This window comes from Streptomyces sp. NPDC050546 (genome assembly GCF_044457425.1).
GTDB lineage: Bacteria > Actinomycetota > Actinomycetes > Streptomycetales > Streptomycetaceae > Streptomyces.
Genome location: NZ_JBITGX010000017.1, coordinates 111,263 through 168,933 on the forward strand (window position 1 = coordinate 111,263; position 57,671 = coordinate 168,933).

At 71.3% G+C, this 57,671-nt stretch carries 34 protein-coding genes (2 of these 34 running past the window's edge); 30 read left to right on the forward strand and 4 right to left on the reverse strand.

Annotated elements, in window-relative coordinates:
- The 20 genes from ACIBK5_RS34410 to ACIBK5_RS34505 all read left to right on the forward strand — a co-directional run.
- A protein-coding gene (locus tag ACIBK5_RS34410) for a carbohydrate ABC transporter permease (protein WP_399025827.1) crosses the window boundary here: on the forward strand, nt 1-427 show its 3' portion. It extends 527 nt beyond the left edge of the window; 427 of the gene's 954 nt are visible here — the last part of the coding sequence; its start codon lies off the left edge, out of view; the stop codon is at nt 425-427.
- Between the two features lie 31 nt (nt 428-458).
- Nucleotides 459-1,280 carry a carbohydrate ABC transporter permease gene (locus ACIBK5_RS34415; RefSeq protein ID WP_184599061.1) on the forward strand — a complete coding sequence of 274 codons (822 nt, stop codon included), beginning with the start codon at nt 459-461 and terminating at the stop codon, nt 1,278-1,280.
- Between the two features lie 66 nt (nt 1,281-1,346).
- Nucleotides 1,347-3,281 carry a glycoside hydrolase family 127 protein gene (locus ACIBK5_RS34420; RefSeq protein ID WP_399025829.1) on the forward strand — a complete coding sequence of 645 codons (1,935 nt, stop codon included), beginning with the start codon at nt 1,347-1,349 and terminating at the stop codon, nt 3,279-3,281.
- Nucleotides 3,236-7,453 (forward strand): Ig-like domain-containing protein, encoded by a 4,218-nt coding sequence (locus tag ACIBK5_RS34425; protein WP_399025831.1) that lies wholly within the window; start codon nt 3,236-3,238, stop codon nt 7,451-7,453. The genes ACIBK5_RS34420 and ACIBK5_RS34425 overlap by 46 nt, the downstream gene beginning before the upstream one ends.
- Before the next feature lie 22 nt (nt 7,454-7,475).
- Nucleotides 7,476-9,647: a glycoside hydrolase family 127 protein gene (locus ACIBK5_RS34430; protein ID WP_399025833.1), complete on the forward strand. Its 2,172-nt coding sequence runs from the start codon at nt 7,476-7,478 to the stop codon at nt 9,645-9,647.
- A 289-nt stretch (nt 9,648-9,936) separates the two neighbouring features.
- The gene (locus ACIBK5_RS34435; RefSeq protein ID WP_399025835.1) at nt 9,937-11,199 is read left to right on the forward strand and encodes an MFS transporter; all 1,263 of its coding nucleotides are present in this window, start codon (nt 9,937-9,939) and stop codon (nt 11,197-11,199) included.
- Nucleotides 11,199-14,477, forward strand: coding sequence for a type I polyketide synthase (locus ACIBK5_RS34440; protein ID WP_399025837.1), 3,279 nt, complete (start codon nt 11,199-11,201; stop codon nt 14,475-14,477). Before ACIBK5_RS34435 ends, ACIBK5_RS34440 begins: the two co-directional genes overlap by 1 nt.
- Nucleotides 14,474-21,829, forward strand: coding sequence for a MupA/Atu3671 family FMN-dependent luciferase-like monooxygenase (locus tag ACIBK5_RS34445; RefSeq protein WP_399025839.1), 7,356 nt, complete (start codon nt 14,474-14,476; stop codon nt 21,827-21,829). Before ACIBK5_RS34440 ends, ACIBK5_RS34445 begins: the two co-directional genes overlap by 4 nt.
- A 167-nt stretch (nt 21,830-21,996) precedes the next feature.
- On the forward strand, nt 21,997-23,202 hold the full coding sequence (locus tag ACIBK5_RS34450; protein ID WP_399025841.1) for a glycoside hydrolase family 64 protein: 1,206 nt from the start codon (nt 21,997-21,999) through the stop codon (nt 23,200-23,202).
- 332 nt (nt 23,203-23,534) lie between these two features.
- Nucleotides 23,535-24,047: a hypothetical protein gene (locus ACIBK5_RS34455; protein WP_399025843.1), complete on the forward strand. Its 513-nt coding sequence runs from the start codon at nt 23,535-23,537 to the stop codon at nt 24,045-24,047.
- Nucleotides 24,047-24,331: a hypothetical protein gene (locus tag ACIBK5_RS34460; protein WP_399025845.1), complete on the forward strand. Its 285-nt coding sequence runs from the start codon at nt 24,047-24,049 to the stop codon at nt 24,329-24,331. Before ACIBK5_RS34455 ends, ACIBK5_RS34460 begins: the two co-directional genes overlap by 1 nt.
- A gap of 124 nt (nt 24,332-24,455) precedes the next feature.
- Nucleotides 24,456-25,448 carry a hypothetical protein gene (locus ACIBK5_RS34465; protein WP_399025847.1) on the forward strand — a complete coding sequence of 331 codons (993 nt, stop codon included), beginning with the start codon at nt 24,456-24,458 and terminating at the stop codon, nt 25,446-25,448.
- Nucleotides 25,449-25,535: 87 nt separating this feature from the next.
- Entirely contained in the window at nt 25,536-27,398 is a 1,863-nt protein-coding gene (locus tag ACIBK5_RS34470) for an HSP90 family protein (RefSeq protein ID WP_399025849.1), read from the forward strand.
- A 2-nt stretch (nt 27,399-27,400) separates the two neighbouring features.
- A complete protein-coding gene (locus ACIBK5_RS34475; protein WP_399025850.1) occupies nt 27,401-30,340 on the forward strand; it encodes a hypothetical protein in 2,940 nt (979 codons plus the stop codon).
- Between the two features lie 88 nt (nt 30,341-30,428).
- Nucleotides 30,429-30,929: a hypothetical protein gene (locus ACIBK5_RS34480; RefSeq protein ID WP_399025852.1), complete on the forward strand. Its 501-nt coding sequence runs from the start codon at nt 30,429-30,431 to the stop codon at nt 30,927-30,929.
- A gap of 76 nt (nt 30,930-31,005) precedes the next feature.
- Nucleotides 31,006-31,176: a hypothetical protein gene (locus ACIBK5_RS34485; RefSeq protein WP_399025854.1), complete on the forward strand. Its 171-nt coding sequence runs from the start codon at nt 31,006-31,008 to the stop codon at nt 31,174-31,176.
- Nucleotides 31,173-32,027, forward strand: a complete 855-nt coding sequence (locus tag ACIBK5_RS34490) for a UbiA family prenyltransferase (RefSeq protein ID WP_399025856.1) — start codon at nt 31,173-31,175, stop codon at nt 32,025-32,027. The genes ACIBK5_RS34485 and ACIBK5_RS34490 overlap by 4 nt, the downstream gene beginning before the upstream one ends.
- A gap of 94 nt (nt 32,028-32,121) precedes the next feature.
- On the forward strand, nt 32,122-33,210 hold the full coding sequence (locus tag ACIBK5_RS34495) for a type III polyketide synthase (RefSeq protein WP_399025858.1): 1,089 nt from the start codon (nt 32,122-32,124) through the stop codon (nt 33,208-33,210).
- Nucleotides 33,207-33,725 (forward strand): isoprenylcysteine carboxyl methyltransferase family protein, encoded by a 519-nt coding sequence (locus ACIBK5_RS34500; protein WP_399025860.1) that lies wholly within the window; start codon nt 33,207-33,209, stop codon nt 33,723-33,725. The genes ACIBK5_RS34495 and ACIBK5_RS34500 overlap by 4 nt, the downstream gene beginning before the upstream one ends.
- Nucleotides 33,726-33,735: 10 nt before the next feature.
- Nucleotides 33,736-34,791: an NAD(P)/FAD-dependent oxidoreductase gene (locus ACIBK5_RS34505; protein WP_399025862.1), complete on the forward strand. Its 1,056-nt coding sequence runs from the start codon at nt 33,736-33,738 to the stop codon at nt 34,789-34,791.
- Between the two features lie 69 nt (nt 34,792-34,860).
- On the opposite strand, the gene ACIBK5_RS34510 is transcribed toward ACIBK5_RS34505, so the two are convergent.
- Nucleotides 34,861-35,283, reverse strand: coding sequence for a DUF350 domain-containing protein (locus tag ACIBK5_RS34510; RefSeq protein ID WP_184598941.1), 423 nt, complete (start codon nt 35,281-35,283; stop codon nt 34,861-34,863).
- 123 nt (nt 35,284-35,406) lie between these two features.
- A complete protein-coding gene (locus tag ACIBK5_RS34515; protein ID WP_399025864.1) occupies nt 35,407-37,935 on the reverse strand; it encodes a SpoIIE family protein phosphatase in 2,529 nt (842 codons plus the stop codon).
- Nucleotides 37,936-38,275: 340 nt separating this feature from the next.
- Between ACIBK5_RS34515 and ACIBK5_RS34520 the strand changes: the two genes are divergently transcribed.
- The 4 genes from ACIBK5_RS34520 (at nt 38,276) to ACIBK5_RS34535 (ending at nt 42,064) form a co-directional block, all read left to right on the forward strand.
- Nucleotides 38,276-39,154 carry an oxygenase MpaB family protein gene (locus ACIBK5_RS34520; protein ID WP_399025866.1) on the forward strand — a complete coding sequence of 293 codons (879 nt, stop codon included), beginning with the start codon at nt 38,276-38,278 and terminating at the stop codon, nt 39,152-39,154.
- A gap of 107 nt (nt 39,155-39,261) precedes the next feature.
- Nucleotides 39,262-41,223, forward strand: coding sequence for a spermidine synthase (locus ACIBK5_RS34525; RefSeq protein WP_399025868.1), 1,962 nt, complete (start codon nt 39,262-39,264; stop codon nt 41,221-41,223).
- Between the two features lie 102 nt (nt 41,224-41,325).
- On the forward strand, nt 41,326-41,697 hold the full coding sequence (locus ACIBK5_RS34530) for an erythromycin esterase family protein (protein WP_399025870.1): 372 nt from the start codon (nt 41,326-41,328) through the stop codon (nt 41,695-41,697).
- A 226-nt stretch (nt 41,698-41,923) separates the two neighbouring features.
- Nucleotides 41,924-42,064 carry a hypothetical protein gene (locus tag ACIBK5_RS34535; protein WP_399025872.1) on the forward strand — a complete coding sequence of 47 codons (141 nt, stop codon included), beginning with the start codon at nt 41,924-41,926 and terminating at the stop codon, nt 42,062-42,064.
- Nucleotides 42,065-42,234: 170 nt separating this feature from the next.
- On the opposite strand, the gene ACIBK5_RS34540 is transcribed toward ACIBK5_RS34535, so the two are convergent.
- Nucleotides 42,235-43,203: an LLM class flavin-dependent oxidoreductase gene (locus ACIBK5_RS34540; RefSeq protein ID WP_399025874.1), complete on the reverse strand. Its 969-nt coding sequence runs from the start codon at nt 43,201-43,203 to the stop codon at nt 42,235-42,237.
- Between the two features lie 371 nt (nt 43,204-43,574).
- Between ACIBK5_RS34540 and ACIBK5_RS34545 the strand changes: the two genes are divergently transcribed.
- From ACIBK5_RS34545 to ACIBK5_RS34555, 3 genes are read left to right on the forward strand one after another with little or no spacing between them, the layout of a single operon-like run.
- A complete protein-coding gene (locus tag ACIBK5_RS34545; protein ID WP_399025877.1) occupies nt 43,575-44,492 on the forward strand; it encodes a hypothetical protein in 918 nt (305 codons plus the stop codon).
- A gap of 50 nt (nt 44,493-44,542) precedes the next feature.
- The gene (locus tag ACIBK5_RS34550; RefSeq protein WP_399025879.1) at nt 44,543-45,448 is read left to right on the forward strand and encodes a hypothetical protein; all 906 of its coding nucleotides are present in this window, start codon (nt 44,543-44,545) and stop codon (nt 45,446-45,448) included.
- 15 nt (nt 45,449-45,463) lie between these two features.
- Nucleotides 45,464-46,261: a tetratricopeptide repeat protein gene (locus tag ACIBK5_RS34555; protein WP_399025881.1), complete on the forward strand. Its 798-nt coding sequence runs from the start codon at nt 45,464-45,466 to the stop codon at nt 46,259-46,261.
- Between the two features lie 84 nt (nt 46,262-46,345).
- Here ACIBK5_RS34555 and ACIBK5_RS34560 read toward each other — a convergent pair whose 3' ends face one another.
- Nucleotides 46,346-48,310 carry a DUF4157 domain-containing protein gene (locus ACIBK5_RS34560; RefSeq protein ID WP_399025883.1) on the reverse strand — a complete coding sequence of 655 codons (1,965 nt, stop codon included), beginning with the start codon at nt 48,308-48,310 and terminating at the stop codon, nt 46,346-46,348.
- 364 nt (nt 48,311-48,674) lie between these two features.
- Here ACIBK5_RS34560 and ACIBK5_RS34565 point away from each other — a divergent pair, with 364 nt between their 5' ends.
- The 3 genes in view from ACIBK5_RS34565 to ACIBK5_RS34575 are tightly spaced (at most 5 nt apart) and all read left to right on the forward strand, a layout consistent with a single transcriptional unit that may run on beyond the window.
- The gene (locus ACIBK5_RS34565) at nt 48,675-56,297 is read left to right on the forward strand and encodes an amino acid adenylation domain-containing protein (RefSeq protein WP_399025886.1); all 7,623 of its coding nucleotides are present in this window, start codon (nt 48,675-48,677) and stop codon (nt 56,295-56,297) included.
- Between the two features lie 5 nt (nt 56,298-56,302).
- Nucleotides 56,303-57,550 (forward strand): MFS transporter, encoded by a 1,248-nt coding sequence (locus ACIBK5_RS34570; RefSeq protein WP_399025888.1) that lies wholly within the window; start codon nt 56,303-56,305, stop codon nt 57,548-57,550.
- Nucleotides 57,547-57,671: the 5' portion of an amino acid adenylation domain-containing protein gene (locus ACIBK5_RS34575; RefSeq protein ID WP_399025889.1), read on the forward strand. The gene runs 3,379 nt beyond the window's last position; only the first 125 of its 3,504 coding nucleotides appear in the window; it begins with the start codon at nt 57,547-57,549; its stop codon lies off the right edge, out of view. Before ACIBK5_RS34570 ends, ACIBK5_RS34575 begins: the two co-directional genes overlap by 4 nt.

Sequence of the window (57,671 nt, forward strand, 5' to 3'; positions counted from 1 at the left end):
CTCACCGACCTCGGCCCTGTGGTCGACGGTGTTCCTGATCGTCTGGAAGTTCGCCGGCTTCTACATGCTGATCCTGCTCGTGGGCCTGCAGCGCATCCCGCACGAGGTGTACGAGGCGGCACGGATGGACGGCGCGAGCCGCGCCCAGATCTTCCGCTCCATCACACTGCCGCTGCTGCGACCCTCCCTCGCCCTGTGCCTCCTGCTGTGCGTGACCGGCTCCCTGCTCGCCTTCGACCAGTTCTTCATCCTCACCAAGGGCGGACCGGACAACAGCACGGTCACCGTCGTCCAGCTGATCTACCGGGAGGCGTTCCAGCGGCTGAACCTCGGTACCGCGGCGGCCCTCTCGATCCTCGTGCTGGCCGCGCTGCTCCTGCTGAACGCCCTGCAGTTCCGGGGCCTGCGCCGCGCCGACGAGTCATGACACCCGCCGCCTGATGAGAAGGGACACCACGGTGCTCACCCGCGCCCTGGGCCGGACGCCCCACTACGTCGTCGCCGGCTCGCTGGCCGTCATCTTCCTCTTCCCGCTGCTGTGGAACGCCTGGGCGTCGGTGAGCGGCCAGCCGGGCACCGCCCAGCAGTCCGGCTACGGCCTCGGCAACTACCGGACGCTGCTCGACTACGACGCGGGCCTGTGGCGGTACCTGCTCAACAGCACGGTCGTCTCGGCACTGACCGTGGCCCTGACGCTGGGGGTGTCCCTGCTGGGCGGCTACGCCTTCGCCCGCTTCGACTTCCCCGGCAAGAACCTGCTGTTCCTGCTGACCCTGGCCATCCTCATGGTCCCCTACGCCACGCTCCTCATCCCGCTCTACGTCCTGCTGGGCCGGCTCCAGCTGCAGAACTCGCTGATCGGGCTGAGCCTCGTCCTGGCCATGTTCCAGCTGCCGTTCGCCACCTTCATGATGCGGATCTCCTTCGAGGCGGTGCCCCGCGAACTGGAGGAGTCGGCCCTCGTCGACGGCTGCGGCACGGCGGGCGCGCTGCGCCGTGTGCTCCTGCCGGCGGTGCGGCCGGGACTGATCACCGTGGGACTGTTCGCGTTCCTCGCCGCCTGGAACGACTTCATCGCACCCCTGATCCTCATCTCCGACAGCGAGAAGGCACCGCTGCCGCTGGCCGTCGCCAACCTGCGGCAGCAGAGCATGGGCGCCGTCGACTACGGCGCCACCGAGGCGGGCGTGGTGGTCCTGGCCGTGCCCTGCCTGCTGCTCTTCCTGCTGCTGCAACGGCACTACATCAGGGGCTTCATGTCCGGCGCCCTCAAGGGCTGAGCCGGCGCAGAGCCGTTCGACGGACAAGACGGACAACCGGAAGGACGTGGACGAAGGCATGGACCGGTGAAGGAGAACACGGCACGCTCGCTCGTGCTGCCGGTGGCGCCGACCCGGGGCCGGCTGCGCCCGCTCGGCCTGGACGAGGTCCGGATCACCGGCGGCTTCTGGGCCCGGCGCCGCCACACCAACTCGACCGCGACGCTCGGCCACTGCCGCGACTGGATGGAACGCGAGGGCTGGACCGGCAACTTCCGGGCCGCCGCCGAGGGCCGGGTCCACACCGACCGGCGCGGCCGGGAGTTCGCCGACTCCGAGGTCTACAAGCTCCTCGAGGCCATGTCCTGGGAGGGTGCGTCGTACGACGGGGACGTCGCCGCGCTCACCGACGTCATCGCCCCCGCCCAAGCCCCGGACGGTTACCTGAACACCGCGTTCGGCCACCCCGGACAGCAGCCCCGCTACAGCGACCTCGAATGGGGCCACGAACTCTACTGTCACGGGCACCTCATCCAGGCGGGTGTGGCGCAGGCCCGCGCCCGGGGCGAGGGCGAGCTGACGAAGATCGCCCGGCGGGCCGCCGACCACCTCTGTGCCGCCTTCGGGCCGGGCGGCGACCAGGGCATCTGCGGGCACCCGGAGATCGAGACGGCCCTGGTGGAACTCGCCAGGCTGACGGGGGAACAGCGCTACCTCGACCAGGCCGCGCTGTTCCTCGGCCGGCGGGGGCACGGCCGCCTGGCCGACATCGAGTTCGGCCGGGCCTACTTCCAGGACGATCTGCCCGTACGACAAGCCACGGCGCTGCGCGGACACGCCGTGCGCGCCCTCTACCTCGCGGCCGGCGCCGTCGACGTGGCGGTGGAGACCGGGGACGACGAACTGCTCGCCGCCGTCGTGCGGCAGTGGGAGGCGACGGTCGCCCGGCGGACCTATCTGACGGGTGGGATGGGCTCGCACCACCGCGACGAGGCCTTCGGCGACGACTTCGTGCTGCCCCCGGACCGCGCCTACTCGGAGACCTGCGCCGGGGTCGCCTCCGTGATGCTCGCCTGGCGGCTGCTGCTTGCCACCGGCGAGCCGCGCTTCGCGGACCTGGCCGAGCGGACCCTGTTCAACGTGATCGCGGCGTCCCCGTCCGAGGACGGCCGGTCGTTCTTCTACGCCAACACCCTGCACCGCCGTCACCGGGGCACCGTGCCCCCGGCGGACCGCGTCAGCCCGCGTGCCGACTCGGGACTGCGCGCGCCCTGGTTCGCGGTGTCGTGCTGCCCGACCAATGTGGCGCGCACACTCGCCCAGCTGCCGGCGTATCTGGCCACGGCGACCGACGACGGCCTGCAACTGCACCAGTACGCCGACGCGGAACTCGCCACGTCCCTGGGCGAGGGGCAGGGTGTGGCGCTGCGGGTCCGTACCGGCTACCCGTCCGGCGGGACCGTGGCCGTGCGGATCAGCCGCTCCCCGGCCCGCCCCTGGACCCTGACCCTGCGCGTCCCCGCGTGGACGGCGGGGGAGACGGCCTGGCTGGTCGGCCCGGACGGGAGTCGCCGTAGGGTCGCCCCCGGCACGGCGCAGATCACCCGGGTCTTCCTGCCCGGCGACGAGATACGCCTCGAACTGCCCGTCGTCCCGCGCTGGATCCGGTCCGACCCCCGCATCGACGCGACACGCGGCACGGTGGCCGTCCAGCGCGGGCCCCTCGTGTACTGCGCCGAATCCACCGACCTGCCGGACGGACACGACGTCGACGAGCTCCGCGTGGACCCGTCCGCCGCGCCGGAGGACGGGCCGGACGACACGGTCCTCGCGCCCGGTGAGCTCGCCGAACCGCCCAACACCGCCTGGCCGTACCGGCCGGTCGACGAAGCCACCGCGCCCGCGACCGGCCCCGAGGCCATCACTCTCGTCCCCTACCACTCCTGGGCGAATCGCGGCCCCTCGACCATGCGCGTATGGCTGCCGACGACCCCGCCCCCGACCACGCCCACCGAGAGGTAGCCGTGCTCGCACAGCGAAGACGACACCGCCGCGGCATCCTGGCCGGGGCGCTGGCCCTGGGCCTGCTGGCCCCGCTCGCCGCCACCACCGAGGCCGTGGCGGACAACTCGGCGATCGGCTACCCGGTCTACTCCGGATCCGACCACCCCGTCCCCACGCTCCCGGCCGGCTTCACCGTCCATCGCACCCTGCGCGCCCAGTACGAGGCCGACCGCAAGGCCGGGCACGGCACCGACTTCTGGATGGACCGCATGCTGGCCCGCAAGGGCGAGGACCCAGCCGGGGACTGGCTGTTCACCCGGGGACGCGCCGTGTTCATGAAGGAACACACCCCGTCCCAGCTGGGCTTCGGCGGCAAGGTCGCCTACTGGGAGAGCATCGACAACCGGTCCGCGTACACGATCACCCTGAACGTCGACGGCGAGAACCTCACCCTGCGGGAGAACACCGACGCCCGCACCCAGACCCCCAGCCACTGGCGCAGCGAGTTCACTCATGAGGTCACCGGCCTGAAGGTGACACAGACCAAGTTCATCACCGAAGCGAACGCCGCCGTGACGAACCTGGCCCTCACCAACTCCGGCCCTGAGAGCCGTGAGGTCCGGCTGGGCGCCACGTCCCCGTACGCCACGACCGCCGAGGGCCGCGAGCTCACCGGCGCCGTGCCCGCGAAGAACAACCTCACGACCGTCTTCCCCCGCCTCAGCGGTGACGGCTTCACCGTCGAGGGCGAGTCGCTGACCCGCTCGCTGACCCTGCCGGCGGGCCGCACCCTCACCACCAAGGTGCAACTCGGCTTCGTCACCGAGGAGATCACCGACTCCCGCACCGAGTACGACTCCGTGCGCACCGCGTCCCCGGCCACCGCCTTCCGTCGGCATGTGCAGACGTACAACCGCTGGTGGGCCGAGAACCTGCCCTACCTCGACGTCCCCGACGACAACATCGAGAAGACGCTCTACTACCGCTGGTGGCTGCTGCGCTACAACTACCTCGACGCCGACATCCCGGGCAGCGACTACCAGTTCCCCACCTCCATGGAGGGCGTGCTCGGCTACAACAACGCCATCGCCCTCACGGTCGGCATGTTCGTCGACGACCTCAAGTACCTGCGCGATCCGAGCTACTCCTACGGCCCGTGGGTGTCGGCGGGAGAGGTCTCGAAGAACGGCAAGTACACCGACAACCCGGGCGACCCGGAGAACTGGTCCAACAGCTACACCCAGTACATCTCCGAGGCGGCCTGGCGCTCCTACCAGGTGCACGGCGGCCCCGACGGCATCGTGCGCAACCTCGCCCGGTACGCGGAGAAGGACGTCCGCGGCCAGCTCGAGAACTACGACGCGGACGGCAACGGGCTGATCGAGTACGACTGGGGCGCGATGACCGGCAACGACGCCGACGCGGTCTCCTTCGACTGGAAGCCCGGAAACCTGGACCGCGCCGAATCCGCCTACGTCTTCAGCAACGCGACAGCGGCCGCCCGCGCCTACGACCTGCTCGGCGAGAAGGCGAGGGCCGACGAGATGCGCGGGACGGCGAACCGGGTGAAGAAGGCGGTCCTGGACCACCTCTGGGACCCGAAGGACAAGCTGCTCAAGCACCGGCACGTCGCCAGCGACACCCTGGTGCCCTGGAAGGAGATCAACAACTACTACCCGTACAGCGTGGGCCTGATGCCCACACCCGAGGAGGACCCGCAGTACCTCGAGGCGCTGCGGCTGTGGTCGGACGCGAAGCAGTACCCCGTCTTCCCGTTCTTCACGGCCAACCAGGCCGACAAGGCGGAGGCGGCGGAGCAGGGCCACCCCGGGAGCAACAACTTCTCGGTCATCAACTCCACCGTCACCTTCCGCTTCCTCTCCTCGGTGCTGCGGAAGTACCCCAGCAAGTACATCGACCGCACCTGGTACAAGAAGCTGCTGTCCTGGAACGCCTGGGCCCACTACATCGACGGTGACAACCGGTACCCCGACCAGAACGAGTTCTGGTCCGACGGCAGCGCCGACCCGCAGAAGATCGGCTACCGCTCCTGGATCCACCACACGATCCTCGGCACCACCAACTGGACCGTCATCGAGGACGCGATGGGGTTCAGGCCGCGCGACGACCGGCAGATCGAGCTGTGGCCGATCGACGTCGACTGGCCGCACTTCGCGGTCACCGACATCAACTACCGGGGCACGGACGCGGCCGTCCTGTGGGACGAACCGGGCGACGGGAAACGCCCGTACGGCAAGCGGGTCCCCGAGGGGTACTCCCTCTACCTCGACGGGAAGCTCGCCTTCACCGCCGACCGCCTCACCCACCTCGTCTACGACCCCACGACCCGCAAGGTCACCTTCCCCGACGGCGGCGGAGCCAAGGCGAGGACCACCGGCCTGCGCACGGATGTCGCCAGGCCGCAGGACGTCACCTACGGCCCGAAGGAGCGCGTCACCGACCTGTTCGCCAAGGCCGGCCGGGACCTCACGGGCAGGGCCCGGAACAATCTCGCCGACGGTGCCACCGCCCGCGCCTCCCACGAGGCCGAGGGCCGGGGCGTCGCCGGTGCCGTCGACGGCTTCACCGTCAACGAGCCCTCCTGGGGCGCCCGCGGCTCGGGCAACCCCGAGGACTGGTACGAGATCGACTTCGGCCGCACCCGCACGGTCGACGACGTCCGGCTGCACTTCTCCAGCGACAAACGGCCCGGCGGCTACACCGAACCGGCCCTCTACACCGTGCAGTACCAGGACCGGGCCGGCCGGTGGCAGGACGTGGCCCGGCCCGCCAAGTCACCGGCGTATCCGAGGGCCAACCTCAACCGCGTGCGCTTCCAGGAGGTGACCACGGGCAAGCTGCGCGTGCTCATGCGCCATCGCGACGGCCACACCAGCGGCCTGAAGGAGATCCAGGCCTTCGACACCGACGCCCGCCCGCCGACGGCCCGCAACCGGCCTCCCTACGTCGAGGCCTGGCGGGACCCGGCGTACACCCGGCCGGGCCAGGTCAGGCTCACCGGCATCACCGAGGACGACGGACTGCCGAAGAGGGAACTCTCCGCCTCCTGGAAGACGGCCGAGGGCCCGGACGGCGGCACCGTCATCTTCGACGACCCCCGAGCCCCCACCACGGTCGCCCGCTTCACCAAGGCAGGCACCTACACACTCGAACTCACCGCCACCGACGGCGCGTTGACGTCGTCGAAACAAGTCGTCGTGAAGGTCGAGGAGCTCGGCGACGGCCGGGTGAACCTGGCACCGTCCGCGACGCCGACCGCGTCCTACACCTCCGGCTGGGAGTCGGTGGCCGCGATCAACGACGGCCGCGAACCGGCCTCGTCGTCCGACGCCCCGCGCTGGGGCAGCTGGCCGCAGAAGGACACCCAGTGGATCCAGTGCAGCTGGGACGACCCGGTCCGTGTGGACGGCTCCGACCTGTACTTCTTCCGCGACGCCCAGCCGGGCGCGGCCGACGGGGTGGGAGTGCCGGCCTCCTGGGTCATCGAGTACCGCGACGGCGACACCTGGCGCGAGGTCCCCGCCCCCAGCGGCTACGGCACCGCCGAGAACCGCTACAACCGGACGACGTTCACCCCGGTCACCACCACCGCGCTGCGGGCGAAGCTCACCGGCCACCCGAATCTGGCCCTCGGCGTACAGGAATGGAAGGTCTACGCCGAGGCACCGGAGTCGGTGCGCGAGACCCATATCCCCACCCTCCGCGGCACCGTCCCCGACCTGCCCGAGCAGGTCACGCTCGTCTACCCCGACGGCTCCACGGCCCGCTCACCCGTGGCCTGGCCGGCCCTGACCGAGGACCAGGTCGCCGAAGGCGGCACCAGCGTCACGATCACCGGCCTCGCCGACCGCACCGCCCAGCCGGTCACCGCCACCGTGTGGGTACGGCACACCGAGGCGGTCGAGATCACCAGCATCGCCGAGGAACACTTCACCACCCGCCCCGGCAGGGCCCCCACGCTCCCCGCCACGGTGGTCGCCACCTACAACGACGGCTCCAGGGACAGCCGGACACAGGTCACCTGGGACCCGGTGGATCCGGACCAGTACGCCGGGCCCGGAACCTTCGAGGTCAGGGGAACCGTGCCGGGCACCTCCCACCGCGCCACGGCCACGATCACCGTGACACCTCCGCGCGACCCGGGTGGGACCTCTCCTGCCCGCCGATGACCGACGACGATCGGAGTGCGCCATGTTCCAGCCACCCTCCCGACGCCGCGTGCTGAGCCTGACCGCCGGCGCCGCGGCCACAGCGACCCCGCTCATCGCCTCCGGCGCGCCGGCCCAAGCCGCCCCCGCCGGCTCCACCGCCCAGGCCGCCGGGGTCGCCGAGGCCGCCGCGCGAGCGCTGCCTGCCCAGCCGACCTGGGCGGTTCGGCCTTTCGGCCTGGACCAGGTCACCCTCGGCGCCGGTGTCTTCCGGGCCAAGCGCGACCTGATGCTCGACTACGCCCGCGCCTACCCGGCCGACCGCATCCTGGCCGTCTTCCGCGCGAACGCCGGCCTCGACACGCGCGGCGCACGGCCGCCGGGCGGCTGGGAAACCGCCGACGGCAACCTGCGCGGCCACTACGGCGGCCACTTCCTCACCCTCATCGCGCAGGCGTATGCCGACACCCGCGAGGCCGCCCTCAAGTCCAAGCTCGACTACCTGATCACGGCCCTCGGCGAGTGCCAGCAGGCCCTCGCCGAGCGCGGCGACCCGAAACCCAGCCACCCCGGCTACCTGGCGGCCTACCCGGAGACACAGTTCATCCTCCTGGAGAGCTACACCACGTACCCCACCATCTGGGCGCCGTACTACACCTGCCACAAGATCATGCGCGGCCTCCTGGACGCCCACACCCTGGCCGGAAACGGACAGGCGCTGACCATCGCCGCGAAGATGGGCGACTGGGTGCACAGCCGCCTGGGCCGGCTGCCGAAGGCACAGCTGGAACGCATGTGGTCGATCTACATCGCGGGCGAGTACGGCGGCATGAACGAGGTCATGACCGACCTCTACGCCCTCACCGGCCGGCCGGAACACCTCGCCGCCGCCCGCTGCTTCGACAACACCACGCTGCTCGACGCCTGCGCGGAGAACCGTGACGTCCTGGAAGGCAAGCACGCCAACCAGCACATCCCGCAGTTCACCGGTTACCTCCGCCTGTTCGACCACACGGGCGAGGAGACCTACGCCGCCGCGGCCCGCAACTTCTGGGGGATGGTCCAGAGTTCCCGCACCTACGCCCTGGGCGGCACCGGCCAGGGCGAGATGTTCCGCGCCCGCGGCGCCATCGCGGCGACCCTCGACGACAAGAACGCCGAGACCTGCGCCACGTACAACATGCTCAAGCTGAGCAGGCAGCTCTTCTTCCACGAGCCGGACCCCGCCTACATGGACTACTACGAGCGGGGCCTGACCAACCACATCCTCGCCTCCCGCAGGGACGCCCCCAGCGCCGACAGCCCCGAGGTCACCTACTTCGTCGGCATGGGCCCGGGCGTACGACGCGGCTACGGCAACACCGGCACCTGCTGCGGCGGCACCGGCATGGAGAACCACACCAAGTACCAGGACTCCGTCTACTTCCGCTCCGCCGACGGCAACACCCTGTACGTCAACCTGTACCTCGCCTCCACCCTGCGCTGGCCGGAGCGCGGCCTCGTCATCGAGCAGACGAGCGACTACCCGGTCGAGGGCGTACGCACCCTGACCTTCCGCGAGGGCGGCGGCCGACTTGCCGTCAAGCTCCGCATCCCGTCCTGGGCCACGACAGGTGTCACGGTCACGGTCAACGGAGCCCCCCACCGGGCGAAAGCCACACCCGGCACCTACCTCACCCTGGACAGAGACTGGCGCCGAGGCGACCGCGTCCGCATCTCGACGCCCTACCGGCTGCACCTCGAACGAGCCCTGGACGACCGGACCGTCCAAGCGCTCTTCTACGGCCCGCTCCTCCTGACAGCCCAGAGCCCGGAGCAGCAGTTCCGCACTTTCTCCTTCTACCGGGACTTCACGCTCCGCGGCGACCTGGCCGACGCGATCAGACCCGCCTCCCGCCCGCTGCACTTCACCACGCACAACCTCACCCTCGCCCCCTTCCACCTGGGCAACGACGCCCCCTACCACGCCTACTTCAAGCGCTCCGAACCCGTCATCGTGTTCGGAGCGGCCGACTCGGGCGTCCCCAACCGCGCCCGCACCGACGGCCAGACCTTCCTCGACGTCCTCTGGCAGCAGGCCCCCTTCCCGACCTCCGCCCCCTTCGTACGCGCCGTACGCACCCTCGCGGACCGCTGGCTGTCCGAGAACCTGTTCACCCGCACCGAACGCGACCGCGTCGTCACGGCCGCGAACAACGCGGACCTGAGGCGCTGAACGCTCCGAAATCGCCAAACTCGGACCGGAAGTCGTCTGGACCACTTCCGAGTCTTGAACACGCCTGTCCGGGTCTGCTTGGGTGTCGACTCAATGGCCGCCATCCGGTGGCGTTTTGGGGGGAATGGTTTCTGTGCTGGGCCGGCAGCAGGGCATGAACACGCCATACGACGGGCGATCTCGCCGGCCCCTTCCGTCCGCCTGGATCCCGCACCGCCACTGAGCGGGCGGGCCAGGCGATCCCGGTCTCACACCATTCACACCCTTGATGCAGACCTGAGGAAGGTGCATGAGGTACTTCCGTCTGCTCGTTCTGGGCAACGGCATCTCGGCGTACGGCAGTTACCTGAACATGGTGGCGCTGAACGTCTTCGTCTACGACGCCACCGGGAGCGCGCTGGCCGCCGGCCTGTTCATGGCCGTACGCCTGGCGACCAGTGTCGTGTCGGGCTGGGTCAGCGGCCGGCTCGTCTCGGCCTACGACCGCAAGCGCCTGATGGTCGGCGCCGACCTGTGCCAGGCCGTGGCCCTGCTGTCGCTGCTGCTCGCCCCTGACGGGATACGCCCCGGACTGCTGTACGTCCTGGCCGTGGTCACGGGCGGCTGCTCGACGCTCTCCCAGGTGGCCCTGCGCAGCAGCATCCCCGAGATCGTCGGCGCGGAGCACAGCGTCCGGGCCAACGGGCTGCTGGTGACCGGACGTTCGCTCGCCATGATCGCCGGATTCGCGTCGTCGGGCGTGGTCGTGGCGCAACTCGGCTACTCCGCGGCGTTCGCGCTGGACGCCGCGACCTTCCTGGTCTCCGCGACCATGCTCTTCCTGCTGCCCGTCCGCACCAGGTCCGCCACCGCCCCCGCGGGCACCGCCTCGGAGAAGGAGTCCGGCGCCGCGCGCTGGACGGCCCGGATGCTGCTCGGCACCGCACCCGTACTCATGGCGATGGTCGCCATCAGGGCGGTCGACGGGCTGGGCTCCTCGTCCCACAACGTCGCCCTCCCCATCTACTCCAGCGGCCTGGACCCCGACCATCCGGCCACGTTCATCAGCCAGTTCTGGGCCACCTGGGCCATCGGCAACATCGTCGCCCAGCAGGTCATCGGCCGGGTCACCAAGAAGTCCGGACAGACCCCGGGGGAGCGGGCGTTCGCGCTCGGCGCCTGTGTGATGTCGGCCGGATTCATCGTGGTCTTCAGCGGGCTGCCGACCGTGCCCGCCGTCATCGCCGCGCTCGTCGCCGGAGCCGCCGACGGGTTCACCGAGATCGTCTACGTGTCGAGGCTGCAGACCGCCCCCGACGAGCAGCGCGGTCGCCTCTTCGGACTCACCGCCTCGGTGGAGAACTTCGGGTTCGGGCTCGGCATGCTCGTCAGCGGCGCGCTCCTGGAGGCCTTCTCGCCGCTTCAGGTGGTGGGCGCCTTCCACGGCCTCGCGATCGTCCTGTGCCTGATCCTGCTCGGCTGGCTGCTGCGCCGGGGCAGGAGAGCACCCGATCCGCCCGCGGAGGAACCGGCCGGCCGTGACCAGCCGACGGTGACGGAGGGACGCGGCTGATGAGCACCAGCGAGCCCGACCCGCGGATGGCCGTCATCGGCATGGCCTTCCGGCTGCCCGGCGCCGACACACCCGAGGACTTCTGGCGGATCATCCGGGACGGCACGGACTGCGTCACCCGCTTCACCGACGAGGAACTCGCCGCCGCCGGTGTGCCCGCCGAGGAGTACGAGGCGGAGGACTTCGTCGGCGCCTCCGGGCTCCTCGACGACATCGCCGGCTTCGACGCCCAGCACTTCGCGATGAGCCCCCGAGAGGCCCAGCTCACCGACCCGCAGCACCGCATGTTCCTGGAATGCGCCCAGCACGCCCTGGAGAACGCCGGCTACCCGGACGAACGGGACGGCTCTCGCGTCGGCGTCTGGGCCAGCACCGGCTACCACCTGTACACGATGCAGAACTACCTGCTCAACAACGTCCTGCCCAGCGGGCCGGTGCCCGACTGGACCTCGGGCATGCAGGTCACGGTCGGCAACTACGCCGACTTCACCGCCACCCGGGTGGCCTACCGGCTGGGCCTGACCGGACCCGCCGTCAACGTCCAGACGGGCTGCTCCAGTTCGCTGGTCGGCCTGCAGTCGGCCGCGCAGTCGCTGCTCATGGGGGACTGCGACATCGCCCTCGTCGGCGCCACCGCCGTCCACGTGCCGCAGGTCCTGGGCTACCGCTACGTCAAGGGCTCGATCCTGTCCCGATCCGGCCGCCTGCGGGCCTTCGACGCCGGCGCCGACGGCACCGTGGGAGGCACGGGCGTCCTGGCCGTGGTCCTGAAGCGGCTGGCCCGGGCGGTCGCCGACGGCGACACCGTTCACGGCGTCGTCCGCGGCTGGGGCATCGGAAACGACGGCGCGGACAAGAAGGCCTTCACCGCCCCCAGCGCCAAGGGCCAGCGCGCGGCCATCCGCCAGGCCCTGCGACGCGCCGGCGTCGGCGCCGACACCATCGGCTACCTGGAGACCCACGGCACCGGCACGCTCAAGGGCGACCCCATCGAGTTCGACGGCGCGGCCGGCGCCTACCGCGAGGACACCGACCGGGACGGCTACTGCGCCCTGGGCTCGACCAAGGCCAACATCGGCCATCTCGACGCCGCCTCCGGACTGGCCGGCCTGGTCAAGGCCCTGTTGGTCCTGCGCCACGGTGTCATCCCGCCGATGGCGAACTTCAGCGAACCCAACCCGCTCATCGACCTCGACCACAGCCCCTTCTACATCCCCCGGACCGCACAACCCTGGCCGAAGAGCGACGTACCCCGCCGCGCGGGCCTCACCTCACTCGGCGTGGGCGGCACCAACGTCCATCTGATCCTGGAACAGGCCCCCGAGCCGGCGCCCAGGATTGGCGACGCCGCTCATCCGGATGTGCTGCTGGTCTCGGGGAGCAGCCGGGAGGCCCTCGCGGACAACGCCCGCGCCTTCCGGGACCGGTTACGTCAGCCGCCCGCACCGCACCCGGCGGACCTAGTCACCACCGCCGCCCTGGGCCGGGTCCACGGCCGCCACCGCCTCGCGGTCCGAGGCTCCAGCCCGGCAGCCCTCGCAGAGGCCCTCGACTCCTGGCTGACCGGAACCGCCCCGGCTACGGTCACCACGGGGACGGCATCCGGGGAAGACACCCCACGTGTGGCGTTCCAGTTCACCGGGCAGGGCAGCCAGTACCCCGGAATGGCCGACGCGCTCTACGCGCGTTTCCTCGCCGTACGCCAGGTGCTCGACACCTGCGAGCGGCACTACCGCGACCTCACCGGCGACTCCCTGCTCGACGCACTGCGCTCGGCGGACCCGGCGGACGTACCGGGGGAGGGGCCGCTCGGGGAGACGGACACCGCGCAGCCCGCGCTGTTCGCCCTGCAGTGCGCCCTCGTCCGGCTGTGGCGCGACGCCGGCGTCCAACCGCACGCCGTGACCGGGCACAGCGTCGGGGAGTACGCCGCGCTGTACGCGGCCGGAGCCCTGACCCTGGAGGACGGGCTGCGCCTCACCAGCGAACGGGGCCGGCTGATGCGGCAGCGCTGCGCGCCGGGCGCGATGGTCGCCGCGCCGATCGACCGGGCCGCCGCCCTCGCCCTGGCCGCCGAGGTCCCCGGGCTGGAGCCGGCCGTGACCAACGGAGAGCGCCTCCAGGTGCTCGCCGGGCCCGTCCCCGCCGTCGACCGGGCCTGCGCGCTGCTGGACGAACGCGGCACACCGGGACAGCGGCTGCCGGTGACCCGCGCCTTCCACACCGCCTCGATGGAACCGATGCTGGCCGAGTTCGAGAAGGTCCTCGACGACGTGGACTTCCGGCCGGTGCGCATCCCCTTCGTCAGCGCCCTGGACGGTACGGCCAAGCCACCCGGCTGGATCCCCGGCACGGACTACTTGGTACGGCACACCCGCGAACCCGTCCGCTACGACGAGGCGTTGCGCGGGATCGGCGCCGAGTCGCCCGGCGTCCTGCTCGAGATAGGGCCGCACACCACCCTCAGCGGTCTGGCCCGCCGGGCTCTGCCCGACGTACCGGCGCTGCCGTCCCTGCGGCGCGGCTCCGGACTCGGCGCCCTGTGGGGTGCGGCGGCGGGACTGCACTGCGCCGGAGCGGACATCGGCTGGGACGCGCTCCTGGCGGGCAGCGGTGGCAGACGCGTCCCACTGCCCGGATACCGATTCCAGCACAGGAACCACTGGATGGGGCACCGGTCGACGCCCCTGAGCAAGAGAACATCAGCGAGAAAGGGAACCGAAGTGGTGCAGCAAGAGGCAGCGGTCGCACGAGTACTCCAGAGCATCGTCGAGGCGACCGCCCGGCACCTCGGAGCAGATCCGTCGGCGATCGTCGGCGACGCCAACTTCTTCGACCTCGGCGCCGACTCGCTGCAGATGATCAGTGTGCTGCGGGAACTGGAGCAGGCGCATCACGTCAAGGTGACGATGAGACAGCTGCTCGAGGAGACGGGCACACCGCGTCGGCTGGCGGAGTTCATCGTCGCCCACATGCCGGAACCCACCGGGACAGCGCCGACCGGATCCCCGGCGCCGAGGGCCGAGCCGGTGCGGCCCGTAGCACCGGCACCCGCCCCGGAGCCCGCCCCACCGGCACCGGCACCGGCTCCGGAGCCCGCCCCCGCCGGCACGGCCTCCGCTCCCGAGTACGCGACCCGTGAGGAACTGGAGGACCTCGCCCACAAGATCCAGCAGATGTCCCAGATACAGCTGCAGATGATGTCCCAGCTCTCCCAGCTGCTCGCCCTCCAGACCGCCTCGGTGACGGACCGGCTCAACGGCAAGGTGGCCAAGTGACCGGGCTGAACGGCATCTCCGCGGCGCTGGACCAGGACCTGGCCGCCATGACCGAACTGTCGCGGCGCATCGCCGAGCAGATGGGCGGGACCCCTGCTCCGGCCTCGCAGCCTCCGCGAACGCACGGGCCCCGTGTGACGGTCGCGAAATCCTCCGGCATGGTCCAGGACGTCTCGCCGCAGACCCAGCAGAAGCACCTGACCGACCTCGTCCGCCGCTACACCGCCAGAACGCCGACCTCGAAGCGGATCGCCCAGCGCTACCGCCGTGTCCTGGCCGACAGCCGTGCGGTCGTCGGCTTCCGCAGCGGCACGAAGGAGATGCTGTACCCCATCGCCGGCCGCCGGGCGAGCGGGGCACGGCTCGAGGACGTCGACGGCAACGAGTACGTCGACATCACCATGGGCTTCGGCGTCCTGCTCTTCGGCCACGAGCCCGACTTCGTCACCGAGGCCGTGCGCGAGCACCTGTCCCGGGGCATCCAGCTCGGCCCCCGCACCATCGAGACCGGCGAGGCGGCGGAACTCCTCGCCGGCCTCACCGGACTGGAGCGGGTGGCCTTCGCCAACTCCGGTACGGAGGCGAACTCGGCGGCCATCCGCCTCGCCCGCGCCGCCACAGGCCGCGACAAGATCGTCTCGTTCCTGGGCGCCTACCACGGACACGCCGACAACGTCCTGGGCCGGTCCTCGCACAGCGGCACCGACCAGATCACCGTGCCCGTCTCCCGGGGCATCCCGCAGGCCGCCGTCTCCGATCTCCTGGTGCTCGACTACGGCAGCGACGCGGCCCTGGAGACGATCGCCCGGAACGCCGGCGACATCGCCGCGGTCGTCGTGGAGCCGGTGCAGAGCAGGCACCCCGAGCTCCAGCCGGTCGAGTTCGTGCGCAAGCTGCGGGAGCTGACCCGCCGCCACGGCATCGTGCTGCTCTTCGACGAGATGCTGACCGGCTTCCGCCCGGCCCCGCGTGGCGCGCAGGAGCTGTACGGCGTGACCCCGGACCTCGCCACCTACGGCAAGCTCCTCGGCGGCGGCTTCCCCATCGGCGCCATCGCGGGCCGCGCCGACATCATGGACGGCGTCGACGGCGGCTACTGGTCCTACGGTGACGACAGCTACCCGCCCGCCGACACCACCTTCTTCGGCGGTACGTACATCCAGCACCCGGTGTCGATGGTCGCCGCCCGCGCCGTACTGACCCACCTCAAGGAGCACAGCCCGCACCTCCAGGAGCGCCTCAACGCGCGGACCGCCGAACTGGCCGCGACGCTGAACGGCTTCTTCGAGGCCGAGGAGTACCCGCTGCGGATGAGCCACTTCGGCTCCCAGTTCCGCTTCGAGCACCGCGCCGACATGGAGCTGCTCTACCACCATCTGATGCTGCGCGGCGTGCACGTGTGGGAGTGGCGCAACTTCTTCCTGTCCACCGCCCATTCGGACGGCGACATCGAGTTCATCGCCGACGCCGTACGGGACTCGCTGCGGGAACTGCGGTCGGCGGGATTCTTTCCGGGCTCGCGGCCCGTGGCGCCGAAGACGGCACTGCCGAACACAGCCCAGCCGAACACAGCCCAGCCGAACACAGCCCAGCCGAACACAGCCCAGCCGAACACAGCACCGCCGAAGACAGCACCTCCGAAACCGGCACCTCCGAAGCCGGCACCGGCCACTCCCGCGCCGACAGCTGCCCCGGAGGCCCCTGTGGCCTCCATGGCCTGGAACGCCGCAGCGGTCACCGCGCCCCGCACGGAACCCGCGGAGGAAGTCGTCCCGCGCGCGCCCGACTTCAGCGTCTACTTCTTCGGCGACTACCCGCAGGACACCTCGGCGCCCCGCCAGGGCCAGTACGAACTCCTCATGGATGTCGCCCGGTTCGCCGACCGGCACGGCTTTCACTCGCTGTGGATGCCCGAACGGCACTTTCACTCCTTCGGCGGCCTCTTCCCCAACCCGGCCGTGCTCGCCGCCGCGCTGTCCCGCGAGACCGAGCACGTCCGGCTCAACGCGGGCTCGGTCGTCCTGCCCCTCCACGACCCCATCCGGGTCGCCGAGGAGTGGTCGATGGTCGACAACCTCTCCGGAGGGCGCGTCGGCATCGGGGTCGCCAGCGGCTGGAGCGCCAACGACTTCGTCTTCTTCCCCGACCGTTTCGGCCGGCACCGGGAGCTGATGTACGAACAGCTGGAGGAGGTACGGAAGTTCTGGCGCGGCGACGCCCTGCGCCGGACCAGCGGGGACGGCGAGGCCGAGGTACGGCTCTTCCCCCGGCCGGTGCAGGACACCCCGCCCATGTACACCGCGGTGGTCGGCAACCCCGCCTCGTACGAGCTCGCCGCCCGCCACGACCTGGGCATCGTCACCAACCTGATGACCCAGACCGTCGAACAGCTCCGGGACAACATCGCCCTCTACCGGCGTACCCGGGCCTCGCACGGCCTTGACCCGGACGCCGGGCGCGTGGCCGTTCTGCTGCACACCTACCTCGCCGAGGACCACGACACCGCGCGGACCGAGGCGTACGAACCGCTGTCCCGCTATATGCGCGCGTCCCTGTCCGTGTTCAGCGGCGTCACCAACAGCCTCGGGCACAGCATCGACCTGGCCGAGCTGAGCGAGGACGACCTGGATGCGGTGTTCCGCCGCGCCTACGGCCGCTACTGCGACCAGCGCGCCCTGATCGGCACGGCGGACAGCGTGCGGCCGGTGGTGGACGCGGTGACCGCGGCCGGCGCCGACGAGATCGTCGCCCTCGTCGACTTCGGCGTCGCTCAGGACGCGCTGCGCGGGGGTCTGCCGCACCTGGACGCCCTGCGCCGCCGCTACCGGGAACCGGCTCCCTCCGCTCCCCGCGGCGCGCCGTTGTCACCCGGCCAGGAACGGATCTGGTTCCTGGAGCGGCTCCTGCCCGGACGTACCGCCTACAACGAGGTCAAGGCCGTCCGCCTGGACGGCCCACTCGACGTACCCGCTCTGCACGCGGCACTGCGCGGACTCGTCGCCCGTCACGAGGGGCTGCGAACCGTATTCCGCGAAGCCGGAGGGGAGCCCCAACAGTTCGTGCGGGCGTCCGCCGAGCCCGACTTCGAGATCGTGGACGGCGCGCTCCAGGATGTCCTCGCGGCCGAGAGCGCACGCCGCTTCGACCTGGCGGACGGCCCGCTGTTCGTCACCCGGCTGGTCAGGCTCGCCGAGGCGGAGCACGTCCTCGTGCTGTCCCTGCACCACATCGTGGTCGACGCGGCCTCCGCCACCGTTCTCGCCCGCGACCTGTCCGCCCTCTACCGTGCCGAACGCGACTCCACGACCCCTGACCTGCCGGCCCTCACCTGGAGCTACGCCGAGCACGCCCGGGAACTGGCGGCGGCCGCGAACAGCCCCGAGACCGAGGAGGACCTGGCCCACTGGCGCCGCGTCCTCGGCGGCCAGCTGCCCGTCCTTGCCCTGCCCACCGACCGGCCGCGCCCCGCGACGATGACCTCCAACGGCCGGGCGGTCTTCCACACCCTCGATCCGGAACTCTCCCGCCGCCTGCGCGAGTTGAGCCGTACCCGCCGCAGCACCCTGTTCATGACCCTGCTCGCCGGATACGCGACGATGCTGCATCGGATCACCGGACAGACGGACATCGTCGTCGGCACCCCGATCTCGGACCGTCCCGAGCGGGCCGAGCACCTGCTCGGGTTCTTCGTGAACACCCTCGCGCTGCGCCTCGACCTGTCCGGAGACCCCGCGTTCTCCACGCTGCTGGAGCGCGTGCGCACGGTCGCCCTCGACGCGTACGACCACGCGCGCGTGCCCTTCGAGACGGTGGTGCGCGAGCTCGCCCCGGCCAGGGCGGTCGACCGGACCCCGGTGTTCCAGGCCTTCGCGGAGTTCCAGCGCGCCGAGCCGTTCCGCTTCGATCTGCCCGGCGTCGAGGCCACCCCGCTGGACGCCGGCCCGGACAAGTCCCTCACCGACCTCACCGTCTACTTCACCGACCAGCCGCACGGCATCCGCTGCCATCTGGAGTACAACACCGACCTGTTCGACCAGCACACCGTCGACCGGTTCTTCGCCACCTTCCGGGACCTGCTCACGGCCGCGGTCGACACCCCCGAGGCACCCCTGTCACGGCTCGCCGCCACCGCCGTCGACACGGCGGCCGAGGGCGACCCCGTACCGCGGTCCTGGCAGGACGGCCCTTCCCGACCGTCGGCGGACACCATCGTCCACGCCCTCTTCGCCCGGCAGGCGGCCGCCCGGCCGGACAGCACGGCGGTGATCAGCGGAGACTCCCGACTGACCTACCGTCAACTGGACGACCGCGCCGAGCAGTTGGCCTCCGCCCTGCGAGCGCGGCATGCGACGGGCGCCGACGAGCCGGGGACGGTGGCTCTGTGGCTGCCGCGCTCCGCCGACCTCGTCGTCGCCATGCTCGCCGTGCTGAAGACGGGCCGTGCCTACGTCCCGCTCGACCCCTCCCTCGGCCGGGCGCGCGCCGAGCAGGTCATCGCCGAGTGCGGGGCCGTGACGCTGGTGTCCACGCGCGATGCGGCGGCGGCCCTGACACTGCCCGGGCATGTGACCGTCGTACCCCCGGACGCCACCGCACCGGGCCCGCATGACGATGCGCCGACCCCCCACGACGGGTCCTCGTGCTGCGTCCTCTACACCTCGGGCAGCACCGGCACGCCCAAGGGCGTCGTGGTGGCCCACCGTGGCGTCGTCGACCTCTGCGAGTGGCAGCACCGGCGCTTCGCCTTCACCCCGGCCGACCGCAGTGCCGTCGTGTGCAGCCAGAGCTTCGACGCCTCGCTCCTGGAGATCTGGCCGGCGCTGACCGCGGGAGCGTCGGTCGTCATCGCCGACGAGGAACTGCGCAGGGATCCGCTGTCCCTGGCCCGGTGGTACGCCGAGCAGGGCATCACCTTCTCGATCCTGCCCACCGCCCTCGGCGAACAAGTGCTCCGCCTGCCCCCGGCCGACCAGCCGCCCCTGCGTCACCTGCTGCTCGGCGGCGATGTGCTGCGTACCCGGCCGCGGCCCGAGGCGCCGTACGAGACGGTGAACGTGTACGGGCCCACCGAGGTCACCGTGCTGTGCACCACGCACACCGTGCCCGCACAGGGAGAGGACCCCGACGCCGCGATCGCGCTCGGGCGCCCGGTCGACAACGTGACGCTGAACGTGCTCGACGCGTCCGGCACCCCGGTGCCCGTCGGCACGGCGGGGGAGTTGTACGTCGGCGGCCCCGGCGTTGCCCTCGGCTATCTGCACCGCGCCGAACTCACGGAGGAGCGCTTCCTGCCGGACCCCCACGGAGGCCCGGATGCCCGCCGGTACCGCACCGGCGACCTGGTCCGCTGGAGGGGCGACGGGACGCTGGAGTTCTGCGGCCGGGCCGACGACCAGGTGAAGATCCGGGGCTTCCGGGCCGAGCCGGAAGAGGTCTCCCGTGTGCTCAACGCCCTGGACGGAGTGCGCGAGGCGGCCGTGCTGGCCCGCCGCAACGACCGCGGCGAGGCGTATCTCGCGGCCTACGCCGTCCCCGCCGACCCGGTCGGCACGGCGGCCGACGACCGGCAGGCGTTCGCCGACCTCGTGGCCGAGGAACTGGCGGCCCGGCTGCCGGAGTACCTGGTGCCGCGTGCCTGGCGGGTCCTGCCGGTCCTTCCCCTGACGGGCAACGGCAAGCTGGACCGGTCCGCGCTGCCGGCGCCCGACCTCGTCACCACGGCCCCGGTCCCCAGGCCGGGCACCACCGTCGGCGATGCCCCTCAGCCCGGTCACCGTACGGACGTCGAACGGCGCGTACGGCGGCTGTGGGCGGACGAGTTCGGCATCGACGCGGACGCCATCACGGCCGACGCCTCGTTCTTCGACCTGGGCGGCCACTCCATCACGGCGATGCGGCTGGTCAACCAGGTCCGGGAGGAGTTCGGCACCGACTACCCGATGCTGGGCTTCTACCAGGAGCCGACGCTGCGGGCCATGACGGCCCGACTGACCCTGGCAGCGGGGGAGACGCCGTCGGGCCAGGGAGCCGAGTCCGACGAAGAGCCCGGCTCGGTGGAACGCCGCGCACCCGCCACCGCTCAGCAGTCCCGTTTCGCCAAGGTGCACGCCGAACACCTCCTGCCCCAGGTCTTCAACGTCGCCCTGCGGATCACCCTTTCCGGAGACCTGGACGTGACGGCCCTGCGCACCGCCCTGACCGGCCTCGTCGAGCGGCACGAGGGACTGCGGACCCGACTGGCCCCCAGCGGGGACGGCTGGGAGCAGCAGGTGCTCCGGCCCGGCGTCGTGGAACTGCCGGTCGAGGACCTCACCGCACGGCCCGCCGGGGAGCGGCGGACAGCCCTGGACGCGGCTGCCACGGAGGCCACCGAGACACCGATCGACCCCGTCCACGACACGCCGATGGCCGTGCGCCTTCTGCGCACCGGCGAGAGCACCTGGGTCCTGCTCCTCGTCCTGCACCACTCCGCCTGTGACGGCTGGTCCGTCAGCCTGCTGCTGAAGGAACTGGCAGCGCTCTACGGCGCAGCCGTGCGGGGCGAACCCCACGCCCTTCCGCGCGTGGAGTGCCAGCCCGTGGAGTACGCCCACTGGCAGCAGGGCCAGGCGGACGAGGCCGCCGACGAACGCAAGCTGCGGTTCTGGCTGCGCGAACTCGACGGAGTGCCGTTCAGCGTCGGCCTGCCCCTGGACCGGCCCCGGCCCGAGAAGGCGAGCGGCCGGGGCGGCGCCGTGATGTTCACCGTGCCGGCCGAGGTACGGACCGCCGTGGAGCGGTTGGCGCGGCAGCGGGGCACGACGCCCTTCGTGGTCACGGCTGCGGCCCTCGGCCGGCTGCTCGCACGGAAGTCGGGGCAGACCGACGTCGTGTTCAACATCTCCTACGCCAACCGGGAACGCCGCGCCTTCGAATCCCTGCTGGCCTGCACGATCACCGGGTTCGCGCTGCCCGTGCGGGACGGAGCCACCGGTTCCTTCACCGGCCTGACGGACCGAATCGCCCGCACGGCGGTGGAGTGCATGGACCGGGCCATGCCGGTACGCCTGATCGCCCCCGCGTTGCAGGAGCGCACGGGCGTGGCCGTGCCGGACCGGCTGGACGTCGGCTTCGCCTACCAGAGCTCCCTGGACGCCGAGATCGAACTGCCCGGACTGACCACGGCCGTCGAGGACCTCGCGCCCGCCGCGTCCCGCACGGAACTCACCTTCGGCCTCGTCCCGGCCGGGGACCGGCTCCAGGGCTTCGTCGAGTACTCGGCCGACCTCTGGGACCGCGGCACGATCGAGGGCTGGACCCGTGACTACGTCGCCCTCCTGCGCGACGAGACGGGCAACGCGCTGGGGGAGTGACCCCGGTCCGTGCCGCCGCCCCTGGGGGACGGCGGCACGGACAACCGCTCCACCACGGGCGCCAGACCGTACGTCCCGACTCATTGACAGGTCCGTACCAACACGCCACGCTCTGAGAGCGCTCTCAAAACTTCCCGCATCGGCCCCCTGTCGAACGGAGAAAGAGCATGTTACGGACCCTCAGGCGCCGGGCCACGGCCGTCGGACTGTCCCTCGCGACGGTCCTGAGCGGCTCACTGCTCGCCACTGGAGTCGCCGAGCCCGCCCACGCCGCCGTCCCGGCGACGATCCCGCTGAAGATCACCAACAACTCGGCCCGCGGCGAGCAGGTGTACATCTACAACCTGGGCACGGAACTGTCGACGGGACGGCAGGGCTGGGCCGACGCGGCCGGCACCTTCCACCCCTGGCCGGCGGGCGGAAACCCACCGACCCCCGCCCCCGACGCATCGATCCCGGGCCCCGCCGCGGGCCAGTCGAAGACGATCCGCATGCCGAAGTTCTCCGGCCGCGTGTACTTCTCCTACGGCCAGAAACTCGTGTTCAGGCTGACCACCGGAGGCCTGGTCCAGCCCGCCGTGCAGAACCCGGCCGACCCCAACCGGAACATCCTGTTCAACTGGTCGGAGTACACACTCAACGACTCGGGCCTGTGGATCAACAGCACACAGGTCGACATGTTCTCCGCGCCCTACGCGGTAGGCGTGCAGCGAGCCGACGGATCCACCGCGAGCACCGGCCGGCTCAAGCCCGGCGGATACAACGGCTTCTTCAACGCCCTCAGAGGACAGCCCGGAGGCTGGGCCAACCTGATCCAGACCCGGTCCGACGGCACCGTACTGCGCGCCCTGTCCCCGCTGTACGGACTGGAGACCGGCGCGCTGCCGGCCGGTGTCATGGACGACTACATCAACCGCGTCTGGCAGAAGTACTCCACCTCGACCCTGACGGTCACACCGTTCGCCGACCAGCCCGGCACCAAGTACTACGGCCGGGTCTCCGGCGGCGTCATGAACTTCACCAACGGCGCCGGTGCCACCGTCACCCGCTTCGAGAAGCCGGACGCCTCCTCGGTCTTCGGCTGCCACAGGAAACTGGACGCGCCGAACGACCTGGTGCGCGGCCCGGTCTCACGCACCCTGTGCGCCGGCTTCAACCGCTCCACGCTGCTGGTCAACCCCAACCAGCCGGACTCCGGCGCCGACGCCTTCTACAAGGACAACGTCACCAACCACTACGCCCGCAAGATCCACGCGCAGACGGTCGACGGCAAGGCCTACGCCTTCGCCTTCGACGACGTCGGCCACCACGAGTCACTCGTACACGACGGCAGCCCGCGTCAGGCCTATCTCACCCTCGACCCGTTCAACTGACGGCAAAGTTGACGGTTCAGCAATTCTGACAATCAAATACAACTTTACTGTTCCTTGGTGTAGATGAACTGCGGTTTACGTGAGCCTCATTGACACCACGCGGTGACTGCACACCCTCCCGTAACAAGGAGGGTGTCGTCACTGTCCCCCCATGCGATGGTGAGAGGCACCAACGAGATGACGATGAATCGCACCCTGCGGTACGGCGGCCGCACACTGGCGTTGACGGCGACGGCCCTCGGGGTGATCGCGGCGGCAGCCGTGCCCGCGACGGCCGAGGAACAGCCCACCGCGGAGCAGATCATGGCCGACTGCGCTTCCGGGGAGGGCAAGTGCTCCTTCAACTCCCCGGAGCTCGGCAAGGCGTACTCGGTGAGCCGCGTCAGGTATCGGAACTGCTCTTCAACTGCACCGAGTCGCCCGCCGCCCAGTCGATGTCCTGGGCCGACACCGTCGGTTCCTCCCACTCGGTGGGAGGCTCGGTCACCGTCGGCGGTGGCATCGAAGGCATCATCACGGCCAGTGTCACCGCGACGTACAACTACACATGGCAGAGCTCGCACACGGAGACGAGTTCCTTCACCGTGAACGTGAAGCCGGGAGAAGTGGGCTGGATCTCCCGTGCCCAGGTGATGCGGCGGATATCCGGCACCTGGCAGACCCACTACGACGACCCCAAGTGGGGCCACTACTACTGGTTCGTCCCCGACGTGGTCACCGGTCCGGCTCCCAACGGCACGGACGGCAAGCACAGCGCCGTCGTGGTCAAGTCCCGCAAGATGACGGCCGACGAGAAGAAGCTGTGCTCCACCGGCGACACCCAGGACGAGGTCTTCACCAGGTGATGAGCGTGTTCGGTGGGGTCGACGACCTCGAACTCTTCCTCTCGCGCTGCCGCGTCATGACCGTCGGTTCCGTGCCGGTCTGTCTCGCCGCCACGGTCTTCTTCATCACGGAGGAGGGCTGGCACTTCGGCATGCTCCTGAGTTGCGTTCTGCCGCCGATCGCCGCCTTTCTGGGGGTCCGGGGCAAGCGGGAGATCCGTCCGGGGATGGCGGCCGCGGGGCTCGCCCTCGCGCTCGCCACGCTGCCCTTGACCTTCGTGGTGGCGTCGCTCGGAGGCTCGTGACCCCACCGGGCTGCCGTACGGTGCACCGGTCCCGTGAAGTACCGGTGAAAACCCTGTGGAAGTGGTGTCGGTGGAGCCGTCTATGCTGCTCCGGACGATCACGCGGGACAGGGGAGGGCGCGGCATGTTCGGCAAGCTGTTCGGGAGGGGCGCGGAGAGACACGCGGAGGATCCGCACGCCCTTCCCGTCCCGCGCAGACAGAAGAACGGTACGTACAGGCTGCGCGCACTCGGGGACGCGCGGGTGCTCGCGCTGGTGGAGGCGGCCGACGCCGGTGACTGGGGGGCGGTGAAGGCGGCGCTGGCCCCCTTCGACCTCGGCCGCGAGCAGGCGGTCCTGGGGCAGCTGACCGATGTGGACGGTGTGGAGGAGTGGACCGTCAGGGCCGCCGAGGAGGACAAGGACGACAAGGAGCTCCGGGCGACCGCACTGCTGATATCGGGTGCGCGCCATGTCGCCTGGGGCTGGGAGGCGCGCACGTCCGCCCGTGCCGTGGACGTCGGCCGCGAGCAGTGGCAGACGTTCTACGAGCGGCTGCGCATCGCCGAGGAGCACCTGCTCGAGGCCGCCGAGCTGCGGCCCGACTGGGTCACGCCGTGGCGTCATCTGCTCACCTCGGGACGCGGCATGTCCGTCGACGACAGCGTCCAGGACGCCCGGCTCGCGGCGGGACTGCGCCGTGATCCGCTGAACCTGGACATCCATCTGGAGTGGGTTTCGCACCTCCAGCCGCGCTGGGGCGGAGAGCCGGGCCAGGCCCTGGAGTTCGCCCGGAAGGCCGTCACCGCCGCGCCCGACGGACACCGGCTCGGCTGTGTCGTCGCCATGGCGCACATCGAGGACTGGGTGGAGTCCGACGACCGCGACTGCCTCCAGCAGCCGCAGATCCGGACCGAGTTGAGAGAGGCCGCAGAGCGCAGCATCCTGCACCACGCGTACCAGCGCCGTCCGGGCTGGCAGGGCGACTACAACATGTTCGCCATGGCCCTCTCGCTGGCGGGCAGCAGCACGGCCTCCAACGTCTTCCGCGAGCTGGACGGTGTGATCACCGAGTGGCCGTGGACCTTCATGGCGGACCCGGAGAAAGCATACGCGCGCTTCCGCAAGGCCTTCTGAGCCACCGGCCACACCGTCCCACCCGTCTTCGGCCGGTCCCACGGACCACCGCCCACGCCTGCCGTTCCCTTCACCCCGGACTGACCCATGCCCCTGCGCGACAACACCGCCGACCACGCCGCCACCGACCGCACCTTCCAGGTCGACCTCCGCGGCCTGGTGGACCTCCTCTCCCACCACCTCTACTCCAGCCCCCGCGTCTACCTGCGCGAACTCATGCAGAACGCGGTCGACGCCCTGACCGCGCGGCACGCCGTCGAGCCCCATGGCGCCTTCGGCATCCGTCTGTACGCGGACGGCTCCGTGGTCCGCGTCGAGGACGACGGCGTCGGTCTCACCGAGGCCGACGTGCACACCTTCCTCGCCACCATCGGCCGCAGCAGCAAGCGCGCCGATCAGATCGCCGAGCAACGCGCCGACTACATCGGCCAGTTCGGCATCGGCCTGCTCTCCTGCTTCCTGGTCGCGGACGAGATCCACGTCCTTAGCCGCTCCGCACGCACGCCCGACGCACCCGCCGTGGAATGGCGCGGCCGCGGCGACGGCAGCTACTCCGTCCGCACCCTGCCCGCATCCGCCCGCCCCCGTCCCGGCACCACCGTCACCCTGACACCGCGCGCCGACGCGGCCGAGTGGACCCGTCCGGCGCAGGTGCATGCCCTGGCCCGCCACTTCGGCTCCCTGCTGCGCCACCCCGTCACCTTCGACGACGGCACGGGCGGCACAGGCACGGGCGGCGCAAGGGGCCCGGGCGCGCCCGTGAACCCCGAGCCCGCACCCTGGGCCCGCACATACCCCACCCCGGGAGCCCGCTCCCGCGCACTGGCCGCGTACGGCGAAGAGGTCTTCGGATTCACCCCGCTGGACACCATCGAACTGGACCTGCCGGCCGTAGGCCTGAAGGGCATCGCCTGCGTCCTGCCCGAGACGGTGCCGGCCGGACGCCGCCACGGCCATCGCGTGCACGTCAAGGGGATGCTGCTGTCCGAACAGGCCGAGGAGATCCTGCCCGAGTGGGCCTTCTTCGTCCGCTGCGTCGTCGACGCCGAGAGCCTGCGACCGACCGCGTCCCGCGAGTCCCTGTACGAGGACGACACCCTCGCCGCCGTCCGCGACGCCCTCGCCGAGCGGCTGCGCGCCTGGATCGCCCGGGCCGCCGCCAGCGACCCGGACCTGCTCGGCCGCTTCCTCCAGGCCCACCACCTGGCCGTGAAGTCGCTCGCCGTGCACGACGACGAGATGCTGCGGATGCTGCTGCCCTGGCTGCCGTTCGAGACCACCGACGGTCACACCACCCTCGACGAGTTCGCCCGCACCCACCGCACCGTGCTCGTGACGTCGAGCGTGGAGGAGTTCCGGCAGGTCGCGGCGATCGCCTCGGCCGCCGGGCTCGGCGTCGTCAACGGCGGCTACACCTACGACCGCGAACTGGTCCACCGGCTGCCCGAGATCAGGCCCGAGGCCGCCGTCGCCGACCTCGACCCGGAGACCCTCACCGCCCACCTCGACCCCGTCGACCGGGAGACGGAACTGGCCGCCGCGGCCTACCTCGCCCAGGCCCGCGACGCCCTCGCCGTCTTCGACTGCGACGTGGCGCTGCGCACCTTCCAGCCCGCCTCCGCCCCCGCCCTCCTCGTCGACAGCCGCGAGGCCCGGCACGAACGCACCCGCTCCCAGCTCGCCCGCGAGCAGGAGGGCGGTCTGTGGGGCGACATCCTCGGCGCCCTGCGCCAGGAGGCCCCGCGTGCCCAGCTGATCCTCAACCAGCTCAACCCGCTGGTGCGCACCGCCGTCACCATCGACGAGCCCGAGCTGGCCCGCACCAGCGCCGAAGCCCTCTACGGGCAGGCCGTGATGCTGTCCCGGCGCCCGCTGAGGCCCGCCGAGTCGAGCCTCATCAACCGCTCCTTCCTCGACCTCCTCGCCCACGCCCTCCGCAAGGACAGCTGACGATGCCCACCGCACCCCACCCCCAGAACACGGACGAGCTGTACCAGGCGCTCCAGGAGAACGACCGGCGCCCCTACGGCCGTACCCGCACCGTCACCGCCGAGGAACTCGTCGACGCCGCCGAGCAGTTCGCCGAACCCGCCCCCCTCGTCCACGCGCTCCTCGAACTCCAGGAGGCGTACACCTACGGCTCCGAACCCCGGAAGTCGCCCGTCGTCTTCGCCCGCCTGCTCACCCTCTTCGACGAGCAGCCCGACGTCTTCGACGAACGCCTGCGCCACATGCTGTTCTGGCGGTTCAAGTGGGTGGCCAACGCCCTGCGCGCGCTCCCCGAGATACCGCTGGCCAGCCTGCGTCAGTGGCAGCAGGAGATGCGCGACCGCTACGAGAAGGCCGGGCTCGGCCTCCAGCCCTACTACGGACAGGCGTATCAGCTCGCCGTCCACGTCGGAGAGGACACGTCCCTCGCCTACGACCTGTGGGCGAGCCGCACCCGCACCAGGCTCAGCGACTGCGAGGCGTGCGAAACCTGCGAGCGCGCCCTGTACCACCTCACGGCCGGCGACGACGAGCGGGCGCTGCGCGCCTGGGAACCCGTCCTGGCCGGGAAGGAATCCTGCCAGGAGGAACCGGCCCGCTCCGTCTCCTACGCACTGCTGCCCCTGCTGCGCACCGGCCGCACCGACCGGGCCCGTGAACTGCACCTGGCCGGCTACCGAGGCTGCCGCCGCAACCCCTCGATGGCCCAGGAGGTCGGCAGACACCTGGAGTTCTGCGCGCTGACCGGCAACGAGGCACGCGGCCTGGAACTGCTCGCCGAGAACCGGAGCCTGTTCGACGAGGTGGACTCGCCGCTGGACCTGCTCGGCTTCCTCACCGGCGTGGAGGTCCTCCTCCAGCGGGTCGAGAGCCTCGGCCACGGCGCACTGCCCGCCCCCGGCCACGCGGGCCGCACCTGGACCGTGGCCGGGCTGCGCGCCGAGGTGCGGGGCCGCGCCGACGACCTCGCCGCCCGCTTCGACACCCGCAACGGCACCACGGCCCACACCGACCGCCGCAGGGCCCGCCTCGACCGCGCCCCGCTCCTGGAGTCGCTGGAACTGACCCTGCGCCCCAGAAGCCTCGACGACGTCGCCCCGGCCGCCCCGGCGACCGAGCCCGCCGCCCGCACGGCCGCGGCCGTCCCCGACTCGCTGCCCGAACTCATCCTCCGGGCAAGGACGCTGGACGAGCAGGGGCACCCGGACGCACACGCCTGCTGGGCGCGGCTGCGCACCCTCGTCGCCGCCCGCGACTACACCCATCCCGACGACCCGGCCGTAGGCCCGCTCGTACAACTGCGCGCGGACCTGCTGGCCGAAGAGGCCAACGGGGCGGGCGAGAAGGACGAGTTCGCCGACGCCGCCGCCCTCCACGAGGAGGCAGCCGCCCTGTACGACGACGCCGCAGCGCCGGGTCACGCGGCGCTCGCCCGCGCCTGTGCCCTGCTCGCCACGGCCGAACTCCCCGCGGAGGACGCCGACGATGCGGAGACGAAGGCCGCCGCGCTGACCGCCGCCCACGTCTCCATGGTCCGCCTGCACGAGGAGACGCCCGGCCTCACCCCGTACCTGGAGGCGCGCCTGCTGCGGCTGCGGGCCACCGCCCTCGCCCTGCGCCTGCAGACCTCGGGAAGCGAGGAGCACGTCGCGCCGGTCTTCGCCGAGGTGGAGCTGCTGCACGCGTTCGCCACCCGGCACGACGTCGCCGGCCAGATCTCGGGCGCTCTGCTGCTGCGGGCCGGCGCATACGCCATGTCCGGCGACCTGCCCGCCGCGGTCTCCGAGATCGACGCCCTCCTCGACCGGCTGAAGACGGAGGGCCCCGCCTGGCACCTGCCCCGCACGCTCGGACTGCGCGGCCGGCTCCAGCTCGGCCTCCAGGACACCCAGGCCGCGCACGCGGACCTGACCGAGGGCCTGCGCCGGGCCGCCGACTGGCCGGCCGACACGGTCGACACCACCCGCCTCCACGGCGATCTGACCGAGGTGTGCATGCACCTGGGCCGCCCCGACGAGGCACTGCGGCACCTCACGCGCTCCGCCGAGCTGGCCCTCCGCCGCGGCAGCCGCACGGACGCGTTCTGCGCCTACGCCAACGCGGCCCAGCTCAGCCTCGAACTGGGCCGCGTCGAGGACTGCATCGCCCTCCTCGACTCCCTCCTGGCCGAACCCGACGCCGCCGCCGGAGAGCTGGACGACCGGCTCGTCGCCCAGCTGCGCCTGACCCGCGCCCGCGCGCTGCACGCGGGGGAGGACCTCAAGGCCGCCACGGCGGAGTTCGTCGCCCTCGCGGCCGAGTCGGCCGGCTGGGACGACGACCCCGGGAGTCACGCCATGATCGCCGCCGAGACCGCCGTACTCCTCGGCGAGTCCGGCGAGTTCGGCCGGGCCCGCGAAGCCGCCGACCAGGCACGCGCCGCCCACGCCCGGGCCCCGCGCTACGAGCAGCTCAGCAGCTGCCTGCGCGAACTCGCCCGCCTCCAGGCCCAGCAGCAGGGCCCCGACGGCCTGGCCGACGCCCTCGCCCTGCTCGCCGACGCGGGCGGGATCGCCGACGAGGCCCGCGCCGCCGGGTACGAGCCGAGCGGCCGCTCCCTGGACACCGCCCTGGCCTACGAATACGGACGGGTCCACGCCCACGCCGGCGCATACGAGGACGCACTGGCCGCCCTGGACAAGGCCCTCGTCCTGCTCGGTGAGCCAGGACCGGAGGAGGACCGGGCCGGGGAATGGGCCGAGTGCGTCCGCTTCGCGGGTGCCGTGGAGGGCATCTACCTGGAACGCCCCGCCCCCGCCCTCGCACGCCTCGACGCGGCGGTCTCGCGCCTGACGGCCCTGGGCCACACCGAGGAGACCGGGCCGCTGACGTCGTTGGCGGCCCGGCTCCGCGACGAGGAGTGACCCCGGGAACGCGCCGGGTCGCACCGGCGCGGGCATGCCGTCGGCCGACGGCGGGCAGTGCTGAACCAAGTCCAAGGAAGGTGGCGTTGTGCCCGGAGTTCACGTCTGCTCGCTCAAGGTCGACACCCCCCAGCTGATCGCGCCGGGAACCACGTACAAGATCGTGCGGTTCCCCTTCGGCACGGCGGAGTCATCCGACGGATTCGAGATGCACCAGGCCGTCCAGCCGGACGGCTATGTCGTGAGCAACTGGGCGACAGACGACCGCAGCGGCCTGATCTGGCCGTCCAAAGCCGGCTGGGGCCATCTGCACGCGATGATCCAGTGGGAGGCCGCCGGCGGCACGGGCGGCTACACCGAACTGCGCGACCAGTACGTCCGTGACCCGCTGGGCCTGACGCCCAACCCCAACGACACCACGGCGACCGAGCACCGCACACCGACACCCGGAGGCCAGTACTACGTCAAGAACCACGGCATCTTCGTCGCCCCGGGCACCCCGATCGCCCTCCGCGTCACGCACAACGACGCCGCCTCCCGCCTCCTGACCCTCGCCGAGTTCAAGCTCGTCATCCACGATGCCGCCTAGCGTGCCCGGCACGCCGATTCCACCGGATGCCTGACCGCCTCGTGTGAGCGGCCCGGCAACGTGGGACCGATGCTCCATGCGCATCGTGCTCACCGGGCCGACCGGACACCCCGGCTCCGTCGTACGCCGCCCACGTGCCGAGGCCGGGCACGCCCTCGCCGGTCGCGCCCGGCGGCTGCCCGGCGGTCCCGGCGCGTGCGGCGAGACGATCTGTCAGGCGCCGGGCGCGGCGCGGCGGTGCCGGTGACCGCCGAGGCGGCCGGCACCGCCGACCCGACCCCGGCGCGCCACAGACAGCCGCCGCGTGTGCTCGCGCTGCTCGCCGCCGCCCACGGCGGCCCCGCCCTGGCGGTCACCGTCGTCACCGGCCTGCTGGCGCTCCGCGGCGGACTGCACCCTTTCCACGCCGTCGCCGTCACGGCGGCGGTGTTCACCGGCCAGCTCACGATCGGCTGGGGCAACGACCTGCTCGACCTCGCGCGCGACCGCGCCGTGGGCCGCACCGACAAGCCGCTGGCCACCGGCTCCCTCCCGGCCGGCTGGGTGGTACGCGCCCTGGTCGTGGCCGGCGTCGCCTCCCTCGTGCTGTCCGCGCTCCTCGGCTGGCGCGGCGCGCTGGTCAATGTCGTCCTCGCCACCGGCGCGGGCCACGCCTACAACCTCGGGCTCAAGGCGACCCCGTGGTCCTGGGCGCCGTACGCGTGCGGCTTCGGGACGCTGCCCTCGGTCGTCACCCTCGCCGGCCCGGCACCCCACTGGGCGCCCTGGTGGATGACCGGCGCCGGCGCCGCACTCGGCGTCGGAGCGCATCTGCTCAACGTGCTGCCCGACCTCGCCGACGACGAACGCACCGGTGTCCGCGGCCTGCCGCACCGGATCGGCGAACAGCGCTCACGCGTCCTTGCCGCAGTGCTGCTCACCGCCGCCTCGGCGCTCGCCGTGGCCGGTCCCGCCGGATCCCCTCCCGTGTGGGCCTGGACGACCCTGGCCCTGGTGGTCGTGCTCGCGGTGCTCACGCTGTTCGCCCGCGGGCGCGCTCCTTTCCGTGCCGCGGTGGCCATCGCCCTGCTCGACGTCGCGCTGCTGACGGCCGGCTGATGACGCGGCAGACGTCGCGACCGCCCCGGCGGCCCCACGCGACCGCGTCAGCCGGGTGCCCGTCGCCCCCCACCGCCCCATCCCAGGAGCCAGCATGACCATGCGCGTCCTCAGCGTCCGCGGCACCCTGCCCGAGCACTGCCACCGGCAGGAGGAGATCACCGAGTCCGTCACCACCACACTGGCCGGGAACACGATCGATCGCGGCGTCGTCGAACGGTTCCACCGCAATGTGGGCGTCGAGACCCGGCACACCGTGCTCCCGCTCGAGGAGTACGGCCGCATCGAGGACTTCGGCCAGTCGAACGACGTCTTCATCCGGGCCGGTGTCGAACTCGGCGGTCGCGCGGTCGTCGACGCGCTCAAGAGCGTCGACCTCACACCGGCCGACGTCGACTACATCGTCTCGTGCACGGTGACCGGTCTGGCCGTGCCCTCTCTCGAGGCCCGTGTCGCGGCGGAGATCGGCCTGCGCCCCGACGTGGTGCGCCTGCCCCTCGTCGGCCTCGGCTGCGTCGCCGGCGCGGCCGGCATCGCCCGTCTGCACGACCTGCTGCGCGGCCGCCCGGACGCGGTGGCGGTGCTGATGTCGGTGGAGTTGTGCTCCCTCACACTCCAGCGCGACGACACCTCGGTCGCCAACTTCGTGGCCAGCGGCTTGTTCGGAGACGGCGCCGCGGCCGTGGTCGCCGTCGGGTGCGAGCACCCGCTCGCACAGTCCGACGACCCCGCCGCTCCCGAGGTGCTCGCCTCGCGCAGCCGTCTCTACCCCGACTCGGAGCGCATGATGGGCTGGGAGATCGGCTCCGGCGGGTTCAGAGTCGTACTCGATTCCGCCGTCCCCGACCTGGTGCGCCGGCACGTCGGCGACGACGTCCGCGGCTTCCTCGCCGATCACGGCCTGACCTGCGGCGATCTCGGCTGGTACGTGGCGCACCCCGGCGGCCCCAAGGTCCTCGAGGCCTTGCAGGACGCCCTCGGCGTGGAGCGCGACGCGCTGAGCGTGACCTGGGACTCGCTGCGCCGGATCGGCAATCTCTCCTCCTCCTCGGTGCTGCACGTCATGGCGGACACACTCGCCGACCGGCCGCCCCCGCCCGGCTCCTACGGACTCATGCTCGCCATGGGCCCGGGCTTCTGCTCCGAACTCGTGCTCCTGCGCGCCCCGGGCGGTGAGCGGTGAGCAGCGAGACCCTGTTCACGATCCTGGTGCTGGCCGTGGGCCTGGAGCGCGTCGCCGAGCTGGCCGTCTCCCGCCGCAACGCCGCGTGGAGCCTCGAGCGGGGCGGCGTGGAGTCCGGCCGGGGGCACTACCCGTTCATGGTGGTGCTGCACACGGGGCTGCTCGTCGGCGCGCTGGTCGAGGTGTGGATCCGCAGGCCGGACGCCGTACCGGTGCTGGCCTGGGCCATGCTCGCCCTCGTCGCGCTCGCGCAGGGGCTGCGCTGGTGGTGCGTCACCACCCTGGGCCGGCAGTGGAACACCAGGGTGATCGTCGTGCCGGGCGCCGCCCGGGTGACCGGCGGACCCTACCGCTGGATCCCGCACCCGAACTATGCCGCCGTCGCCCTGGAAGGGCTCGCGCTGCCCCTCGTCCACTCGGCCTGGGCCACGGCGATCGTCTTCACCGCGCTGAACGGATCCCTGCTCGCCACCCGCATCCGCGCCGAGGACGCCGCCCTGGCACGGCTGGCCTGAGGAGGCACCCATGGATCTGCTCGTCGTCGGCGGCGGACCCGCGGGCCTGGCCACGGCCCTGCACGCGGCCCGGGCAGGGCTCGACGTCCGCGTCTGGGAGCAGCGCGGCGGCATCGTCGACAAGGCGTGCGGCGAGGGCCTGATGCCGGGCGCCGTCGCCGCCCTCGCGGCACTGGGCGTACACCCGCCCGGGCGCGACCTGCGAGGAATCCGCTACATCGCAGGGCCTCGCCGGGTCGACGCCGACTTCACATCCGGCCCGGGGCGCGGGGTCCGCCGTACGACGCTGCACGCGCTGCTGCGCGAGTCGGTGCTGGCGGCGGGCGTACGCGTCGACCAGCGCACCGCGCGCCACGTCGAGCAGGACCAGGACGGGGTGGTGGTCGACGGCACCCGCGCCCGCCACCTCGTGGCCGCCGACGGCCTGCACTCGCCGATCCGCCGCGCCCTGGGGCTGAACCGGCCGCGCCGGTCCCGTCCGCGGCACGGGCTGCGGCGCCACTACACGCTCGCCCCCTGGAGCGACCACGTCGAGGTGTACTGGTCCCGGGAAGCGGAGGCCTATGTGACCCCGGTGGCCGACGACCTCGTGGGCGTCGCGGTCCTCACCACCGCCCGCCGCCCCTACGACGATCAACTCGCCGCATTCCCCGAGCTACGGGAGCGGCTGGCCGGGGCCGGCCCCGCCGGACCGGTACGGGGCGCGGGCCCGTTCCGCCAGACCGCGAGCACCCGCACGGCGGGCCGGGTGCTGCTCGTGGGCGATGCCGCCGGCTACGTCGACGCGCTGACCGGCGAGGGCATCGCGCTGGCACTCGCGCAGGCGTCCGCCGCGGTCCGGGCCATCACCGAAGGTGACCTGCCGGCCTACGAGAGGGAGTGGCGCCGGCTCACCCGGCGCTACCGCTGGCTGACCCACGCGCTCCTCGGTGCGACCAGACCGCTCCCGGCCCGCGCGGCGCTGGTGCCCGTCGCGCAGAGCCTGCCGTGGCTCTTCTCCGCGGCCGTCGGCATGCTGGCGCGACCGGCGGGGGAGCGGCCCGGGTCGGACCGGGCGCCCGGATAGCGGCCGGCCCCCTGCGGACGCTCGACGTCCGGCAGGGGGCCGACAGGACCGCTCGTCGGGAGATCCGCGTCAGGCGATGGACGCCGACAGGATGGCCGACACGGCGAGATTGCAGGACGCCGTCACCCAGACCGCCGGGTGCGGCTCCGGCTCGACCAGCGCCGCGCCCAGGCGCCCCGGCGTGATCAGGTCCACCACCAGGAACGCCACCGCCATCATCACCAGACCCAGCAGCCCGAACGCGGCGGTCGAGACCAGCCCCTTGCCGAAGTCCTCGTAGGTCGTCCAGATGGACGTGAACACGATGCCACCGATACCGAGCAGCGCGGAGCTGAGCACCATGGCGGCGTTGCGGTTGCGCTGTTCCCAGATCTGCCGGCCCAGCTTTCCGGGCGTGAGCACGTCGACCAGGACGATGCCGAGGACCAGCAGAACCAGTCCCAGTCCGCCGTAAGCGGTGGCCCTGCCAAGTCCGTTGACGATGTCGCTCATGGGTGGGCGGCTCCGTAGCGTGAGAGATCGTGAATGATCGCGGTCAAGGAACAGCAAAATGTAACGCACCTGTTCGGCGCCCCGACCGGCCCCCCTGGCCCGGTCCACCGGCCCATGGCGCCGTCACGAAGCGGGCAGCGCCTGCTCGCACCAGATGGTCTTGCCCTTGGTCGTCTGCCGGGTGCCCCAGCCCTGGGTGAGCTGGGCGACGAGGAGCAGTCCGCGCCCGCCCTCGTCGAAGGCCCGGGCGCGCCGGAGGTGCGGCGCGGTGCTGCTGGTGTCGGACACCTCGCAGATCAGCGTGTGATCGCGGATGAGCCGGAGCCGGATCGGCGGTTGCCCGTAACGGATGGCGTTGGTGACCAGCTCGCTCACGACCAGCTCGATGACGAACGTCGCCTCCGTCAGCCCCCAGGCGTCGAGCTGCTCGACGACCAGCTTGCGGGCGCGCTCCACCTGGACCGGCTCCGCGGGGATCTGCCACGTCGCGACATGGTCCGCCGGCAGAGCGCGGGTGCGGGCCAGCAGCAGCGCCACGTCGTCCGCCGCCGGGCCGGTGAGCAGGGATCCGAGCACGGTGTCACAGGCTTCCTCCAGCGACTCCGCGGGCTGCGCCAGGGCGTGGCACAACTCGGCCAGCCCGACGTCGATGTCCCGGTGGCGCGCCTCGACGAGGCCGTCGGTGTACAGGGCGAGCACACTCCCGGCGTCCAGTTCCAGATCGGTGGCCTCGAAGGGGAGACCGCCGATCCCCAGCGGGGGTCCGACATGACCGGCGACGACATGCGCCGTGCCGTCCGGAGCCAGGACGGCGGGCATCGGGTGCCCGGCCGTGGCCAGCGTGCACCGCCGGGAGACCGGGTCGTACACCGCGTACAGACAGGTGGCTCCGAGGTCCGCGGAGGAACCCCCGAGGCCGTGCGCCTCGTCGGCGCCGTGTTCGCCGGGCGCAGGTTCGCCTTCGGAGAGGTGCAGGATGAGGTCGTCGAGGTGGGTGAGCAGCTCGTCGGGCGGCAGGTCGACATCGGCCAGCGTGCGCACGGCGGTACGCAGCCGCCCCATGGCCGCGGAGGCCTGGAGACCGTGTCCGACGACGTCCCCCACGACCAGGGCGACCCGGCTGCCCGACAGCGGGATCACGTCGTACCAGTCACCGCCGACCCCCGTCCGCGTCCAGGCGGGCAGGTAGCGGGAGGCCACCTCCACGGCCGTCTGCCGGGGCAGACGCTGCGGCAGCAGATGACGCTGCAAGGCCAGCGCGGTGGACCGCTCCCGGGTGAAGCGGCGCGCGTTGTCGACGGCGACCGCCGCCTTGGCGGCCAGCTCCTCGGCGAAGGCGACATCGTCGGGCCCGAAGGGATCGGGTCGGCTGCGCCAGAAGTCCACCGTGCCCACCGTCACCCCTCTGGCCTGCAGCGGTGCCCTGATCCTGGAGTGGATGCCGTACGCGAGGACGCGCGCCGCCGCCTCCGGCTGCTCCGACGCCCACTCCGTGCTGTCACGCAGGTCCGCGTCGAGCCTGGCCCGTCCGGAGAGCGGCCCTCGGGCCTCAGGCGGGGGCGAGGTCAGGTCCGGCGGGTCCGCCAGACCCAGCAGGGGGGCATCGTCCCGGACACCGTCCGCCGCCACCCGGCGCAGCCGGGTGGCGGCACCGGCGGTCGGCTCGTCGCCGCGCAGGACCGGTTCCAGCAGGTCGACGGTGGTGAAGTCGGCGAACCCCGGAACCGCGACCCGAGCCAACTCGCGTGCCGTCCGCTCCACGTCCAGCCCGGTGCCCACCGACACACTCGCCCCGTACAGCAGCTCCAGGCGCTCGTACAGGAACTCCAGACGTTCACGGGCCTCCTCGGTCCGGGCGCGGCTCTCCTGCAACGAGGCGGCCATCGTGTTGAAGGACGCCGCAAGCGCGGCGACCTCCGCCACCCTGCTGGAAGGCACCCGTACCTCCAGGTCGCCCTTCGCCAGCCGCCCGGCCGCCGAGGCCGCGCGCCGCAGCGGGCGCACGACGGCCCGGTGCTGGAACACGGTGAGCGTGACGATGAGCCCGGTCAGGCCGGCGAGTCCCGCACACGCCACGATCACGGCCCGCTGGGCGCTGGCGTCCGTGGCGTCCTGGCGCTGCTGGAGCTTGGCCCGCTCATCGGTGATGTACGTGGTGAACCGGGCCCGCAGCGCGTCCACCCGCCGCTTCCCCTCCGCCGTCACCGCCGGACTCGACGCCGCGGGATCGTCCCGCCGCACCGCCTCGACCAGCGGTAGCGAGTAGTCCGAGAGGAAGGAGTCGATGTCCCTGTTGATCAGTCCCGCGAGACGGCGCTGTTCCGGGGAGGTCGCCGAGGCCAGGAGTCGCCTGGCCTCGGCCGGATAGCTGTCCCGTGCCGCTTGCCAGTGCTGGAGGAAGGTCTCGTCCCGGGTGATGACGAAGCCGCGCTGCCCGGTTTCCAGGTCGAGCAGATGCTGTTCCAGAGTGCCGGCATCGGTGATGGCCTCGCGCGAGGCCCTCGCGTCGGCGGTGAAGCCGCGAGCGTCACCGATGACTTGCAGCAGGACGGCGAACGCGACACCGATCAGCACCGCCAGGAAGCCGCTCGCCAGGACCGAGCCGCCCGTCAGCCCCAGTCGCCTGCTCCCACCCCCGGGCCGTGTCCTCATGATCCGCCCACCTAGGGCCTGTCGTTCGGATCACGCCGCAGGCGCGGGGCCTGGCGCGCGCGTCTGCCGCGGTGTCGTCGGCTGCCGGTTCCGCCACGCTCGGCGTCGCTCGCGCGGGAGGGGCCTCCATCGCATCGCCGTCCTCCTCAGCCTTGCGGCCGCACGCACCAAGCAGTGTCCAGGCTAGTGGAGCCGGTCACCCACCGCACCCGGCTGCCGGGCCCGCGAGAGGCCTCCGAAAGGTGAACCGGGGCAGAAGAAGTCATAGGGACTGAGAAGTCACAGAGACTGAGAAGTCATGGGGGACTGACTCATCCGTCGCCGTGGCCAGGAGGACGCGATGCCCAGGAGACTCCTCCCGGAGGGCGGGCCCTCGCTGCGTGACCGGCTCGGCAGGGAGATCTTCGCCCGCGTGGCGGGTCCTGAGGGTCCGGGCAACCGGGCGCGCATCCATGGCACACCCGGCCCCCGCTGGTTCGGCCCCGACCGGCCCGTCAGGAGGGTGCACGGGGACGCCGCGATGTTCATCGGCGGCCTGTCGGCCCTGCTGCTCCAGTCGCTCCATCCCCTGGCCATGGCAGCCGTGGCCGGGCACTCGGGGTTCCGCGGGGACCCGTGGGGCCGGCTACAGCGGACCAGCACCTTCCTGGCCGTCACCACCTACGGGCCCGCCCGCAGCGCTCAGGAAGCCTGCGACCGCGTACGAGCCGTCCACGAGACGGTGCGCGGCACGACCGCCGACGGACAGTCCTACTCCGCCGCGGACCCGCATCTGCTGTGCTGGGTGCACATCGCCGAGGTCGACAGCTTCCTGCGCGCCCATCAGCGCTACGGTGCGCACCCCCTCGACGACGAGGGCTGCGACGCCTACGTCGCCGACATGGCACGCATCGCCGCCGCGCTCGGCGTCCCGGACCCCCCGGTGAACGCCGCCGAGCTCGCCGCGCGCCTGGTCGCCTACCGCGGTGAGCTGCGCGCCACCAAAGAGGCACGCGGCTCGGCCCGCTTCCTGCTGCTGAACCCGCCCGTCCCGCTCCTCGCCCGCCTCCCGTACGGCGTCATCGCCGCCAACGCCGTCTCCCTCCTGCCGCTCTGGGCCTCGCGCGCGCTGTGGCTGCCACGGCTCCCCGTCGTGGAGGGCCCGTGTGTCCGCCCGCTCGGCACGGCCGTGACGGCGGGCATCCGCTGGGCCATGACACCGCCTCGCGACGCGGCATAGCACTCCCCGGCAAGGCACCTCGACTCGCCGCTCCGAAGCTGGCACTGTGCATGCGTATGAATCGGGTCGAAACCGGGCAAAAAGCAAGCTCGGTGCGCTTGAGACTCATGCTGGCCAGCAGCACCATGCTCTTCGTCGAGCTGGCACTGATCAGATGGGCGGGCGCCAACGTCGTCCACCTCAGCTACTTCTCGAACTTCATCCTGCTGGGATCGTTCCTCGGCATCGGCATCGGGTTCCTGATCCCCGCCGCGCGCGGACACTGGCTCAAACGCTGGACACCGGTCCCGCTGGTGCTTCTCGTCGTCCTGGTCCGCGAATTCCCGGTGCAGGTGCGTCAGAGCAGCGGCCAGGTCATCTACTTCACCGCGGTGAAGACCACCGGCCTGCCCGAGTGGGTGACGCTGCCGGTCATCTTCCTGCTGACGGCGGTGATCATGGCAGGGATCGGCAAGATCACCGCCGACCTGTTCCGCCTGCTTCCCTCACTCGACGCCTACCGCTACGACCTGCTCGGCAGCCTCACCGGCTCGGTGTCCTTCGCCGTACTGTCCTGGCTCCGCGCCCCGTCGGTCGTATGGGGCGTCATCGCCGCCGTGGCCCTGCTGATCCTCGGCGGCCGGCGCGACACACTGCTCTGCGGCATCCCCCTGACGGCGATGGTCGCCGTGCTTTTCCTGGAGTCGACGACGACCGGCATCTCCTGGTCGCCCTACTACAAGATCCAGCTCGAACCCTCACCGACCACGACCCGGACCTACTACATCTCCGCCAACGGCGTTCCGCACCAGAGCACCGCGCCGCTCCGGGTGCTGATGCGTGAGAACTCGCCCTACCGGGAGGCGTACGAGCAGACGCCCCGCAACCCCCACAAACGCGTGCTGGTCATCGGGGCCGGCAACGGCAATGACGTCGCGGTCGCACTCGCGTACGGAGCGGAGCACGTGGACGCCGTCGAGATCGACCCCCGGCTCCAGCAGATCGGCGCCCAACTGCACCCCGCGAAGCCGTACGACGACCCCAGGGTGCATGTCCACATCGACGACGGCCGGGCCTTCCTCGAGCGGACGGACACCAAGTACGACCTCATCGTCATGGCACTGCCGGACTCGCTGACCCTGGTGGCCGGCGCGAGCAATCTGCGCCTGGAGAGCTATCTGTTCACGCGGGAGGCGTTCGAGGCCGCGCGCGACCATCTGACGCCGGACGGCGCGTTCGCCATGTACAACTACTACCGGAAGAGCTGGCTGGTCGACCGCTTCGCCGGCACGCTCGACGACGTCTACGGTCACGCCCCCTGTGTGACGACGTTCAAACGGAACGCGGCCGTGCTGGTGGCCGGAATGACCACCGCCGACCAGTCCTGCGAGCGGGCCTGGCGGCCCAGCGGCCCGGTCCCGCAGGCCGCGACCGACGACCACCCCTTCCCCTACCTGCTCCACCGCGGCATTCCCACGCTCTATCTGGGCGCGCTCGGCGCCATGCTGCTGGTGACGCTGCTGGCGGTTCGCCTGGCCGGGGTGCGTGTCCGGAGCACCTTGCGCTACACCGACATGTTCCTGCTGGGCGCGGCCTTCATGCTGCTGGAAACGAAGAACGTCATCGGCTTCGCGCTCTACTTCGGCACGACCTGGCTGGTCAACGCCCTGGTCTTCATCGGCGTGCTCCTGGCGGTCCTGGCCGCGGTCGAAGTCCGGCGCAAGCTACGGCACGTCAACCGGATCCTGCTGCAGCTTCTCCTCTTCTGCTCCCTCGCGGCAGCCTGGCTGGTCCCGGCGGAGGCCGTCCTGTCGCTGCCGTTCCCCGCCCGTCTCGCCTGTGCCATCACCCTGGCCTTCGCCCCCATCTTCTGCGCCAACCTCATCTTCTCGGACCGCCTGGCTCTGGCCCCGGACCCGACCTCGGCGTTCGGCGCGAACCTGCTGGGGGCGCTGACCGGGGGCGCGCTGGAGTACCTGGCCCTGGTGACGGGCTATCAGGCGCTGCTGCTGGTCGTCGCCGTGCTGTACCTGGGGGCCGCTGCCGCCATGCGCTTGGCCGGCACCGGGACGGCCGCTTCCAGAGCCTGAAGCCAGGTGCGGAAATCCCCCGCCACGACCAGTGGCTTTCCGCACCAGTGTTCGGAGGACAGCCGGATGGGCGACGCCGGTCCGGAACGAGAACCTGGGATCATGAAATCGCACGCTTTCCTGCGTGACCGGCTGGGGGACGCGTACGTGAGCGTGGGCTTCACCTTCGACCGGGGCTCGTTCAACTCGACCGGGCCGGACGGCAAGGTGCGGAGCTTCACCGTCGGTGCGGCCGGAGCCGGCCTCAACGAGCACACCCTCGACCGCGCAGCCCTCCGGGACTACGCCGTCGACCTGCGGACGGTACCGCGACCCGCCCGCGACTGGCTGCGGCAGGCCCGTCCGACCCGCAGCATCGGCACGGTCTACCCCGAGCGGGAGTACGACATAGCCCTGGCCCGCACCCACGACATCCTCATCCACCTGCACCGGGTGGAGGCGGCGCGACTGCGGGTTCCTCCTCTGGGGCCGTGAGGTGCGGGGTGCGGTTTCCAGGGAGCTGTGCCGAGGGTTGTTGGAGGCGGCGCATCGGGGTACCTGCGTCGGCATGGCAACGGAAACTGATCACGCCGAGTCCGTACGAGCCCTGCGGCAACTGCGCAGGATCCGCACCTTTTACGCTGGGGGTGCCGCCATGTGGGCAGCTGCGGCCGCATCGGTGGGATGGGACGATCCCGGAAGCCGGCCAATGTGGGTGTCGGTGGGTTTCCTGGTGGTCTTCACCGCTCTGCTGTCCATGACATCGCTGTGGCTGTGGCGTCAGCAGGCCGCCGGTTCCAGTGAGCCCGTGCACCATGCCGCTCCGCGAAAGACGGCCTGGCGCCGCCACGCCAGCGCCTGACAGCCGGAACCCGGCCCCTGTCGGCCCAGGACCCCGTCGAACGTGGGTACTGGATGGTGGACTGGGCCTTCGGCCTGCCCGCCGGTCTGGTGCGCCAGGGAGACCCGTTCGGCGAAATGGCCATAGTGATCGCCATGACCCAAACAGCGCATTCTGCCCCGGAGTTCGGCCTATGACGACAGGGCGACCAACTCGTAGGACCGAAGGCGGTCCTCGAGCCTGTAGACGGGGGTGACGAGCATGAGCTCCTCCGCGCCAGTGGCCTTGACGAGTTCACTGAGGCGCTGCCCCACCTCGCCGGGGGTGCCGTAGGCCTGGTGGGCACGGAAGCCGGCCAGGGCCTGCCGTTCCTCGTCGGTGAAGGGGTGCTCGGCTGCCTCCGCGGGTGTGGGGAAGGAGAGGTCGCCGCGGCCTTGGAGAAGCGCGGCCTTGACGACGTTCATGGGGCCGGCGAGCCAGTCCGCCTCTCGCTGCGTCCCAGCGCACACCGTTTCCACGCACAGCAGGACCCGCGGACCGGGGCACCAGCGTGAGGGCTGGAACTGGGTGCGGTACGTGTCGATCGCCGCTGTGGTGTTGTCGGGCCGAATGTGGTGCGCGAACGCGGCGGGCAGGCCGAGGGCGGCGGCGAGCGCGGCACCCGCCGGGCTGGAGACCAGCAGCCACGGTTCGGGCAGGGTGCCGAGCGCGACTTCATCGACCAGGTACTCCAGCGTGGCTGCCACGTCGGCCCGATACTCGTCGTCCGTGATCGGCCCCGCCCCGCGCCTGAGCGCCCGTGCGGTCGGCTCGTGCAGCGTGCCCGGACCGCGACCGATGCCGAGGTCGATGCGATCCGGGTGCAGTGCGGCGAGTGTGCCGAACTGTTCGGCCAGCATGATCGGGGCGTGGTTGGGGGCGAGGACGCCCCCGGAGCCCAGCCGGAGCGACGACGTCGACGCGGCGGCGTGGGCGATCAGCACGACGGGCGGGAACGCACCGATCGCGGGCGAGTGATGATGCTCGGCGTACCAGAGCCGCCGATAGCCCAGCGCTTCGACCTTCTGGGCGAACTCGGTCGTGTCCCGCAACGTGTCAACGGGGTTGGCGTCGGTCTGGACCATCGCGACTTCGAGCACGGAGAGCGGCACAGCCATCATGTGATCATTATGCTCCAACGGCTGTGACTGTCAGGGAACTTGTACCGACGAAGCCTCCGGGCAGGGACGGGCGCGAGTACGCCGGGTTGCTGGCAGAACGATGCCATGCCAAATCCTCCGGAGAGTTGAAGTGGCAACGATTCTGGGCCGGTTCTCACGCGGATCAATTGGTCACGCTGGCGGCAACGGTGCCAATTGACAAGATATCCCACCCGCGTAGGCTGCAAGTAAGGCAACCCTGTGCTTCGCCTTCATCGCCGGCGGGGCGAGCGGAGAACGCCAATTCGGCATGGGCGTGCACAGTTGTTCATATTCTTCCGCGCGGGAATCTCATGAGTAACGCAGCCCCAGAGTCTGATCCAAGAGAATCGATGGCAATTCAGTCATATCGGGCCTGCCGAGTGTACGGTGCCTACGAAAAAATCTACCAGGAGTCGGTACAGCGTGGCTTGACACCGGAGAGGGCTCACTACGTCGCATCCAGGGCCACAGCCGACGATCCCTTTGTTCTGCGCACGGGCATTTCTCCCGAAACATTCCGGCGCATTTACCAGTCCCCGGACATGCGCATTGAAGTGCGATGGGTCTGCGGCCTCCCGGAGCCCCTGGCGAGGGCGAGAGCGGCGGCGAACAGAGGGCCGACCATCGGCCCCGCGTCTGACATGGTGGTACGGCGTCCCCCGGGTGGAATCTTCATCGACCAGCTGGACACTCTGAAATACCAGCCTTTCAGCCTCATCGGATTCGGTATCGGCATGCTGAAGTACCCGGACGATCCGTCGCTCACCCCAAGGGAGCGCTGGGACAACCAAGAAAGGCGACTTCAGCTCGGTCAGATATGGGGAGCGGCGGGTGACATCGCCACCGGAATGATTCCGCCGCCCGGCATCGATGAAACGGACGACAGTCGCCGCTACGTTGTCCCCGACAGTCAGCGGCACCCGTATGTATTCGATGAGATGAAAACGGGGGATCCTGTTCCGATCCCCGGATCGCCGCCCGCCGCTCCGGGCAAGGTCAGCCCGGCGGAACAGCCCTCAGGCAAGAAGGAGGAGCAGGACTCTTCCGGGAGAGAAGGATCTTCGGTCCCGGACGCCGGCCCTCAGGACGCTGGCACCAGGGATTCCAGCGGCAGGGACGCAGGCTCAGGCCTGACACCCTCTCCGGCCGCTGCGGAACAGGACCCGGGTGGGATCCAGGGCGCTCCGGAAGTCGACCACGGGACGGAACTGCCCGGACAAGAGTTCCCTGAGCCGCCCGGGGCGGCTCCCGGGGACGGGGCGGTCTGACCGCCGCTCGCAATCGAATCAGGCACGGACGAACAGAGAAGACACTGATCATGACCAGGCCATACGATCGCCGGCCCGCGCGCCCGTCGGCCCCGCCGCCGCGTGGAACGGGCTCGCGTACACGGGACGCCGGGTCCGCACCTCCCGCATTTTTCGGAGAGATCGTCGGCGAGGCGATATCCCGCATCAAGAAGTCACACAAGTCCCTGATCGATCGCGCCGAACGTCCTCTCGCAGCCGAGAGAGGACTCCGGGAGAGGGGACAGGCCCCGGAGTTTGATCCGAAACGCAGCCGGGCGATCATGGATGCGATGGATGCCTCGCGAGGTGACCAGGGATCCTTCGCCGAGAAGGTATTCGAGGGCATCCTGCGCAGTTCCGCCGGGGAGCCGCAGTCCGAACCGGAGAAGCAGACGTCTCCGGAAGGAGCAGAGGCAACGGGGGAAGCGGACGCAGTGCGGTTCGCTTCGTTCTTCGCGGGCAGCAGTGACGATCGCCCGGGCGGCAGCGAGCCGGACGACGACAACGGCGCGCTGGAATGGCCACTACCGGATGATCTCCCGCTGAACTTCGGCCCGAACGACCCGAGGACCTTCGACGACGCGTCCGCGTCCGATCCCGGATACTCAGACCTCGCCACATCCGGATTCGCTGAGGCCGACTACACGGAAGCCTCCTATATGGAGGCCGACTCCACGGATCCCAGCACAGGGTACGGGGGTACGGGCTCCGGGTACGCCGCATACGAGAGCCCAGGATACGGAGACCCCGCATATGGCGCCGACTCCTTTGACACCGGGTTCGGGTCCGGCGGATACGACGGGTTCGGGGACTTCGGCGCGTACGGAGCTGACAACGGGTTCGCAGACACCGGCGGATACGCGGATTCCGGCTTCGCCGCCGCTCCGCCCGATGCGGGCGACGCCGCTGCACCGCCGAGTGCGGGATTCGGCTGACGTGGGGTGATGGCCATGGCTCAGCAGACCAGCCGGGAACAGGTGGCGGAGATGCGCCGCCGAGCCAGTTCGCTGTACCACGACAAGCAGTACGCGGAAGCGGAACCTCTCTACCGGCAGCTCGTCGACATTCCGGGCTGGGAGGCCGAGGGGTACTACGGCCTGGGCATGCTCGCCGTAGCCGCCCTCAACTTCGGCATCGCCGAGGAACGGCTCCAGCACGCGATCCTGCTCGACCCCAAGCACCACAGAGCAAGGAGCGCTTTGGGCATCATCGCCCGCAAACGGAATGACACGGCCGAGGCCCGCAGGCAGTTCGAGGCTGCCGCCACGCTCGGAAACCAGGGCGCTGCCCGCGAGCTGCGACTGCTCGACCACCAGACCGCCACCCAGGGCCGCGGCAGCCCGCCCCGCAGTGAGCCTGCACCGCAACAGGCAACCCCCCGCCCCGGGCCCGGATCGGCGGCCCTGGCTGCGCAGCGGCAGGTGCCGGAGCCGTTTCCGCCCGAAGCCAGAGGGCGCGGCCGTACCCGTATCGAGGGCACCGTGAGGTACTTCGGCCAGCGCCAGCTCCCCCCTCAGGCACGTGGACAGCCCCCCGTGCTCATCTGGCGGTTCCGGGTGAACGTCGAGACCGGGGGCGGCCGGGTCTTGCAGGCTCAGGTGGAAATGAGGTCCTGGTACTTCAAGAGCGAGATCCGCGACGGCGATGAGGTCACCCTGGTAGGCAAGTGGAACCGATCCGGGCTCTTCATCGCGACCAGGGCGTACAACAACGGAACGAAATCCCAGGTGCTGGGTCGCAGGCTGTGACCGCGTAACGAGCACGTCGCCCCGGTTCACCCCTACCGCCGCATCGCAGGCTGTCCGGCGTGCGCACGGTGCGGGTGGTGCGGCTCACGAACCACCGCCACTGCGTTTGCCGATCAAGTCCCGATACAGGGCCGCGCGTTCCTCCGGGGTCTTCGCCTTGGCCCATTCGGTCTTCCAGGCCTGCTCCAGGTCCTTCAGCTTCTGGACCCAGTCGCCGAACTCCCGCAGGTCGACATGGCGCTGGCTCGAGCCGAGGGGGGCTTTGGCGGCGAGCTTGTCGTCCTTGTGGCCGCCGAATTGGCTCACGGGGTTGTTGTTCTTCTCGCTGCTCGTCACGCCGTGCTGGTAGCCATCGGGGGTTCGGCCACCCGGGCCGGCGGTCTCGATACCGACCTGTAGTGCCCCGTCGCGCTTGCGGGTCGGGGGCTTGTAGCCCATGAACAGGTGTCCGTACGACTCGTCCGGGAGGATGGTGTCGCCGTGGAAGTCGTTGTTCCCCATGCCTCCGACGGCCATGGGCAGGCCGTAGAGGTGGCTGTGGGGATCGAGCCAGTTCTGGGCGGTGGCACCTATTTCGCCCTTCTCCACGAAGTCGCCCCGCGTACCGTCAGCCTTGTTGTCACCGATCTCCATGTGATGTGTGCCGAATCCGCGCCGGTACACCGGCTTCTCCGGAGTCGATTTGGGCTCCCAGGGCTTCCGGTCCTCCTTGGTGATGTGGAGCCACTGAGGCAACTCGTAGCCGTGTTGGCCGTGGGCCAGTTGCGGAATTCGGATGTTGACGCGTCCGCCGTAGGCCAGAGCGTGAGCGACGTCGTCCTCGAAGTCCTCGTGAATGCCCGCCTCCGGATTGAAGACCTTCAGCCCCTCCTTCAGGATCAGGAAGATCTTCGTCAGCAGCTCGGTGCCGCGCTCGACCCGCTCTCGGTGCCTGTCGGCGTCCGGTACGTCGTCGCTGACACCGGGAGGGAGGAGGGTCTTGATGAAAGTCTGGAAGATCTGCTCGTTTCGTTCCTCCGTGAGCTGATCCTTCTCGGCTTCCGGCGTTTCTTCGGCGTGCATGGCCATGTGACGGCCGAGCTGGTAGTCCGATCGGGTGGGCTTGGCCGGTGGCTTCCCCTGGCCGCGATCCTCGATGTTCTGCTGCCAACGCAGGGTGGCCACGAGCAGGCGTTTGCCCTCCGGCTGCTGGAGCCAGCTGCGGAAATCGCCCGCCTTGATGTAGGCCTCCGCTTCGGCGTGGGTGCAGATGCCCACGGTCTTCAGCCACTTGGGGTCCTCGGCCCCCGCGGCCTTGATCCCCTGGAGCTCCTCGTCCGAGAACCTCGGGCCACCGCGCACACGCTTGTGGATGACGTCACGTACTTCCTTGTTCCTGATCTCCTGGTTGCCTCCGACGAGCAGCCGCGCCAGACGGACAATGGCCGGGGGCGAGGCACTGGTCGGCGGCGAGGCCGTGGCCGGGGGCGCGGGCGCGGCCGCGGGGCCGGGCCGGTCCGCCCGCTGGACGGCGATGTCCCCCTTCACGCCGCGCTGCACCGCCTCGCCGGGTGCTGCGGCGGCACCCGGCAGTGAAAGGTCAGGAGCGGCGCCCCTGGCCATCTTTCGGCCGTTGGAGCCGGCGCTCACCTCGAAGGGGTCGTTCGGGGCGGAGACCTTCTCGCCACCGCCGGTGGGAGTGCCTGGCACCGTCCCGAGGGCCTGCTGGCGCACGTGGTCGACCTCTTCGTACATCACCTCGTCGCTGACGCGGATATCGCCGAGCACGATATGAGAGCCGGTGGTGTAGGCCAGGGCGCCCAGTTCCTCGGCCGAGCGCTGGGCGACGGGGCCGTTGTGCACACGCACGTGGCCGAAGTCCATGCTGTAGGCCTGCTCGGCTCGCTGAAGGATGCGGGGCTCCAGCGGATGGGCGGGGGAGTCGACGGCGTCGAAGACCGATGACCGCCGCTGGACCGGCACGGTCCCTTCGGCATCGCGCTCCCCGGGCCCGCTCCGCTGCTCCTCGGGGCGCTGCTCGTCCCGTGCCCGCTGAATCGCGCGAGTCACCGCGGCGTTCCCAGCGGCCTGTTGGAGAGCGATGAGCGGGGGTGGGGCGGCGGTCGGCCGTAACGCGGGGCGTTCGCCGCCTCGGTCGGCGCTCGGGCGGTTCTCTGCCTGGGCACGCATGCGCGGTTCCCCTTCGTTGAACGCGGTCCCTCTCCTCTTACCCGACCGACGCGCGGAACGGGAATGTCCGCGGGGGCAGAACCGGGGGCAGACGCGCCGTGAAAGCTGATGCTGGAGTGTCCTGTGATGCGTGTCATATCGAACGTGGGTGCAGATTGCATCCAGTCCGGGCACGTAGCTTGCAGGCAGCGACGATCTTGAGTCCACGGGGGACATGATGACCGCGTCAGCCAGCACGGGACCGATGACGTTCGCTCAGGAGCGGCTGTATGTAACCAGCGAGGCGGAGGGGCACGACGTCTACCTGGTGACCGTCGCGATGCTCATCGACGGTGACCTCGACGTCGAGGCATTGCACCGGGCCGTCGCGGAGGTGACGGCCCGCCATGACTCGCTGCGGGCCACCTTCGTCCTAGAGGGCGGTGCACTGGTCCAGCGGATCCTCGACCGCTCGACCGGGCCCTCGTGGACGGTGTTTGACGCCGATCCGGTCACCGAAACCGATCCGGTCACCGACGCCGATCCGGTCACCGACGCCGATCCGGCCGCCGAGCGGTCCGACGCGGTGCGGGAGTTGGCGGCACGGCTGAGCGCCTCCCCGTTCGACCTGGCGGGGGGCCCGCTGGTCCGCTGGGGACTGACCCGGATCGGCCCGCGGGAGTTCGGGCTGGTCATGGTGGCCCACCACATCGTGTGCGACGGCTGGTCGCTAGGTGTGATCTTCCGCGATCTCGAGACCGCTTACGCCGCGGGGCCGGCGGACCGCGGGGAGCAGCTCTTCGAGGGCGCGGCACCCAGCCCGCTCGTGTGGGCCGAGCATGAGCGTGCGCGGTGGACGGAGGGTGACACCTCTTCGGCCGATCTGGACTTCTGGCGCGGTCAGCTGGCCGGGATGAGCCCCCTGGCCCTGCCGACCGACCTGCCTCGCCCGGCGGTTCCCAGCGGCGCCGGCGGATCCCTGCTGGTGCCCCTCGACGAGGATTTGGTCACTCGGCTGCGCACCACCGCACAGCGGGCGGGCGCCACCGTCTTCATGGCCTTCGCCGCGATCTACGCGAGCGTCCTGGGCCGGTACGCCGGCCAGGACGACGTGGTGATCAGCAGCCCGGTCGCGGGCCGGAACTCCGAGGAGGAGCAGTCCCTCGTCGGATGCCAGGTCAACATGGTCCCACTGCGCCTGGACGTCTCCGGCCGTCCGAGCTTCACCGACCTGCTGCGCCGGACGCGAAGCTCCGTACTCCCGGCCATGGCCCGGCAGAACGTGCCCGTCGATGTGCTGGTCCGGGAACTGGGCCTGCGCGGGGCCGCCGGAAGGTCGCCGCTCATGCAGTGCTCGCTGGCCGTACAGAACTTCGACGCGGCACTGCCGGAGCTCGCCGGAGTGACGGTCACCGAAGTCGAGGTGCACAGCGACAGGGCGAAGTGGGACGTCGCCCTGACCGTCGATCTCTCGGGTGAGCAGCCCTCCCTGCGGCTCGAGTACGACGCCGACATCCTGCTCGCGCCCACAGCCGAGAACCTGCTGCGCCACCTGGAATCGGCACTGCGGTACGCGGTGGAGTCACCCGGCGAGCCGCCCCGGATGGTGAACGCCGAGGAGGCGGAGCACCTCACCCTCGGGGTCAACCCGCAGCCGGCCGCGGCCGAGACCGAGGGCGTGCTCGCCCGGTTCCGGCGGGCCCGCACAGCCCACCCGGACCACCCGGCGCTGACCGACGGTACGACCACGCTGACCTACGCGGAACTCGACGCCCACGCCGACCGGGTGTGCCGGGAGCTGCGGAGCGTCGGCGTGGCACCGGGCGCGCGGGTGGGCGTCTGCGGACAGCGGAGCCCCTGGACCGTCGTCGCCATGCTGGCCGCGTGGAAGGCCGGTGCGACGTACGTACCACTGGACCCCGTGGGCCCGAGCGAGCGACTGCGGTCGATCACGGAGCGGGCGGGGATCGGCCTGGTCATGGCCGACCGCGCGAGTCGACCTGTGCTCCAGGAGTGGCTGCCCGCTCTGGACTGCCTCGTGGTGGATGCTCAGGAGCGCCTCACACCTCCCGCCGCTCCCGCGGTCTCCGCGGATGCCGTCGACGCACCGTCACTTGACGAGAGCACTCCCGATCAGGCCGCGTACGTCATCTTCACCTCCGGCTCCACCGGGGAGCCCAAAGGCGTCGAGGTGCCGCACTCCTGCCTCGCCCAGCTCTTCGCCGACCGGCCCGCCGGGCTGGAGACGGACCGGACGGATGTGTGGCTGTGCACGCACTCGTTCGCCTTCGACTTCTCGGTCTGGGAGATCTGGGGTCCGCTGACCACCGGCGGTACCTGCGTCATCGCGGGGACCGACCAGGTACGCGATCCTTCGGCGCTCGCCGCTCTGGTCGCCGGGCGCGGGGTGACGGTCCTCAGCCAGACCCCCGGCTCGCTCTACCGTCTCGCCCCCGCCTTGACCGCCGCGGCCCGGCCGGACGACTCCACGCTGCGGTACATCGTGCTCGGCGGCGAGGCACTCGACTGGGACCGGCTGGCCCTGCTGCTCGGGGACAGCGGCCTCGCCGCCACCGTGGTGAACATGTACGGGATCACCGAGGGGACCGTCCACGTCACCGCGCGGGCGGTCCACGCATCCGAACTCGGCTCCGTGCGGACGAACTCGATCGGTGTTCCGCTTCCACAGGCCCGCTGCTACGTGCTCGACGAGAACGGCGAGCCCGCCGGACTCGACGTGCCGGGTGAGCTCTTCATCGGAGGCGGGCACGTCGCCGCCGGCTACCTGAACGACACCGCGCAGACCGCGGAACGCTTCACCCCCGACCCGTTCCACGCCGGCGGAACGATGTACCGCACCGGCGACCTCGCCCGCTGGCGCACCGGCGGCGAACTCGAGTATCTGGGACGCGGCGACGACCAACTCAAGGTGCGGGGCTACCGCGTCGAGCCCGCGGAGATCGAACGGGCCGTGCTGCGGCTGCCCGGACGCCCGCCCTCGACCTGCGCCGTCCTCGCCCACGACGAAACCCTGGTCGCCTTCGTGGTCGTCGACGGGCCCCTGCCGGAGACCGAACTGCGGGATCACCTGCGGTCGATACTGCCGCCCTACCTCCGGCCGAGCCGATTCGTCCAGCTCGACAGCATTCCGCTGACACCGAACGGCAAGGCGGACCGTGCCCGCATGCTCGACGTCCTGGCCCGAGAGCAGCCGGCCGGCGAGCGGGCAGCGGCGGCGTCCGGGACCGCTCCGGTCCCCTCCCCGGGACGGGGCCTCACGGACTGCACGGACCTCACGAGGACCGTGCTGGCGACCTGGCAGGAGGTGCTCGAGCAGTCCGACATCGGGCTGGACGACAACTTCTTCGACGTGGGCGGGCACAGCTTCGCCCTGCTGAAGGTCCACGAGGCACTACGCAGGGCCGGTCTGGAGATCAGCGTCACCGATCTCTTCCGCCACACCACCGTCCGAGCCTGCGCTCGGTTCCTGCACGAGAGACACGGCACCTCCCTGGCGAACGGGACGGAGCCGCTGCCGCTGCCGCCCGGCCGGTCCTCGGGGCGCCGACGACCCGCCGACGAGCGGATCGCCGTGGTCGGCATGGCGGCACGGCTGCCCGGCACCGGCGAGGATCTGGACGCGTTCTGGCGGATGGTGGTGTCCGGCGAGCACGCCGCCGCCCGCTTCGGTGAGGAAGAGCTGCGCGCCGCCGGTGTGCCACGCGGCGTCCTCGACGCCGCGGGCTATGTGCCGGTGCGAGCCGTTCTCGACGATGTCCGGGGATTCGACCGGAAGTTGTTCGGCTACTCACCGCTGGAGGCGTCCCTGCTCGACCCGCAGCAGCGGATCCTGCTGGAGTGCGCCTGGCGGGCACTGGAGGACGCCGGATACGCCCCGGCGGGGCCGGAGGAGAACCGCACCGGTGTCTTCACCGGCATCGGCGGCAACGCCTATCTCCAGGAGGTGCTCGCCGACCCGAAGATCTCGCAGAACGCCGGGCCCCTCCAGGTGGTCATCGCCGGCGAGAAGGACTTCGCGTCCACCCGCATCTCCTACAAGCTCAACCTCCAGGGGCCGAGCCTCACGGTCCAGACCGCGTGCTCGACGTCCCTGGTCGCCACACACATGGCGGTGCAGAGCCTGCTGGCGTACGAGAGCGACCTTGCCCTCGCGGGCGGCTGCTCGCTCGCGCCGCCCTCCCGGCACGGCTACGTCCACGAGCCCGGCGGCATCTTCTCCCCGGACGGTCTGTGCCGGCCGTTCGACGAGCACGCGGCGGGCACCATTCCCGGTGACGGGGCGGGCATCGTCGTACTGAAGCGGCTGGCGGACGCACTCGCCGACGGGGACGTCATCCACGGCGTCATCCTCGGGTCGGCCGTCAACAACGACGGTGCCCGCAAGGTCGGCTACACCGCGCCCGGTCCGTCCGCCCAGGCCGGGGTCATCCAGGCCGCCCTCGACGTGGCGGGCGTACCGGCGGAGTCGATCGGTCTGGTGGAGGCGCACGGCACCGCCACCAGACTCGGCGACCCGGTGGAGGTCTCGGCTCTGCGCGAGGTCTTCCTCAGCGGGGCGCGGGACGCGGAAGACTCTCCGCTGTACGTCAGCGCCGTGAAGTCGAACACCGGTCATCTCGACGCCGCGGCCGGAGTGGTGGGCTTGATCAAGGCCGTACTCGCCGTACGCCACGGCACGGTGCCCCCGATCGCGAACTTCACCCGCCCCGCTGAACGGCTCGCCTCGCAGGGAACCGCACTGCGCTTCCCGGCCACGCCCCAGCCGTGGCCGCAGGGGCCGACGCCCCGGCGCGCGGGGATCAGCTCCTTCGGCATCGGCGGGACCAACGCCCATGTCATCGTGGAGGAACCGCCAGTCAAGGACGCCAAGAACGCCAAGAACGCCAAGGACACCAAGGACGCCAAGAACGACAGGACCGTCGAGAAGGCCAAGCCCGCCCCTTCCGCCGAGGCTACGGCGTCCGCGACCTCCCAGCTCCTGACGCTCTCGGCCGCCGACGAGGCCGCGTTGGGCCGGGCCGTCAACCGCCTGGCCGACCACCTGGAGGCCAACCCGGACCTCTCCCTCGCCGATGTGGCGTACACCCTCCGCGTCGGCCGGGCCCGCCTCCCATGGCGTGCGGCGGTCGTCGCCCCGGACACGGCTCGGGCACCGGCCCTGCTGCGCCGGGCGGCACTCGGCGAGGCCCGCGTCAGAGCCGGATCGGGCGCGGTGCTGATGTTCCCCGGACAGGGCACCCAGCGACCGGGGATGGGGCGTGCCCGCTACGAGGCCGACCCGGTCTACCGCTCCTGCGTCGACGAGGGACTGGAAGCCCTCGACCCCGCTTTCCGGCAGGAGGTGGCGGACGCGCTGCTCGTCCGGGCTGACACCGCGCAGGCCGAGGCCCCGGACGGCTCCATGAGCACGCTGCTCGCCCAGCCCTGCCTCTTCCTGGACCAGGTCGCCACGGCACGGAGCCTCACCGCCCGTGGACTCGAGCCCCGGGCACTCATCGGACACAGCCTCGGCGAACTGTCCGCGGCCTGCGTCGGCGGGGTCCTCACCCTCGCGGACGGGATGACCGTGGTGACCGCGCGGGCACGGCTGATGGAGGCCGCGCCGCCCGGTGCGATGGCGGCCGTCGTAGCACCGGCCGAGGAAGTGGCCAAGCTGCTGGGCGAGGGCACGGCCGTCGGCGCCGGCGGGCCGTACGAGGAGGCCGCCGGGCTGGTCATCGCGGCTCACAACGGACCGCATTCGACGGTCGTCTCCGGCCCTGCCGAGAGCGTGGCCGCCTTCACGGACCGCTGCCGGGCGGCCGGACTGACCACCGTATGGCTGCGCACCTCGCGCGCGTTCCACTCGCCGAGCATGGCCGCCGCAGCGGCCGACTTCGCCGACCTGATGGCCCGAGTCGGCCTGAACGCCCCCCGGACACCGCTGTTCTCGGGCGCGACGGGACGCCGTCTCGGCGACTTCGAGGCCGTCGATCCGCAGTTCTGGGCCTCGCAGATCCGACTGCCCGTGCGCTTCTCCGACGCGGTCCGCGCCACCTCGGACGAGCTCTCGCCGGCGGTCTGGTGGGAAACGGGAGCGGGCTCCACCCTGCAAGGGCTCGTGAGCGACATCCTGCGGGACCGCAAGCCGCTGCTCGCCGGGTTCGACCGGCCCCGCAACGGCGGGTCCCTCGTCTCGGGGCTGGAAGCCGTCGGGGAGCTGTGGCGCTCGGGGCTCGGCGAACTGTGGCGGGACGAGGGCGAGAGTGTCCGGAGAGTGCCGCTCCCGACGTACTCCTTCACCCGCGAGCGGTGCTGGATCGGGCCGCAAGGCACCGCGCCCGCTCCGGGAGAGTCAGGCATTTCGCGGCACATGGAGATCGACGAACCAAGCGACGTGGAAGAGAAGGAGGCAGCCGTGAGCGAGGTGACGGCGGACACCGACCCGGTGCTGAGCGCCCTGTGGTGCGAGGTCCTGGGCGTCGAAGCGGTGAGCCCCGAGGACGACTTCTTCGACCAGGGAGGGCACTCCCTTGCCGCGCTGCGGCTGAGCGCCCGCATACGCGATGCCCTGGGACTTGAGATCAGTCTGGACTCGTTCTTCGACGAGTCGACCTTCGGCGGGCTGGCCCGGGTCGTGCGGGAACGGCTGGGTTCGCCGGCACCGACCGCACCGCCGCGCGCGCAGACCCAGGCCGCACCCGCCACACTCGCGCCGGCGCCGGTGACAGCCGCACCCGTGACAGCCGCACCCGTGACAGCCGCACCGGTGCCCGTGCCGGGGGAGCACCGCCCGGCGGCGCCGAACGGCGACCTCAGCACCAGTGTCTACTTCTTCTCCTCCGCCCAGGGCGACCTCGGATCCGACTACGACCTGATCCTGGCCGCCGCCCGGGAGGCGGACGCGCTCGGCTACGAGGCGATCTGGACACCGGAGCGGCACTTCCACGAGTTCGGCGCGCAGTACCCCAACCCGGCGGTGCTGAGCGCGGCACTGGCGACGGCCACCGAGCGCATCCACATCCGGGCGGGCAGCGTCATCCCGGCTCTGCACAACCCGCTGCGCCTGATCGAGGACTGGCGGATCGTCGACCGGATCTCGGGCGGCCGGATCGGCGTGTCCTTCGCCCCCGGCTTCCACCCCAGCGACTACGTGCTGGCCCCCGACCGGTACGCGGGCCGCCGCGACACCTTCGAGGCCGATGTCCGCCGGCTCCGCACGCTCTGGTCGGACGGTGTCGCGCCGGATGCCGTCGACGGCACGGGCGGCCGGATCCAGGTGTCGCTGTACCCGAGGCCCGTCCAGCCGGTCCTGCCGACCTGGCTGACCGCGACCTCGAACGACGAGAGCTTCCGCCGGGCCGGCGCGATGGGCGTCAACCTCCTCACCGCCATGCTGGAGCTGAAGGCCGACGAACTCGCCGACAAGATCCGGATCTATCGCAAGGCGCGCGAGGAAGCCGGGCACGACCCCGAGGCCGGCCGCGTCACCCTGATGGTCCACTGCTACGTGGGCGAGTCGGAGGACATGGTGGAAGAGGTCTGCCACGACCCCTTCCTGCGCTATCTGCGCAGCCACACCCAGTTGCTCGGCACGCTCACCGCCGCCCTGCCGGAGGAACAGATCGACCTGGACCGGGCCAGCCCGAGGGACGTCGACGCCATTCTGCGGCGCGCCTACCGGAAGTTCCGCGGCGAGCGGGCCCTGCTGGGCGATCCGGCCACGGTGCGGCAGCGGTGCGAGCTGCTGCGGGAGGCCGGGGTGAACGAGATCGGCGCCCTGGTCGACTTCGGTCTGACACAGCGCCAGGTACTGGGCAGCCTACGGCGGCTGGCCAGGCTCCGCGACGACATGGCGGGAGCCGGCGCCGCAGCGGCCGTCCGATGAACGGCGTGTTCAGAAGATTCCTGACCGCCACCGCGGTCTCGGACACCGCCAACGGCGTCTTCGCCGTGGCGGCGACGATCACGGCGGCGGCCGCCTCGCACTCGGCGATGGCGGTCGCCGCGGTCACGGTCGCGGCGACTCTCCCGTGGCTGATCGTCGCGGTGCCGGCCGGTGTTCTGGTGGACCGGATCGGTGCGGTCCGCGCCGTGACCCTCGCCAACCTCGGACGCTGCGTCGCGATGTTCGCCCTCGCGGGACTCATCTGGGCCGACGTGGCGCTCGCGGTCACCGTCCCGGCGCTGGTCTTCGTGGTCTCCTGCCTCCAGACCGTGGTCGACACCGCCGCCGAGGTCGTGACGGCGAACGCCGTCGACGACTCGCGCCGCACCCGGGCGAACGGTCTGCTGGCCGTGTCGACGCGGCTGTTCTACCAGTTCCTGGGACCCGCCCTGGCGGGCGTGCTGGTCGATGTCGACCATGTGCTGCCCAGCGTGCTGTCCGGTCTGGCATGTCTGGCCGCCGCGCTGGTCGCGGCCCAGCTGCCGCGCACCGAAGCCGGAGCGCGACCGGACTCGGACGAGGGCTCCACCGGCTTCTGGGACGGGGCACGGATCGTCTTCTCCCAGCCGATCCTCGCGACCATCGTCGCCGTGGGCGGTCTGACGACGATCGCCAACAGCATCTTCTTCACCCTCCTCGTGGTGTACGCGATCACCCCGGGCCCCCTCGGACTGTCCGCCTCGCAGTACGGCTTCCTCGTCGGCGCCATCGGGGTGGGCGCGGCGGTCGGCGCGCTGATGACCCACCGGGTGGAGCGGTGGCTGGGCCGGAGCATGACCCTCACCCTCACCCGGGTGGGCTGGGCGCTGGTCTTCGCGGGCCCGCTGTTCGCCGAGGGGCTCCCGCTGACAGCCGTCATGACGGTCGGCAGCGCGCTCGGCGGCATGTGGTCGGTCGAGTCGATGTCCGTACGGCAACTCACCGTCAGCCGGGCGGACCTGGGCCGCGTCAGCGGTGCCTCACGGATGCTGACCTATGGGATGACACCGGTCGGTTCGGCGATCGGCGGCACCGTCGCGCTGGCCGTCGACGCCAAGGCCCTCTTCGCCGTGTCCACAGCCCTGACCCTGCTGACCATCATCCCGATCCGGGCCTATCTGTCCGATCGGGCGATCGAGGCGGCGACCCGGAGGCCCGAACCCGACGCCGGGAAGGTACCGGTGTCCGACAGCGAGGGGGACAAGACCCAGTGAGCACCGACGCATCGCCTCCCGTGCCGACGACCGAGGCCTGGGAGCCGCTGCTCCACGAGGCGCTGCGCCACGCCACACGTCCGCCAGGAACCTGGGCCGACGCCGGTTTCGGCGAGCTGGG

Bases quoted from the DNA above. Each gene is read 5' to 3' on its own strand.
- ACIBK5_RS34425 (WP_399025831.1), top strand. From the start codon at position 3,236: ATGGCTGCCGACGACCCCGCCCCCGACCACGCCCACCGAGAGGTAGCC.
- ACIBK5_RS34430 (WP_399025833.1), top strand. From the start codon at position 7,476: ATGTTCCAGCCACCCTCCCGACGCCGCGTGCTGAGCCTGACCGCCGGC.
- ACIBK5_RS34435 (WP_399025835.1), top strand. From the start codon at position 9,937: ATGAGGTACTTCCGTCTGCTCGTTCTGGGCAACGGCATCTCGGCGTAC.
- ACIBK5_RS34440 (WP_399025837.1), top strand. From the start codon at position 11,199: ATGAGCACCAGCGAGCCCGACCCGCGGATGGCCGTCATCGGCATGGCC.
- ACIBK5_RS34450 (WP_399025841.1), top strand. From the start codon at position 21,997: ATGTTACGGACCCTCAGGCGCCGGGCCACGGCCGTCGGACTGTCCCTC.
- ACIBK5_RS34460 (WP_399025845.1), top strand. From the start codon at position 24,047: ATGAGCGTGTTCGGTGGGGTCGACGACCTCGAACTCTTCCTCTCGCGC.
- ACIBK5_RS34465 (WP_399025847.1), top strand. From the start codon at position 24,456: ATGTTCGGCAAGCTGTTCGGGAGGGGCGCGGAGAGACACGCGGAGGAT.
- ACIBK5_RS34470 (WP_399025849.1), top strand. From the start codon at position 25,536: ATGCCCCTGCGCGACAACACCGCCGACCACGCCGCCACCGACCGCACC.
- ACIBK5_RS34475 (WP_399025850.1), top strand. From the start codon at position 27,401: ATGCCCACCGCACCCCACCCCCAGAACACGGACGAGCTGTACCAGGCG.
- ACIBK5_RS34485 (WP_399025854.1), top strand. From the start codon at position 31,006: ATGCGCATCGTGCTCACCGGGCCGACCGGACACCCCGGCTCCGTCGTA.
- ACIBK5_RS34495 (WP_399025858.1), top strand. From the start codon at position 32,122: ATGACCATGCGCGTCCTCAGCGTCCGCGGCACCCTGCCCGAGCACTGC.
- ACIBK5_RS34505 (WP_399025862.1), top strand. From the start codon at position 33,736: ATGGATCTGCTCGTCGTCGGCGGCGGACCCGCGGGCCTGGCCACGGCC.
- ACIBK5_RS34510 (WP_184598941.1), bottom strand. From the start codon at position 35,283: ATGAGCGACATCGTCAACGGACTTGGCAGGGCCACCGCTTACGGCGGA.
- ACIBK5_RS34515 (WP_399025864.1), bottom strand. From the start codon at position 37,935: ATGAGGACACGGCCCGGGGGTGGGAGCAGGCGACTGGGGCTGACGGGC.
- ACIBK5_RS34520 (WP_399025866.1), top strand. From the start codon at position 38,276: ATGCCCAGGAGACTCCTCCCGGAGGGCGGGCCCTCGCTGCGTGACCGG.
- ACIBK5_RS34525 (WP_399025868.1), top strand. From the start codon at position 39,262: ATGCTGGCCAGCAGCACCATGCTCTTCGTCGAGCTGGCACTGATCAGA.
- ACIBK5_RS34530 (WP_399025870.1), top strand. From the start codon at position 41,326: ATGAAATCGCACGCTTTCCTGCGTGACCGGCTGGGGGACGCGTACGTG.
- ACIBK5_RS34540 (WP_399025874.1), bottom strand. From the start codon at position 43,203: ATGATGGCTGTGCCGCTCTCCGTGCTCGAAGTCGCGATGGTCCAGACC.
- ACIBK5_RS34545 (WP_399025877.1), top strand. From the start codon at position 43,575: ATGGCAATTCAGTCATATCGGGCCTGCCGAGTGTACGGTGCCTACGAA.
- ACIBK5_RS34550 (WP_399025879.1), top strand. From the start codon at position 44,543: ATGACCAGGCCATACGATCGCCGGCCCGCGCGCCCGTCGGCCCCGCCG.
- ACIBK5_RS34555 (WP_399025881.1), top strand. From the start codon at position 45,464: ATGGCTCAGCAGACCAGCCGGGAACAGGTGGCGGAGATGCGCCGCCGA.
- ACIBK5_RS34565 (WP_399025886.1), top strand. From the start codon at position 48,675: ATGACGTTCGCTCAGGAGCGGCTGTATGTAACCAGCGAGGCGGAGGGG.